The organism is Flavobacterium shii (assembly GCF_025847235.1).
Lineage (GTDB): Bacteria > Bacteroidota > Bacteroidia > Flavobacteriales > Flavobacteriaceae > Flavobacterium > Flavobacterium shii.
Genome location: NZ_JAOZEW010000020.1, coordinates 57,672 through 112,449, shown reverse-complemented (window position 1 = coordinate 112,449; position 54,778 = coordinate 57,672). Strand labels below are relative to the sequence as shown.

General features: G+C 35.0%; 66 protein-coding genes (1 of these 66 running past the window's edge). 19 read left to right on the top strand and 47 right to left on the bottom strand.

The window, feature by feature from the left end; all coding sequences use genetic code 11:
- Positions 1-717: 717 nt before the first annotated feature.
- On the top strand, positions 718-1,686 hold the full coding sequence (locus OIU83_RS17910; protein ID WP_264207628.1) for a YheT family hydrolase: 969 nt from the start codon (positions 718-720) through the stop codon (positions 1,684-1,686).
- Positions 1,687-1,921: 235 nt separating this feature from the next.
- Here OIU83_RS17910 and OIU83_RS17905 read toward each other — a convergent pair whose 3' ends face one another.
- The gene (locus tag OIU83_RS17905) at positions 1,922-2,818 is read right to left on the bottom strand and encodes a helix-turn-helix domain-containing protein (protein WP_264207627.1); all 897 of its coding nucleotides are present in this window, start codon (positions 2,816-2,818) and stop codon (positions 1,922-1,924) included.
- A 192-nt stretch (positions 2,819-3,010) separates the two neighbouring features.
- On the opposite strand from OIU83_RS17905, the gene OIU83_RS17900 reads away from it, so the two are divergent.
- From OIU83_RS17900 to OIU83_RS17880, 5 genes are all read left to right on the top strand, one after another.
- Entirely contained in the window at positions 3,011-3,988 is a 978-nt protein-coding gene (locus tag OIU83_RS17900) for an aldo/keto reductase (RefSeq protein ID WP_264207626.1), read from the top strand.
- A gap of 69 nt (positions 3,989-4,057) precedes the next feature.
- Positions 4,058-4,528: a nuclear transport factor 2 family protein gene (locus tag OIU83_RS17895; RefSeq protein ID WP_264207625.1), complete on the top strand. Its 471-nt coding sequence runs from the start codon at positions 4,058-4,060 to the stop codon at positions 4,526-4,528.
- 11 nt (positions 4,529-4,539) lie between these two features.
- Positions 4,540-5,391 carry an aldo/keto reductase gene (locus OIU83_RS17890; RefSeq protein ID WP_264207624.1) on the top strand — a complete coding sequence of 284 codons (852 nt, stop codon included), beginning with the start codon at positions 4,540-4,542 and terminating at the stop codon, positions 5,389-5,391.
- Between the two features lie 52 nt (positions 5,392-5,443).
- The gene (locus tag OIU83_RS17885) at positions 5,444-6,592 is read left to right on the top strand and encodes an aldo/keto reductase (RefSeq protein WP_264207623.1); all 1,149 of its coding nucleotides are present in this window, start codon (positions 5,444-5,446) and stop codon (positions 6,590-6,592) included.
- Between the two features lie 76 nt (positions 6,593-6,668).
- Complete coding sequence (locus OIU83_RS17880) at positions 6,669-7,142, top strand: nuclear transport factor 2 family protein (protein WP_264207622.1); 474 nt, start codon at positions 6,669-6,671, stop codon at positions 7,140-7,142.
- Positions 7,143-7,392: 250 nt separating this feature from the next.
- Here the strand turns inward: OIU83_RS17880 and OIU83_RS17875 are convergent, their stop codons facing one another.
- The 22 genes from OIU83_RS17875 to OIU83_RS17770 all read right to left on the bottom strand — a co-directional run bounded on the left by OIU83_RS17875 (position 7,393) and on the right by OIU83_RS17770 (position 21,391).
- Positions 7,393-8,031 (bottom strand): thymidylate synthase, encoded by a 639-nt coding sequence (locus OIU83_RS17875; protein ID WP_264207621.1) that lies wholly within the window; start codon positions 8,029-8,031, stop codon positions 7,393-7,395.
- 182 nt (positions 8,032-8,213) lie between these two features.
- Positions 8,214-8,555 (bottom strand): hypothetical protein, encoded by a 342-nt coding sequence (locus tag OIU83_RS17870; RefSeq protein WP_264207620.1) that lies wholly within the window; start codon positions 8,553-8,555, stop codon positions 8,214-8,216.
- A gap of 23 nt (positions 8,556-8,578) precedes the next feature.
- Positions 8,579-10,120 carry a hypothetical protein gene (locus OIU83_RS17865; protein WP_264207619.1) on the bottom strand — a complete coding sequence of 514 codons (1,542 nt, stop codon included), beginning with the start codon at positions 10,118-10,120 and terminating at the stop codon, positions 8,579-8,581.
- Between the two features lie 12 nt (positions 10,121-10,132).
- Complete coding sequence (locus OIU83_RS17860) at positions 10,133-10,546, bottom strand: hypothetical protein (RefSeq protein WP_264207618.1); 414 nt, start codon at positions 10,544-10,546, stop codon at positions 10,133-10,135.
- 2 nt (positions 10,547-10,548) lie between these two features.
- On the bottom strand, positions 10,549-11,400 hold the full coding sequence (locus tag OIU83_RS17855; RefSeq protein WP_264207617.1) for a phage baseplate protein: 852 nt from the start codon (positions 11,398-11,400) through the stop codon (positions 10,549-10,551).
- Positions 11,393-11,878 carry a hypothetical protein gene (locus OIU83_RS17850; protein ID WP_264207616.1) on the bottom strand — a complete coding sequence of 162 codons (486 nt, stop codon included), beginning with the start codon at positions 11,876-11,878 and terminating at the stop codon, positions 11,393-11,395. Before OIU83_RS17850 ends, OIU83_RS17855 begins: the two co-directional genes overlap by 8 nt.
- Complete coding sequence (locus OIU83_RS17845; protein ID WP_264207615.1) at positions 11,868-12,749, bottom strand: nucleotidyltransferase; 882 nt, start codon at positions 12,747-12,749, stop codon at positions 11,868-11,870. The genes OIU83_RS17850 and OIU83_RS17845 overlap by 11 nt, the downstream gene beginning before the upstream one ends.
- The gene (locus tag OIU83_RS17840; RefSeq protein ID WP_264207614.1) at positions 12,749-13,030 is read right to left on the bottom strand and encodes a hypothetical protein; all 282 of its coding nucleotides are present in this window, start codon (positions 13,028-13,030) and stop codon (positions 12,749-12,751) included. Before OIU83_RS17840 ends, OIU83_RS17845 begins: the two co-directional genes overlap by 1 nt.
- Positions 13,012-13,452, bottom strand: a complete 441-nt coding sequence (locus tag OIU83_RS17835) for a hypothetical protein (RefSeq protein ID WP_264207613.1) — start codon at positions 13,450-13,452, stop codon at positions 13,012-13,014. The genes OIU83_RS17840 and OIU83_RS17835 overlap by 19 nt, the downstream gene beginning before the upstream one ends.
- Positions 13,442-13,753, bottom strand: coding sequence for a hypothetical protein (locus OIU83_RS17830; RefSeq protein WP_264207612.1), 312 nt, complete (start codon positions 13,751-13,753; stop codon positions 13,442-13,444). The genes OIU83_RS17835 and OIU83_RS17830 overlap by 11 nt, the downstream gene beginning before the upstream one ends.
- 4 nt (positions 13,754-13,757) lie before the next feature.
- Positions 13,758-14,087, bottom strand: a complete 330-nt coding sequence (locus OIU83_RS17825) for a M15 family metallopeptidase domain-containing protein (protein WP_264207611.1) — start codon at positions 14,085-14,087, stop codon at positions 13,758-13,760.
- Positions 14,063-14,401 (bottom strand): hypothetical protein, encoded by a 339-nt coding sequence (locus OIU83_RS17820; RefSeq protein ID WP_264207610.1) that lies wholly within the window; start codon positions 14,399-14,401, stop codon positions 14,063-14,065. The genes OIU83_RS17825 and OIU83_RS17820 overlap by 25 nt, the downstream gene beginning before the upstream one ends.
- Position 14,402: 1 nt before the next feature.
- Positions 14,403-14,630, bottom strand: coding sequence for a hypothetical protein (locus tag OIU83_RS17815; RefSeq protein ID WP_264207609.1), 228 nt, complete (start codon positions 14,628-14,630; stop codon positions 14,403-14,405).
- A complete protein-coding gene (locus OIU83_RS17810; RefSeq protein ID WP_264207608.1) occupies positions 14,630-15,082 on the bottom strand; it encodes a hypothetical protein in 453 nt (150 codons plus the stop codon). The genes OIU83_RS17815 and OIU83_RS17810 overlap by 1 nt, the downstream gene beginning before the upstream one ends.
- A 17-nt stretch (positions 15,083-15,099) precedes the next feature.
- Complete coding sequence (locus tag OIU83_RS17805) at positions 15,100-16,140, bottom strand: hypothetical protein (RefSeq protein WP_264207607.1); 1,041 nt, start codon at positions 16,138-16,140, stop codon at positions 15,100-15,102.
- A gap of 4 nt (positions 16,141-16,144) precedes the next feature.
- On the bottom strand, positions 16,145-16,750 hold the full coding sequence (locus OIU83_RS17800) for a DUF6046 domain-containing protein (protein WP_264207606.1): 606 nt from the start codon (positions 16,748-16,750) through the stop codon (positions 16,145-16,147).
- Positions 16,751-16,942: 192 nt separating this feature from the next.
- Positions 16,943-17,320, bottom strand: coding sequence for a hypothetical protein (locus OIU83_RS17795; protein ID WP_264207605.1), 378 nt, complete (start codon positions 17,318-17,320; stop codon positions 16,943-16,945).
- Between the two features lie 3 nt (positions 17,321-17,323).
- A complete protein-coding gene (locus OIU83_RS17790) occupies positions 17,324-17,740 on the bottom strand; it encodes a hypothetical protein (protein ID WP_264207604.1) in 417 nt (138 codons plus the stop codon).
- On the bottom strand, positions 17,740-18,987 hold the full coding sequence (locus OIU83_RS17785) for a DUF2586 family protein (protein WP_264207603.1): 1,248 nt from the start codon (positions 18,985-18,987) through the stop codon (positions 17,740-17,742). The genes OIU83_RS17790 and OIU83_RS17785 overlap by 1 nt, the downstream gene beginning before the upstream one ends.
- A gap of 1 nt (position 18,988) precedes the next feature.
- Positions 18,989-19,333: a hypothetical protein gene (locus OIU83_RS17780; RefSeq protein WP_264207602.1), complete on the bottom strand. Its 345-nt coding sequence runs from the start codon at positions 19,331-19,333 to the stop codon at positions 18,989-18,991.
- Positions 19,334-19,343: 10 nt separating this feature from the next.
- A complete protein-coding gene (locus tag OIU83_RS17775; RefSeq protein WP_264207601.1) occupies positions 19,344-20,225 on the bottom strand; it encodes a hypothetical protein in 882 nt (293 codons plus the stop codon).
- Positions 20,226-20,254: 29 nt separating this feature from the next.
- On the bottom strand, positions 20,255-21,391 hold the full coding sequence (locus OIU83_RS17770) for a head maturation protease, ClpP-related (protein WP_264207600.1): 1,137 nt from the start codon (positions 21,389-21,391) through the stop codon (positions 20,255-20,257).
- Positions 21,392-21,503: 112 nt separating this feature from the next.
- Between OIU83_RS17770 and OIU83_RS17765 the strand changes: the two genes are divergently transcribed.
- The 8 genes from OIU83_RS17765 (at position 21,504) to OIU83_RS17730 (ending at position 29,596) form a co-directional block, all read left to right on the top strand.
- Entirely contained in the window at positions 21,504-21,941 is a 438-nt protein-coding gene (locus tag OIU83_RS17765) for a terminase gpP N-terminus-related DNA-binding protein (protein ID WP_264207599.1), read from the top strand.
- Positions 21,941-23,494, top strand: coding sequence for a hypothetical protein (locus OIU83_RS17760; protein ID WP_264207598.1), 1,554 nt, complete (start codon positions 21,941-21,943; stop codon positions 23,492-23,494). Before OIU83_RS17765 ends, OIU83_RS17760 begins: the two co-directional genes overlap by 1 nt.
- 20 nt (positions 23,495-23,514) lie before the next feature.
- Positions 23,515-23,940, top strand: a complete 426-nt coding sequence (locus tag OIU83_RS17755; RefSeq protein WP_264207597.1) for a DUF1320 domain-containing protein — start codon at positions 23,515-23,517, stop codon at positions 23,938-23,940.
- Between the two features lie 19 nt (positions 23,941-23,959).
- Positions 23,960-25,213 carry a DUF935 domain-containing protein gene (locus OIU83_RS17750; protein WP_264207596.1) on the top strand — a complete coding sequence of 418 codons (1,254 nt, stop codon included), beginning with the start codon at positions 23,960-23,962 and terminating at the stop codon, positions 25,211-25,213.
- Positions 25,214-25,233: 20 nt separating this feature from the next.
- The gene (locus OIU83_RS17745) at positions 25,234-26,571 is read left to right on the top strand and encodes a phage head morphogenesis protein (protein ID WP_264207595.1); all 1,338 of its coding nucleotides are present in this window, start codon (positions 25,234-25,236) and stop codon (positions 26,569-26,571) included.
- Positions 26,572-26,672: 101 nt separating this feature from the next.
- On the top strand, positions 26,673-28,493 hold the full coding sequence (locus OIU83_RS17740) for a phage tail tape measure protein (RefSeq protein WP_264207594.1): 1,821 nt from the start codon (positions 26,673-26,675) through the stop codon (positions 28,491-28,493).
- Between the two features lie 15 nt (positions 28,494-28,508).
- Positions 28,509-29,063, top strand: coding sequence for a phage virion morphogenesis protein (locus OIU83_RS17735; protein WP_264207593.1), 555 nt, complete (start codon positions 28,509-28,511; stop codon positions 29,061-29,063).
- A gap of 11 nt (positions 29,064-29,074) precedes the next feature.
- On the top strand, positions 29,075-29,596 hold the full coding sequence (locus OIU83_RS17730) for a hypothetical protein (protein ID WP_264207592.1): 522 nt from the start codon (positions 29,075-29,077) through the stop codon (positions 29,594-29,596).
- On the opposite strand, the gene OIU83_RS17725 is transcribed toward OIU83_RS17730, so the two are convergent.
- The 19 genes from OIU83_RS17725 to OIU83_RS17635 all read right to left on the bottom strand — a co-directional run bounded on the left by OIU83_RS17725 (position 29,593) and on the right by OIU83_RS17635 (position 39,487).
- Complete coding sequence (locus OIU83_RS17725; protein WP_264207591.1) at positions 29,593-29,898, bottom strand: DUF6150 family protein; 306 nt, start codon at positions 29,896-29,898, stop codon at positions 29,593-29,595. The two genes, OIU83_RS17730 and OIU83_RS17725, sit on opposite strands and share 4 nt — an antisense overlap.
- An 11-nt stretch (positions 29,899-29,909) precedes the next feature.
- Positions 29,910-30,128, bottom strand: coding sequence for a hypothetical protein (locus OIU83_RS17720; RefSeq protein WP_264207590.1), 219 nt, complete (start codon positions 30,126-30,128; stop codon positions 29,910-29,912).
- Positions 30,129-30,240: 112 nt separating this feature from the next.
- Positions 30,241-30,744, bottom strand: coding sequence for a hypothetical protein (locus OIU83_RS17715; RefSeq protein ID WP_264207589.1), 504 nt, complete (start codon positions 30,742-30,744; stop codon positions 30,241-30,243).
- A gap of 305 nt (positions 30,745-31,049) precedes the next feature.
- Positions 31,050-31,331 (bottom strand): hypothetical protein, encoded by a 282-nt coding sequence (locus OIU83_RS17710; protein ID WP_264207588.1) that lies wholly within the window; start codon positions 31,329-31,331, stop codon positions 31,050-31,052.
- Between the two features lie 5 nt (positions 31,332-31,336).
- Entirely contained in the window at positions 31,337-31,765 is a 429-nt protein-coding gene (locus tag OIU83_RS17705; protein ID WP_264207587.1) for a hypothetical protein, read from the bottom strand.
- Positions 31,765-32,097: a hypothetical protein gene (locus OIU83_RS17700; RefSeq protein ID WP_264207586.1), complete on the bottom strand. Its 333-nt coding sequence runs from the start codon at positions 32,095-32,097 to the stop codon at positions 31,765-31,767. Before OIU83_RS17700 ends, OIU83_RS17705 begins: the two co-directional genes overlap by 1 nt.
- A complete protein-coding gene (locus tag OIU83_RS17695; protein WP_264207585.1) occupies positions 32,094-32,276 on the bottom strand; it encodes a hypothetical protein in 183 nt (60 codons plus the stop codon). The genes OIU83_RS17700 and OIU83_RS17695 overlap by 4 nt, the downstream gene beginning before the upstream one ends.
- Before the next feature lie 132 nt (positions 32,277-32,408).
- Positions 32,409-32,624, bottom strand: a complete 216-nt coding sequence (locus OIU83_RS17690) for a hypothetical protein (RefSeq protein WP_264207584.1) — start codon at positions 32,622-32,624, stop codon at positions 32,409-32,411.
- Position 32,625: 1 nt separating this feature from the next.
- The gene (locus OIU83_RS17685; RefSeq protein WP_264207583.1) at positions 32,626-32,982 is read right to left on the bottom strand and encodes a hypothetical protein; all 357 of its coding nucleotides are present in this window, start codon (positions 32,980-32,982) and stop codon (positions 32,626-32,628) included.
- A 10-nt stretch (positions 32,983-32,992) separates the two neighbouring features.
- Positions 32,993-33,256: a hypothetical protein gene (locus OIU83_RS17680; protein WP_264207582.1), complete on the bottom strand. Its 264-nt coding sequence runs from the start codon at positions 33,254-33,256 to the stop codon at positions 32,993-32,995.
- Positions 33,257-33,412: 156 nt separating this feature from the next.
- Complete coding sequence (locus tag OIU83_RS17675) at positions 33,413-33,817, bottom strand: hypothetical protein (RefSeq protein ID WP_264207581.1); 405 nt, start codon at positions 33,815-33,817, stop codon at positions 33,413-33,415.
- A 53-nt stretch (positions 33,818-33,870) separates the two neighbouring features.
- Complete coding sequence (locus OIU83_RS17670) at positions 33,871-34,062, bottom strand: hypothetical protein (RefSeq protein WP_264207580.1); 192 nt, start codon at positions 34,060-34,062, stop codon at positions 33,871-33,873.
- Between the two features lie 25 nt (positions 34,063-34,087).
- Positions 34,088-34,759, bottom strand: a complete 672-nt coding sequence (locus OIU83_RS17665; protein ID WP_264207579.1) for a hypothetical protein — start codon at positions 34,757-34,759, stop codon at positions 34,088-34,090.
- A 273-nt stretch (positions 34,760-35,032) separates the two neighbouring features.
- Positions 35,033-35,305: a hypothetical protein gene (locus OIU83_RS17660; RefSeq protein WP_264207578.1), complete on the bottom strand. Its 273-nt coding sequence runs from the start codon at positions 35,303-35,305 to the stop codon at positions 35,033-35,035.
- On the bottom strand, positions 35,292-35,441 hold the full coding sequence (locus OIU83_RS17655) for a hypothetical protein (protein ID WP_264207577.1): 150 nt from the start codon (positions 35,439-35,441) through the stop codon (positions 35,292-35,294). The genes OIU83_RS17660 and OIU83_RS17655 overlap by 14 nt, the downstream gene beginning before the upstream one ends.
- Before the next feature lies 1 nt (position 35,442).
- Positions 35,443-35,850, bottom strand: a complete 408-nt coding sequence (locus tag OIU83_RS17650; RefSeq protein ID WP_264207576.1) for a hypothetical protein — start codon at positions 35,848-35,850, stop codon at positions 35,443-35,445.
- Between the two features lie 27 nt (positions 35,851-35,877).
- Positions 35,878-36,543, bottom strand: coding sequence for an ATP-binding protein (locus OIU83_RS17645; protein ID WP_264207575.1), 666 nt, complete (start codon positions 36,541-36,543; stop codon positions 35,878-35,880).
- Positions 36,543-37,415, bottom strand: coding sequence for an ATP-binding protein (locus OIU83_RS17640; protein WP_264207574.1), 873 nt, complete (start codon positions 37,413-37,415; stop codon positions 36,543-36,545). Before OIU83_RS17640 ends, OIU83_RS17645 begins: the two co-directional genes overlap by 1 nt.
- An 11-nt stretch (positions 37,416-37,426) precedes the next feature.
- Positions 37,427-39,487 carry a hypothetical protein gene (locus tag OIU83_RS17635; protein ID WP_264207573.1) on the bottom strand — a complete coding sequence of 687 codons (2,061 nt, stop codon included), beginning with the start codon at positions 39,485-39,487 and terminating at the stop codon, positions 37,427-37,429.
- A gap of 97 nt (positions 39,488-39,584) precedes the next feature.
- Here OIU83_RS17635 and OIU83_RS17630 point away from each other — a divergent pair, with 97 nt between their 5' ends.
- The gene (locus OIU83_RS17630; protein ID WP_264207572.1) at positions 39,585-39,830 is read left to right on the top strand and encodes a hypothetical protein; all 246 of its coding nucleotides are present in this window, start codon (positions 39,585-39,587) and stop codon (positions 39,828-39,830) included.
- 92 nt (positions 39,831-39,922) lie between these two features.
- On the opposite strand, the gene OIU83_RS17625 is transcribed toward OIU83_RS17630, so the two are convergent.
- The gene (locus OIU83_RS17625) at positions 39,923-40,099 is read right to left on the bottom strand and encodes a hypothetical protein (protein ID WP_264207571.1); all 177 of its coding nucleotides are present in this window, start codon (positions 40,097-40,099) and stop codon (positions 39,923-39,925) included.
- A 126-nt stretch (positions 40,100-40,225) separates the two neighbouring features.
- The gene (locus tag OIU83_RS17620) at positions 40,226-40,426 is read right to left on the bottom strand and encodes a hypothetical protein (protein WP_264207570.1); all 201 of its coding nucleotides are present in this window, start codon (positions 40,424-40,426) and stop codon (positions 40,226-40,228) included.
- 121 nt (positions 40,427-40,547) lie between these two features.
- Between OIU83_RS17620 and OIU83_RS17615 the strand changes: the two genes are divergently transcribed.
- The 4 genes from OIU83_RS17615 (at position 40,548) to OIU83_RS17600 (ending at position 43,923) form a co-directional block, all read left to right on the top strand.
- Positions 40,548-41,240: a LexA family transcriptional regulator gene (locus OIU83_RS17615; protein ID WP_264207569.1), complete on the top strand. Its 693-nt coding sequence runs from the start codon at positions 40,548-40,550 to the stop codon at positions 41,238-41,240.
- Between the two features lie 548 nt (positions 41,241-41,788).
- On the top strand, positions 41,789-42,718 hold the full coding sequence (locus OIU83_RS17610) for an aldo/keto reductase (RefSeq protein WP_264207631.1): 930 nt from the start codon (positions 41,789-41,791) through the stop codon (positions 42,716-42,718).
- 28 nt (positions 42,719-42,746) lie between these two features.
- Positions 42,747-43,343, top strand: a complete 597-nt coding sequence (locus tag OIU83_RS17605; RefSeq protein WP_264207568.1) for a flavodoxin — start codon at positions 42,747-42,749, stop codon at positions 43,341-43,343.
- A gap of 1 nt (position 43,344) precedes the next feature.
- On the top strand, positions 43,345-43,923 hold the full coding sequence (locus tag OIU83_RS17600; RefSeq protein ID WP_264207567.1) for an NAD(P)H-binding protein: 579 nt from the start codon (positions 43,345-43,347) through the stop codon (positions 43,921-43,923).
- 110 nt (positions 43,924-44,033) lie between these two features.
- Here the strand turns inward: OIU83_RS17600 and OIU83_RS17595 are convergent, their stop codons facing one another.
- The 3 genes in view from OIU83_RS17595 to OIU83_RS17585 are tightly spaced (at most 26 nt apart) and all read right to left on the bottom strand, a layout consistent with a single transcriptional unit that may run on beyond the window.
- On the bottom strand, positions 44,034-45,962 hold the full coding sequence (locus tag OIU83_RS17595) for an OmpA family protein (protein WP_264207566.1): 1,929 nt from the start codon (positions 45,960-45,962) through the stop codon (positions 44,034-44,036).
- A gap of 11 nt (positions 45,963-45,973) precedes the next feature.
- The gene (locus OIU83_RS17590) at positions 45,974-46,897 is read right to left on the bottom strand and encodes a PorP/SprF family type IX secretion system membrane protein (protein WP_264207565.1); all 924 of its coding nucleotides are present in this window, start codon (positions 46,895-46,897) and stop codon (positions 45,974-45,976) included.
- Positions 46,898-46,923: 26 nt separating this feature from the next.
- Positions 46,924-54,778, bottom strand: the 3' portion of a protein-coding gene (locus OIU83_RS17585; RefSeq protein WP_264207564.1) for a PKD domain-containing protein. It continues 1,790 nt past the right edge of the window; the window shows 7,855 of its 9,645 coding nt (coding positions 1,791-9,645); its start codon lies off the right edge, out of view; the stop codon is at positions 46,924-46,926.

Below are 54,778 nucleotides of genomic sequence, written 5' to 3'. Positions count from 1 at the left end.
AGTAATATTTACTTTTTATAAAAGTATGGTGATTAGTCATAAATTTAGCAATTTAGAGTTAACAGTTATAAATGATGAATCTAATGTGTTTTTTTCTTAAATAAGAATAATAAATGTGGTATTATTAAACAGTATTCGGCTAAAATTAACATTAAAACACTTGAAAAAAGTGTTTATTATAATATAACAGAATTACATGAGGATGTTTGCTTAATCTTAATAAAATTAAGAATTTTTTTGTTCCACAATTGTTAAATAAAGGTTAAAATTTAAGAAAACCCGATTAGAAGCGTTTATTTGACGGTTATTCATATTGTAAACAACATCTTAGTAAAATAAAATATTCAAAATATTAGAGATATTCAGGAATTGTTATAAAATATAAAATTTTATATTTCAAATGTAATTAGTTATAAATTAATCTATCACGGTTAAAATTGAGCCATAATTTTACATTGTTATGGTAGTTTAAATTATTTTGGTTTATATAGAAATCTGTCCGTTTTTTTCTAGTAATTCCAGTTGTGAGATATTATCTTTTTCTTAACTTATTTATAAATGTTATGAAAGAGAATTCAAAAGAGATATCTTTTAACTTTTACTATTTTGGATATTAAAACTCTGTATTTATAAAAAGTGAAATAAAAAAGACTGTATTAAATTAGATGTTGATTGATTTCTTAGATTTGTATTAAGCATCATTAAAACTTTTTTATCATGCCAATAATTGAACAATCAGAATATAATTTTCCTTCTATTATTTATCGCAATAGACATATATCTACTATTTATGCTGCTTTGTTTAAAAGGTTTGAAGCTCCAGAATATACTAGAGAAAAACATGAGTTAAGTGACGGAGATTTTATTAATATCGACTTTATTATAAAGGATCCTAAAAAAGCAGTTATTTTATGTCATGGTTTAGAAGGCGATTCGCGTAGAACGTACAATAATACCTGCGCGGCTTATTTTCAGGAGAAGGGTTTTTCGGTTTTCGCATGGAACAATCGTAGCTGTGGAGGAGAAATGAACCGCCTTCCTAGACTTTATCATCACGGTGCCGTTGATGATCTTGATGAAGTAGTCCAGTTTGTTTTACAAAAAGAATTTGAAGATGTTTATCTGATTGGATATTCTATGGGAGGGGTTCAGCTCTTGAATTATTTAGGTTGGACAAAAATCGATGAGCGCATAAAGGCGGCAGTCTCGATTTCAGTACCAACTCATATCGCTACAAGTGCTGCTGTACTCAAGCAAGGTTTTAACAGAGTCTATTTAAAGAATTTTACAATTGATATAAAAAAAAAGCTGAAATACAAAGCGGCTCAGTTTCCTGATTTTATAAACCGTGATCTGATTGATGAAATTTCTTCTTTTGATGAAGTTGATCAGTATTTTACAGCACCGTTGCATGGCTTTGCAAGCCGTGATGACTATTACCAGCGTGTTTCTCCTGAATTTTCCCTTAAAAATATTACCACTCCTGTTTTAATTATTAATTCCCTGGATGATCCTTTTTTAGGTGAAAGATGTTACCCCAGAGCTATAGCTCAAGACAGTGCATATGTTTATCTGGAAACCCCAAAATATGGAGGACACTGTGCTTTTCCACTACGTAATTCAATGCATTCCTATGTAGAGAAAAGAGCTTACGAGTTTTTTGAATCTTGCAAAGAGCCTGCATAGTATTTTTTAAATAATTATCTGTGGTAAAAAAGGTAGCAATTCCAATTTGATGACGATACAATTCCGCCTAATAAAAATCCCGGAATAAAACTAATTACCAATCCAGTCAAAATTAATAATACAGGATAAACTACTTAATTTTATTAGCCAACATAATCAACAATAAAATAATTATTAATAGACCTAAGTAAAAAAGAAGTTATCAAATGTTTTTTTTAGTTTATAAAGGGAAATCTTAGTTTAAGCTTCTGTATTCAATTGGCGTGTAACCTGTATTCTTTTTAAACATTCGATTAAAATGTTGTGGATATTTAAACCCCAATTCAAATGCGATTTGACTCACCGATTTTTCAGTGTCAAAAATTCGTTCTTTGGCCAAATTGATTAATTTTAATTGAATGTGTTCCTGAGCAGTTTTACCAGTTTCTTTTTTGATTAAATCACCAAAATAATTTGGAGAAAGATGTAACCGATCTGCAAAATATCCAACAGAAGGAAGACCTATATCCTGAGGAGTTTCAGATTGGAAATAATCATTTAATAAGTTTTCAAATTTTGATAAGATGTCTGTATTGATATTTTCACGGGTTATAAATTGCCTGTCATAAAACCGAACACAGTAATTTAGTAGCAACTCAATATTATTGACAATAATACTTTTACTATGTTTATCAATAGATTGACTTAGTTCGTATTCTAATTTACTAAATAAATCTTTTATAATTTGTTGCTCTTTTAGAGATAAATGAAGCGCTTCATGAAACTCGTAAGAAAAGAAAGAATATTGACTCATTAGTTTGGCTAATGAAGTTCCTTTTATTAAGTCCTGATGAAAAAGTAAAGCCAAACCAGTAGGTTGGTAATCCTCTTCATTTTTAATTTCAATGACTTGTCCAGGCGCGACAAAAACCATCGTTCCATCATCATAATCATAGTTATTTCGTCCGTACTTTAGTTCACCACATTTTCCTGCTTTCAAAAAAACAGCATAAAAATCAAAATGCATACGACTATGATTTGGCAAGGCTTTAGTTCTGGAATTATCGAAGACACTTATTAAGGGATGCAGAGTTTCAACACCTTTAAGATCATTATACTCTGCTATTTTTTCAATTTTTATAATCTGTTCCATGTCTTCGTTTTCTGAATTTATGATACAAATATACTGCTCAGATTGTTAGATAGTTAGGGCGGAGATCTAAATCAGTAAAAATGGTAATAATAGCAGTAATCTGTATACTATAAAGATACGGTTATTGAAAGAAATTTGTATTGTCAAAATGGTAACAAGATTATTATACGATTAAATTAAAAGAATATCTAAATGAAAACAAGAATATTAGGAACACAGGGTTTAGAAGTTTCAGCTTTAGGAATGGGATGTATGAACTTGAGTTTTGGAACAGGAAAGGCAGCTGATATAAACGAAGGAATTAAAGTAATTCGTTCAGCTTATGATAAAGGAATTACTTTTTTTGACACTGCCGAAGCTTACGGACCATTTACTAATGAAGAATTGGTTGGTGCATCCCTGAAACCTTTTCGTAAAGAAGTAATTATAGCTACAAAATTCGGAATGATTTCAGATACTGGAATTAATAGTAAACCTGAACATATTCGTAAAGTTGTTGAAGCATCTTTAAAAAGATTACAAACCGATTATATTGATTTATTGTATCAACACCGTGTAGATCCAAATGTACCCATTGAAGATGTTGCAGGAACAATAAAAGATTTAATTCAAGAAGGAAAAGTGAAATATTTTGGACTTTCAGAAGCTGGTGCCGTAACTATTAAGCGTGCTCATATTGTTCAACCTGTTTCGGCAGTTCAGAATCAATATTCGATTTGGACAAGAGAACCAGAAGTTACCGTTTTACCACTTTGCGAAGCATTAGGAATTGGTTTTGTGCCTTGGGCGCCAATAGGAACTGGTTTTTTAACGGGTAAAATTACGCCTGAGACCAAATTTGATAGTGATACAGATTTACGTGCTGCTTTCCCACGTTTTACACCCGAAGCAATTAGAGCAAATATGCCTGTTGTGGAGTTGCTTACCAAAATTGCAAATACCAAAAATGCTACACCAGTTCAAATCGCATTGGCTTGGTTATTAGCTCAAAAAACTTTTATTGTACCGATTCCAGGAATGGATAAAGTAGAATATTTAGATGACAATATTAAATCTGTAAATGTGGAACTTTCAATAAAAGATTTGGAAGAAATCGAGAGCGGACTTGCAAATATAACTTTTCAAGGCGCTAGATTGAATGAAGGTCTTTTAGGTTTATCAGAAGAATAAAAAAAGGACGCATTTAATAAGTGTTTTTTTAGAGCAGAAATAAGTTTAACTAATTACATATTACATATAATGGAAGAAACAAATTTAACAATTAGAATTAGTGCCATCGAAGATAAAATGGCAATAAGAGAGGTATTTGATACTTTTTCAATTTTGGCAGATGAAAGAAATTTACAAACACAAGCGCTTCTTTTTACTGAGAACGCAATAGTAGAATCGTATTTTAACGGGCAGCTTGCATTAGCCTATAATGGAAGAAAAGAAATAAGTGAGGGATTTTCAGATTTTGTTAAAAACTTTGAAACTCTTTATCATATCAACGGACAACAAATAGTTAAATTAAATGGTAATAAAGCAAATAGTATTGCCTATTGTCATGTAACTCTTGTGGGTGATGAAAATGGTAAAAAAATGAAAACAAATTTAGGTGTTATTTATCATGATGAGTTTGAACGTTTGGACAAAAAATGGCTAATATCGAAAAGAAAATCATTTTTTACGTGGCAAGAAAAAGTAGATTTAGGACAGCCTTTAATTTAAAAAAATAGAAGATGGAAAATATTATTTTAAACAACGGTATAGAAATGCCCATTTTAGGATTTGGAGTTTTTCAAATCACAGATCCATTAGAATGTGAAAAAAGTGTAATTGATGCTATAAACGTGGGATATCGTTCACTTGATACTGCAGCTTCCTATTTAAATGAAGTTTCGGTGGGTAATGCTATTAAAAAAAGCGGAATTGCCAGAGAAGAATTATTTATTACAACTAAACTTTGGGTTCAAGATGCCGGTTATGAAAATACAAAAAAAGCATTTCAGAAATCATTGGATAGACTGCAATTAGATTATCTGGATTTATACTTAATTCATCAGCCTTATGGTGATGTACATGGTTCATGGCGGGCAATGGAAGAGTTATATTCTGAAGGAAAAATTAAAGCCATTGGTGTTGCTAATTTCCATCCTGATAGATTAATCGATCTGATTTTGCATAACAAAGTTGTTCCAGCAATTAATCAAATTGAGACACATCCATTTCATCAGCAAATCGAGACACAAAAATTCCTTCAGGATAACAATGTGCAAATTGAATCTTGGGGTCCATTTGCAGAAGGAAGAAATGACATTTTTAAAAATGAATTATTAAGTGCTATCGGTACAAAATATAATAAAAGCATTGCTCAGGTTATTCTTCGTTGGCTTACGCAGCGTGGTGTAATTGTGATCCCGAAATCGGTAAAAAAAGAAAGAATGGCAGAGAATTTTGATATTTTCGATTTCAAGCTTTCTGATCAGGATATGGAAAAAATTATAACATTGGATACAAATAAAAGTTTGTTTTTTGATCATCGCGATCCCGAAATGGTAAAATGGCTGAGTACTAGAAAGCTAGATATATAATCGAAGAGTTGCTCACAAAATCAAAGCTTTTATCTAACAAAATATTATTTTTATGAATCGTAGAGACTTATTAAAATCAGCTGGACTTGCTATTGCCGGAGCTGCATTATTGCCAGCAACTTCTCTTGCACAAACAGTCCCGTCTGAATCTAACCTTTTCGGGAACAACAATGCGGTACAACCATTATCTGGTAGACGAAAATTAGGTAATTCTTTGGAAGTTTCCAGTGTTGGTCTAGGTGTCCAGAATATGAGTCGCACGTATCAAACAACAATTCCATCACGACCTGAAATGTTCAATATCATAAGAACTGCTTTTGATAAAGGTGTTACTTTTTTCGATGCAGCCGAAGCTTATGGTCCTCATGAGGTAGAGCGAATTCTAGGAGAAGGCATTGCATCTTTTCGTGATAAAGTAGTAGTTTCATCAAAGTTTGGTTGGAATATTGATTTAGAAACAGGCAAGCGTTTACCTGGATTAAATAGCCAGCCGGAGCATATTAAAAAAGTAGTCGAGGGAATGCTAAAACGCCTCCGAACAGATCGTATTGATTTATTATATCAGCATCGGGTAGATCCAAATGTTCCTATTGAAGATGTCGTTGGAACAATAAAAGATTTGATTAAAGAGGGAAAAGTGATGCATTATGGACTTTCAGAACCAGGTATACAAACCGTAAGAAGAGCGCATGCGATTCATGCAGTAACAGCCATTCAGAACGAATATTCGTTATTATGGCGTGGTCCGGAAAAAGAAATTATTATGCTTTGCGAGGAACTCGGTATTGGTTTTGTTGCATGGAGTCCTTTGGGAGTAGGTTTTTTAACTGGAGCTATCGACGCAAATACTCGATTTGCTCCGGGAGATATTCGTGGCATTGAGCCCCGATTTTTATCAGAGAATTTACCTCAGAATCTAAAACTTGTAAATTTGATAAAAAGCTGGGGTATAAAGAAGAACGCTAGTCCGGCGCAAATTTCATTGGCTTGGCTACTGGCGCAAAAACCTTGGGTTGTACCTATTCCCGGAACAACACAGATGGCACATATGTTGGAAAATATTGGATCAAATAATGTTGTATTTACTGCCAATGAATTACAGGAATTCAGCAAAGAATTAGATACTATTCAAATTAACGGAGAAAGATTACCTGCAGCTGTATTAGCTTACTCGGGAGTAGAAGCACCTTTTAAGAAATAAGATAACAATGTTTTAAATATTAAAATCGAGAGAAGTATTAGTAGTTTAAGTTACCGAATTATTTAAAATTGAAAACATGAAAAGATTCATAAAATTATTGTTTCTAATATTCATTTTTAATTCAACAATTGCATGTTCACAAACAAAGTTAAAACAACAAGGTATTATGGAAACGGATAAAATAGATACTAATAAATCTGAAATTCTTGATGTAACTCGTCAGCTGACTCAATTGATGATTGATAAGAATACAGTTGAAATAAAAAAAATTTTAGATCAAGGTTTCACCCTTACACATATCACAGGATATGTGCAGTCAAAAGACGAATGGTTCTCAGAGATTGAAAGTGAACGAATGAAATATTATTCCTATACTGAGGTAAAAACTTCAGTAAAAATTGATGAAGACAAAGCTGTATTTGTTGGTCAAAATCTTCTGGATGCCCGAATTTGGGGCACACGAAATAATTGGCGTTTGCAACAAACGATGCATCTTGAAAAACGAAAGGGGAAGTGGATTATTCTCAATTCAGTTGCAATCACATTTTAAAAAATGATTAAAAATATAAAGTCATGGAAAAAAGAATATTAGGAAATATAATCGAAAAATTAAAATGTACACAAATCTAAAATGAAATGTACATTTTTTTACCAAATATAACGAAAACATCATATAATTTTAAATAGTGTTTAAACACTATTTAAAAAAAAAAAAACCTCCATAAATAGAGGTTTTTTATATAAAAATTAGTATAATAGATTGTTATTCACTATCTTTATAGTGTTATTGAAAGGCATAATTATGCAACATTCAGATTGAATTTAGTATTGTTTCCTGCTAACAATTCTTTTGTACCGTCGATATTGTTCTCATAGATGTGAACATTTCCTAGAAACAATGTAATGCTTTTCAATTGTAGGTTGATTTGCTTGCTTATAAGGTACAAATGATAAATATCTGATGGTAATCCTAGATTCGCATCAGAACTCCTCTGATATGCGCTTATTATCAGTTTACCTTTATCGATTTGAAACTGAATCAAACTTAAACACGGCTGTTGATTGCTTTCAGTGTCATTAGAACCAAGAAACAATACATAATTTTTAGATGTTCGTTTCTCCCTATTAATCTTTTCAATAAGCTTTGGAAGCTTTTCGAAGTAAGTTGGATAACTATTTACCAAAATAGGACCACAATAATCCCACCACGAAACCCCAATTTCTCTGTACGCTTCTGTTGATCGTTCACCGTTCATAAACAGCTGTAACTCATCTTTTAGTTTCTTTTTTGCTACAGGATGACCCTCAAATAACTCCAGTAAATCAATTGGCTTTAATTCTAACGTTTGATTTAATAAATAAGTTATAAAGCCTTTTTTATTCTTTTGATTTTTACCTTTTTCGATAATTTTAGTTAGTATATGATGATACTTATTCATTTCTGTTTTTGATTGATGATTGATTATTCTATATTTGCACCTCTCACGGAATTTATAAAACATAGCAAAGCCAACATTAGAAGATATATTGTCCTCCAACGTTGGCTTTGTGCTAAATTTAAATAACCGTGAGAAGTTTTTTATTTGTTGGAGGGCTTTTTTACTTCCTGCCCTCCTTGGAACTATTCTCTTGCTTTATTCTGTATTGAGTACATTAAAGAAATTACTTTCGGCAATGTCCAGCCAATACCAAGTGAATAAAACATAGTAATATCTACGCCAAAATATTCTACTGAAAAGCGTAATGCCAAGAAGATAGCTAACACAGAAAATACGATTTCAACCAAATTGTCTTGCGTAAAAAAGGCAAAAGAGAAATGATAAGGCGTATTACTTGAAGTTTTATCACGTTTGGCAATTTTGCCTTTGTAATAAAAAGCTAATCCTATTAAAGCAAATAAAAGTCCAGCTAAATATGTTGGTACATCGGTTGTACCAAGAATGAGATTTAAAAATTTGTTCATGTTTTATAATTTTAAGATGTTATTTAAGGATATACTCTTATTTCTAGCCATGTAAAACCATTAAGGACATTATCTGAAGCTGCGCCAGAAACATAAGTTTTAAAAACTACCGTATTGGCTGATCCTGTAATTTGTCCAAAAAAACCATTAGCTGTGACCCCTGAGCCATTAACTACTAAATTTGTTTTTCCTGAAGCAGGATTAAAAGCCCCCATTAAAGTTCCTGTATATTCTCCTATACCTGTTCTAGTCCATACTAAAGTTCCTCCTAAAGTATTTTCGTTAACTACACCTGTGGGCGCATTAGTTCCGTTATTAGTTAAAGTACCTACCCAAACCTTGTATGGTTTCAGTAACGCAAGATCTTTAGCAAGCGCCAAAGCATAGGTACCACCAATAGCTGGCGATGGAACATATATATAAGAATCAGAAAGAGGCTGTTGAAAATATAATTTAGTTTTAAAATCTGATACTCCACCATCAGGTGTATATCTCTCTGTAAACTCAAGTCTACCATCTGCACTAATAATACTACCTGCTTTTTGTATATTATTATCAGAAATATCTTTGTATTGACTTCCAATATATCCAATTACAGAATTATTAAACGCAGAAGTTTGAAGGTTAACCGTATTTAGTCCATTTGGGCTAGTAATGCTACCCCACCCAATGCCAGATTTCATAGCATTTGTCAAGGAAACATCATCCATTGTAGTTAAAACATACGGATCCACTCTAGGTGCTTTTGCAGGTATTTTTATTTTTGCAGGTATTCCAGATCCTGTAATCGGAGTTTCAAAACTTAATTGAGATTGTCCAAGTATTCCGGCTGAGCTAATTACTTTTTGATTTAATGATATTTCTCCATTTTGTATCAATATTTCTGCACCAGATGTCGGTATTTGACCTGTAAATCCTGTTGCCTGATTACCAGAAGCGGGAACTGCCACTATCAATGAGGTGGTAGTGTTTCCAATTACATCAGAATAAGTTGCAGAAGCGACACCTGGTGTTTGATTAAAAACTTGTTGTAAAGTTTGTTTTGCTGCTATAATATCACTTGTCAACGCAATAGTCCCTGACTTAGATTGAAAAATCTGACCAAATGTACCCGGAATAGAATTTTCCCAACTTAATACATTTGTAAAACCTCCTCCAGAATTTCTAATTTCTGTAGGTCTGATATAAGTGAATTTTGAATTAAAAGAAACGCTAATATTTCCCTGTTGAATAAATGAATTAGCTCCTGAAAGTGGATCTTTAACGGATAACCCTCCAAGTCCTAATATAGTTTCGTACCATCCATCTGAACTTTTAATGGTTATACTTTTATTAATAGCTGTACTTCCAAAACCAAGGGTTTGATCTAAAGTTAGAGAACCGCCGAGCTCACTCCTAGGAATAAACCTGACAATCTTGTCAGAACCTCGTACCAAGACACTATCTTTTTTTATACCTTTCGTTACAGTTTCTAGCTGTAATGGTCTATCAATTGAATATGTTTTTTGTGAATACGCTGTAAATGATACAGCTAACAACAATAAAAACAATGTTATTTTTTTCATATTTTAAAGAGTTTAATTAATTTTTGTTGATATGTCAAAACTTTCTAATTGGGTAATATCACCTCCCAAATAATTTCCTGTTATCCAAATCAAACCTACGTACCCCATAACCAAATCATTTGCTTCTAGTGTGTATGCCATTGTCGGATCGGAATTATTGGGGTGCTTAAAAACAAGAAACTTACCTACTTGAATAAAGCCGATTTTCCCAAAGAGTTCAGGATGTGCATTTGGGTCTTCTTTATGAGCGTCAAACTGATCGTTTTCTACTTTCGCATTTAAAACGTTTGTGAGATTGCTAATACTGCTTTGGGGTATCATTTCGTCCTTATGCCAAAAACTAGTCCATGAAGCCCAAAATTGCGCTTGTGTGGGTTTCAAGCCGGTTTTAAACCAACTTAAAATTGTATTTATATCTGTTGCCATATTTATCCTATATATTCAATAAATATTACTACTCTAAATGGGTTCATAAGTGAAAAAGCTTGCCCTGGTCCTTCAGTTGTTGACCCCGGGGGACCGCCGGCTATATCCGTATAAGAAGTCCTAACATTGAATTCTCCGCCATTGATAGCATATTTTCCATCGTCGTCATTTTCGTCGAAATCTCCTGGTATACTATGCTTGTGGGCAGGCATTTCCTCCTTCGATAATCTTTTGTTTTTCAATCCTCCAACTTTACCAACGTAATTAAAGTCGATGTCCTTCGGATCAAAACCAACTGGTATTCGCCCCTCCCAATTAATTACTTCGCGCCAACCTAATGGAATTTGGTTTGCAGGCTTATTCCATAACAGCATGCCACCACCTACCTGAAAAATAGCATTTTTCTTTTCAAGAATTTCAATTCTAGCTAACAGATCACCTGATGATGTTTTATCTTGTTTACGATCCAATGCCTCTTGAATCTCTTTTGTTTCCATTGGTCTTTTAAACGAAGTCCAAGGATATGAAATATCAGCAGTTCCAAATGTAGCATGACGTTTGGTATAAATTTGTTTGGGTAGACCTGTTTGAAATGGTCGAATTACGGCAGTTTCAACAATAATAACTGCCGATGTTGGAGTGACGTCTGCTTTTTTAAATTCTAACAATTCGCCATTTAAGAAAATACAACCATTTTGAACTGTAGTTCCTACAAGGTTACACCCCTCAATTATGGTAAAGTTTCCGGCAAGGCTTCCAAATGCATTGAAAATTTCAAATGTAGTCTGAAGCTCCTGTAACCTTTCGGTTGTTAATGGATACCCAAGTATCTGATTGAAAATTGATTTATTCATCTATAAAAATATTGTAGCGGGTACCGCCAGCTTTGTAAAATTTAACGTGTGCGTGTAGCGCATCAAGTTGTGTGTTGTATAATCCCTCCGGAACAAAAACAATAAAGTCTAAACCCGTATCGGCTGTTTCAGCTTCGGTTCTTAACCAAATTACCTGACCTTCACTTTCAGTATGTATAAAAACATCTTGGTGCTCTCCTTCTGTATATATGTATAGTACATCATGTATATTACCTTCACCAATGCGTATTCTCCTTTGTATTGAATCAAACTTATCATTAAGCGAACCTCGTAAAGAGCAAACCTGTCCGCTATGTTCAATCTTGTAAATATTTTCGATGCGCCAATTCGACCAAATATAGTGCAGTGACTTAATCGGTATAAGCAATGTCTGAACGTATGCTACTATACTCTGTTTTCGTAAGAATGTAGGTAGTAATAGAATCCCGAGACGGTTGTAATCTATTTTATGCCACATATTTGATATTATCAAAGGTTACTACTTCAAAATAGCCACTAACAGGAATTTTAGAAATAAAGATTGGCTGTGGATTATCGTAATCGTCTATTTGCGGATTAATCCAAGCGCTCTCTGCACTTAAAATAGTTGCGTCTAAAACGCCTGGTATTATTTGTAATTTATCAACCAAGGCGGATAATCTCAAATCTCCATCGAATGGAAGCTCTTTCATGTACTCCATTATAGCATCATTGACAGGAAAATTAGCATATAAAATGCTCATGCCATTTTTATCCAGTACAAGCGCATCCCGTTTAATTTGAATGTTTAGGTATAATTTATCAGGCAAATAATTAATAACTGTTACTGAAATACCTGCCCATTTAATATCCTTGATATACGTTTTTTCAAAAGTTGTTTTTTGATCTAGGGTTATAGGGGATAATTTTCCGTTTGTTTCTCCGGCAATCTTTATAATTACACGACTTTTGTTATCTGATTCATCAGTCTCGGCAACAGCAGCGTATTTAATAATCTTTGAAGCTTCAATTTGTTCATCCGTCACACCTTCATTATTAAAGTAATCCTTGTCTTTAACTAAGTCAAAACCATATTGAAAAAGCAAAGCCATAGTTCTGTACCAGGGTAATGTTCCGGACTTTTGATTTGCAATTTTTTCGTCATTCTCTTTTTTGTGAAAGTCAAAAAGGACTTCCAATGTCCAAGTACTAAAAGCAACAATCTCAAACAAAATATTCTCGATCGAAACCTTTGAAAACACGTCTTCAAAATTTGCATTTATTGGAAATCCGTAATTAGTTGCCAAAACCGCATTGCTCATAAATGAGGTTGTGATCTCTTTTTTTATTTCTGTTTGCTTTCTTGCCATTATCTTATAATAAAGGTATTTTCGATTATCATTGCCCCAATACCATCATCAGGAATGATGATGGACAAATCATTTTCACTTAATGCAGTTGCAGGTTCTATTATATGTCTTTGGTAATAATTAGCAATTGGTAAAGTATAAATTGCAATAGTGTACTTTTCGCCAATTACAGGGTTATCGGTAATACTGATATTAGGATCTATTTCAAAAATGGATTCCAAAGCCCCCCCTTGTATGGCTAGGTCTAAAAAACTTTGTCCCTCTAGAGCAAAAATTTCCATGATAAGATTAAGATTAGAATAGCAGTCAATAATTTCCCTATGACAATCCAAAAAGACTGCCAAATGCTTAATCCAATGACCTTAGTATTATCTTTTATTAATTTAGATAACCTATTAATTTCTATATTTTTACTTAGTATCAGCTTTTCGATGCTATCACAACTTACAGTAATGGTATATCCATTTCCTTTAGGTTCTAATTTTACTTTCGCTCTGCCTTTTGAAAAACTTTGGTTTGTCAATTGGTCACATGGAACGTTAACCGAAATAATATCACCCGGAATACGAAGCGTATCAACTACAACACGTTCAACATAACTAATGCTGTCTTTTTGTTTTTCAATTATTTGTTGCGTGCTTTTTACGCTTTTACATCCCAGTAAAAGGAAAAGGATCATTACGATTATAATGCTATTTTTCATTGTTGATTTCGTTATTAATTTCGTTGGCCAAATCGGCATCAAATTTTTGCAAGGCTTTTGTCAATTTGGCTATTGCGGTATGCAAACGGCTGTTTTCTTTACGAATGAGTGTCATGTCTTCTCGAAGTTCTTTTGTCTCTTTTTGTAAATCATCAGCCGTTTTTTGCCAAATCTCAATAGCTTTTTTTACCGAGGTTAATTCCTTGCTTTCATTTTCTATTTTATTCTTTCGATAATTAATGATGTACATAATTACCATTGTTATAATTGCTGTAATGGCTTCGCTTAAAATTCCTTCCATTGCCTTAAGTCATTTCAAAATGGTTTGCATCCCAACCCCAGTCATAACCTGAAACATTACTAGGATGGATGGATTTCCATTTAATGGCTAATGGTTTATAAGGTTCACGAGTAGTTTGGTAAACCCCATTTTTAAATAAGTTTAAGTCGCCGGCTAAACGATCCTGGTGCTTACTTCTTTTTGCTTTTGTTGTTCCCTTTTTCAAATTAAGAGCATGCTGCTCTTCAGTTCGGAAAAGCTCACCTGCAGTTACTTCATATCCGTTTTCGGATGCCCATATAATTAATAAGGCGAAGTTTTTTAAGAATACTACTTGTTTTTCACGTAATGGCATTTTTGCATAATATTAAAATGAGTATTATCGCTCGATACGATAACGTCGGCGGTAATCCCATCGGTTTTTAATTCTTTTTGAAGCTCTGTTTTAAATTTTTGATTGTTGGTAATTACTGTATCTCTCATGTAATTTTCGATACCAAACCCTAATGTAGGATTGGCTTTGAATTCTCCTTTTTGAGCGATTGTAATCAAGTGACACCTTTGATAATCGATGTTGTCCAGAAATAAACCACTCGTTATTTTCCCTGAAGCATCTTTCTTCACTTCGATTTTTAAATCAAAGTCCTGATTAATAACAATTCCTTTCATGTTATATAATGGTTCCGTTAGTAGTGGTTTTTCCAGTTTGTGCCGCTGCGGTTCCTGTTGTGGCTACACCTTGCCCGGCGACTACTTCAGCCGTTTTTACAAAGTCGAAAATAACTCCTGACAACTTTTCTGCTAAGGTTTCAATTGAATTTTGTTGATCGTTATTGGTTGACATTTCCTGAAAAATTGCTAGTAAACTGCCTTTTAAAATTGCTTTACTCAGTGCCATTATTTGAATATTTTTTTAAAGTCGTTTTCAACGGCTTTGAGTTTAACAACCGTTGCCGGGCTCACGGTTCCTGCTCCTGCGGGGGTATTGATTATTGCTTTGTTAATTTCGTCAATGAATTTGCTAAAAGTTTCAATGAGCGATACACCGCCACATTTTATTTTGATGTGCTCAACTTCAGAACATCGAAGTATAACGGCCTCAGTTTTTAAACCATCCACAATGCCAACGATTACAAATGACCCTTCTTTTGGAAAGACCGTAAACTGATTTTCAATAGTGTCATCAATAGCATCAAGGCGAACATCTGTTAGATCGGGCGACCCTTCACGTTTTACCGTGCAGGTTGTTTCGTTAATATCAACTGCCGTTCCGGTTATAACCTGATTGAATTGATTACCCTTAATCTGCCTTTTTATAACCCGGGTAAATAACTCGTCAACATCAGACATTTTTTATTTTTTTGGGATTAATAAACTTTATAACTCAAAGTGTTTTTTCGCGAAAAACCGTTATCACTATAGTTTTTTTCAACAGTTTCAATCATGTAAGTTCCTTCGCGTTCCGGGTTTTGTTCGTCTACAATTTTTAAGCAGTCTCCGGCTTTTGTTAAGAGGCTTCCAAATCCTGTTATTGATCCCGTGTAACCATCAAATACCGCTTTGGATAAAACCGCTTCGGCTTTTTGCTTGAGTTCTTTTTCGGAAAAATCTCCAGCAAAATTTAAAGTCCTTTCACTAGCATTTGGATGTTTAGAGCCTACAGTAACCGTTTTCTTTTTGCCGTTGGGTAAATTGGCAGTTGCTTTAAATCGTACCTGCATGTCTTCTTTACGCTTGTATTTCAGATCATTTGTTTTAACCTCTTTCCGGATATCATATATATGAACCTGAGAGGTATCGGCAAAATCATAAGCCAAGCCCACTTTTAAGATGTTACCATTGATACGACTGTATAAACCGTGATCGCTTTGCAGATCCTGGATAACTTTATACGAGCTCGCATTGTCAATTTGGAACTTACCTAAATTCACGTCTGGGCAGTCAATTGTAAGACCGGAGAACAACTCCTGAAGCACTTGTTTTAAATTGGCTTTTGGGTAGTTCTTTACCCAATTATTCTGCTTGTATGGCCACATCTTGTCATCCAAGTGAAGTATTAAAGGTGCGTCCGCTTCAATCTCGCTTAAAAAGCCTTCAAACTCTACATTATAGTTACCATCGTAGCCTAATTCTACCTTTACCGGATCGCCAACTTTCAGGAGTTCTAAAATAGGTTGTTGTCCAATTTTCCCATATCCTTTTGGAACAATAAGCTTTGCTGTGCTGCTCAGTTCTTGCACCGTTTGGGTAACTTCAAAACTGGTCATGTTGTTTAATTGAACATTTCCAATTGTAGTTTTTGAATTCATGTTCAAATACAGCATTGTATTGAGATTTAAAGGGGTTGTAGCTTGAATAGTTAATGTGGTAAACAATAACAGCAGACAGCTATAAATTACTTTTTTCATTATTCTAAAATTTATCTTGTGTTAAAATTTGGTACTCTAAATCTTTAATAGCTCTCATCTTGAAACTATAGGCAATGGTGTCTTCAAAACCTTCAACAAAGTCAATCTGCACATCTTGAATGTAAATTGCAGTAATTTCCAAAGCATCAAAAATCTCACTCGAAACGTTCCAAATACCGTTGTGTTTAAAAATTTGATTGAGTTGTTTGAGTTTGTCAGCAGGAAAACTATGGTTTTCCATATCTATAAGTAACCCTTTCCAATCAATATCATAAGGGGATGTATTGTAGCGTTCTACTATTTCTATATCATCCACATTATCAATAGCCGTAACGATCAATTTTTTTTGACGACTGAAAGAGAGCATCGGAGGAGTAGCATATACCGTATTATATTCTTCGGCTATTTGGCGAAAGGCAAAATCAAATTCGATTTTATCCCGGTACAATTTTACTTCGTCAAATTTTGTTTTATTGTCCAGGAGAAATACTTGTGTGTTTTGTGGTTGTTGTATTTCCTCTTCAAACCCATTATCGGTTAGTGTAGTACTCATATTTGCTGCAACAAAACCAAATGCATTTTTATACCTATCGCCTAAATTACCTTTCATTTTATATTGATTTTAGCATTCCTTGTTCGGACAGAAATTTTAACTCTTTGATTCTCCTGGCATACTCGTAGTCATTTAAAGTATCAGGGTTTTCTTTGAAATAAAATCGAATCATTGCATCATATTGGAAACACATTTCGATGATGTCAATATCATCTGACTCCGCAATTAGTGGAATATCCGCTAATTGCGTTAAACGTTTTTTATTGTTCCTTTTCTAATCACAATTAGTTCGGAAAGCGTTGACATAACTCCAGTAAACAATTCATCATCAGCCAATACTTCTTCTTTGTGGGATAACAGGCAGTTTTTTACCAAAATCTCATCTGCTTTTTTAGGATCAGCATCCATAAATCTGCGGAATTGCCCTAAAACGGTTCTTGATGGTACACAAACCAAAAAGGTTCTTGTGGTTCCTTCATCATCAACTGGAACTTCGGCTAATTTTACATCCAGTCCTTTTACTTTTGCTGCATTAATCATTTCTCGAGTAACACCTTCAGGTAATTTTGCTTTTTCTGCATTAATCATTTCTTGGGTAATGCCTTCAGTTAATTCTATTTTTTTCATTTTTTAAATGTTAAATTCCATTTCCGTTGGAAATAATTCATACTCTTTTTCAATCTCTCCATCATTGGTAACAGCTCTACCGTTACCTTTAAACTTTGCTGTTATCACATCTTTTATTAAAACATTCTCTGTATTAAAAAAAGTAACAATGATTGGAAAGGGTCTAAGCAAAGCAATATCACCGTTTGGGGCATATTTCTCAATAATGGCTATGGCATCAAGTGGAAGCGTAATTTTTGCGTCCATTTCCTTAGCTCCCATGCGCCAACCTCTGGCATCCCTTCTCAACCCTCTTTGATATTCGTGCGCATAATTAGAGTTGTATTCAATTGCGGACGGATTAATATCATATATCCCCATTAGTGTTACAGTAACATCACCGGAGGAATACACCTCGTGCATTCTTTTTACTTTCGCCATTATAAACTGGTTTTAAGGTTAATGGTTCCTATAAGTTCATTAATTGTTCCAGTGGGAACTACTGTAAACTGAACATTTAGTATTTTACTTCCTAATAGATCACTTAAAGGGTCTACATTGGTTTTACCTTCACTAATAAGCCCTGCTTTTTCAAATTTTTTAAAAACAGCATCACCAATGGCGTTGTAATATTCAACCATATCAATTGGTAATAATCTACTTTCTAAAGGAACCGGCTTTTTAATCTCAGGCAGATACACCTGACGTAAGGCTCTGGTACACTCATCAATCGTATGAGAGTAATAGATAGCATGTTGGTTCACGTTTCCTTGTTCATCAATTACAATTGGTGCAATTGTAGCACCATCATTGAACCAATAACCTGCTTTTCCCTGGTACTTCACAGGTATGATATATCCTTTATCATTTAAGGTTTCGAGAGATTCGAAGACCTCACTGTATTTTTTATGATTGGATAAACCGCCAATCATCCAAGAGTTTAAAGACACATTTTGAATGTTTTTTGTTTCCACTTCACCCGGATTTCTATTCCAGGCATGTGAAGCAACAATTCCTAAGAACGTACCTACATCTGCATATTTTTTGGCATTTCCCGTAAACGCTTCCGCATGCTGCCAGTCTTGAGCAATTACCATACTTACCTTAGTTGCCGATACTTTAACGGGTTCTGTTCCTATTACTACTTCAAAATCACGCAAATCTGCGAGGTTACTTAATGTCTCCGAAATACCAAATCCTTCAACAGTAATATGTAATGGCATGTCATTTACACTCGCCCATTGTGCCAAATTTTGAAACTCCGTAATAGCCTCACTAACTGCTGTTGGCAATCCATTGATTAATGTAATTGCATCTGTAGAATTTGAAAAGAACCCTAAATCGGAGATCATTCCGTCAGCATTTACCATCAGGTTTTTTGCCTCCACAGTCATGTCTTTAAACACAACGGTATCTGCCAGTAACATGATGTTTAATTTTCTGCCCGGTTTAGCATTTCGGTAAAACTCCGAAATATGACGGTGTACATGTACATTGTTTTTTGTATCATATTCAGCAGTGATACCGAGGCTTTCCGCATCTTGAATACGCCGTAGTATATACGCCGTATTCAAGTCTAATTTTTTTGCAATGGCAATTCCATTACCAATTAACCCAAACTCCCGGGCATCGCCCGATTGGTTAACTCCAATATTGCCCTCGCTTATACCTACACCTCTTAAACTCATTTTAATTTGTTTTTAAAGTTTCTTTAAATTGGGTTAAAGCCTCAATGTATGTATCGGCATTTTTACCTACAGTTTTTATAGCAAAGGCTTTTATTAATGCAGCCATTACAGGATAGTTTTCTTTTATCAGTTCTGTATCTTCCAAAAGTTTCAAGTTTTCGGCTTGTGCGTCCTCATCTGATACTTTTTCTTCTTTCGTGTTTTTCACAAACTCAGCATCTTCATCGCTCTTTTTTGCTAAATCTTCACTAGTGAATAATTCTGCTTCTGAATTGACCCAAATTCCTTTAATTGTTTTGCCTGCCAAATATTCTTTAGCCACAGCTATTTGTTTTTTTGTTACCATGTTTCTAGGATTAAGCTACATCAGACATAATTGCCCCCATTGCTTTTGTCTTTTTAGGCATAGCAATAAATCGATGTGTAAAGTTGATTTTGTTTCTCTGAAAGTCTGTATCATTCTCTGCTTTTGAATAGTACATTTTTGTTGATCCTGTACATTTGAAAACATAAGGTTTGTGATATGAAACCGACGCTCTGAAATTGGTTGCAGTAGGTAATGACCCTAAAGAACCCTTTGCACCAGCACTTGTAAATACAGGACAAGAAACATGAGAGTAAATTGTAAAACCGTACATGTTCATTAATGCGCCAGTAGTATAATTATAGTATTGATCCTTGAATTTTTGGTCAGCAGCTATTAAATCATTTACGTGGTCTGTAGATAACACTAAAATCAAATCACTATCGATTCCCATATCGTTGTATGCTTTTTTAAGAGATACGACATCCTTAGGAAGTAGCGTTTTTCTACCATCCACAACTGGACCTGTAGTTTTGATTACAGGTGTTTCTGCTGTATGAGTTGCGGGAGCTATTGAGTGCAATGCTTTAGCAAACTTTGATTTCGCAATAGCAGATCCATGACGCTCTTTAACAGTTGCAATTTTGTCATAAGACAAAGCATGTAGCTCATCATCCGTAACTGGTGTTGTTTTAGTTGAGAATTTATCTAGTTTAATTGGGATATCATCATCAGGAAGTTCTTGTATCGGAATAGGATACGTTGTATTGTTGATTAACACATCTGGGTCGATGCCAATATCCACTAAGTGAATTACATCATTTTCCGCATATTGCGAGCTATCAGGGATGGTTTCTAAAAATGTTCCTGATTCTGCTGTACTGATTGATTTTACAAGTTCTCCTGTCCAGACTTCTTTATAAACTCCTGCCATTATTTTCTGTTTTTATGTTTGTGATTTTTTTATTTAAGCTCTTTACCCCATTTTGCTTTATACAAGGCTGCAAAAACTTCAGGCTTGTTTTCTTCGATTGATTCTAGAGCACCTGATTGTGTTGCTAGTTCGTCCCAAGATTTGGCTGAAATAGCAAAAGCTCCCTCTGCCGTGGCAATAGTTCCTACAGGAGCATTTCCTGTACCTGTACTTTTAATTAATAAGTCCAATCTTCCCACAGGTGCTATTGTTTTTTTACTGGCAGGTAACATGGCTTTCATTTTGTCAATCCCTAAGGCTTTACCCACTTCTTTGTAGGTTCCTTTTTGCTCAGCTGTAATTTGTTCTGCAGTAGCTGCCTCTTCTAACAAATCATCGATTGCTTTTTCTTTATCGTCTTCCGCTTTTTTCTGCAAATCAAGAATTGTAGCATCCTGAGTTGTTCTTTGCTTTTTAATTGCTTCGATAATTTCCTGTTCGGTCGAAGCTTCGTTTACACCTTCCAATTTTAAAGAGGCGATCAAGTCTTTTTTCATATCTGTTTTTTTTAAATTAGGTGCAGGGACATGCAATCTTGCTGTAAACTTTTCGAAGATGCCTTTTGTATTAGCCAGTACTTCTACCTTAGAAATAGGCTGTCTACCAGTAACAATAATTTCATCGATTAAGCCAGCTTCCAAAGCTTCGGTGGCATCCATCCAATTATCTTTTCCGTTAAGCCATAATGCATTGACTTCATCAATTGTTTTACCTGATTTTTCCGAGTAACGTTTCCCCATTGTACCACTCATAGAGGTAAGTACTTTGGCTGTTTCTTGCAGTTCTTCGGCATCACCTTCGACAACACAAGTAGGACGATGCAGCATGATAAAGGAGTCATCGTTCATCCTAACTATATCGGCTGCCATCATCATTACGGTTGCCATACTAGCAGCTATGCCAGTAATATCGAGGTGTTTTTTAACTCCAGCATTTATAAGGGTGTTATAAATAAGGTTGCCTTCGATAACTGACCCGCCAAAACAGTGAACATCAATAAATAGAATACTCTTTTTCTCTTTGGCCAATGCGATTGCTTGGGTGAAAGCAGCGTTAGAAATATCATAAGGATTGATGTCACCATGTGCTTTTACTTCTACTTGGTTTTTAATGTATTGAAATTGCATGTTTGTCTTATTTGTTTGGCAAACCTACAAGCGTAATTTTTTAATTTCAAAATCCTGTGTCACAGTGTCATAAGTAATTTTTGATAGGTGTTTTTAATGGCATTTTTGTACCATGAAAAAGATTGAATTAGTAGAAAAAAGTGCAGAAATCAACATTGCGGAAATGCTCTTTATAGAGAAAAATTTCACTATTAAGGCTATTGCTGAGAAGTTGGGAAAGCACCCGAAAACCATTGCAAGTTGGAGGGATAAATATGGGTGGGATACTGCCAAAGAGTTACTACAAGCAAGCCCTTTGGAACTCAATAAATTATTATTGAAAGAAGCTATTAATATTAGTAAGGGTGGAGTTGCTTCTTTTGATTCCGTGGCATTGGGTAGGGTAATGAAAGCCTTTGATTATATGGCTAAAAAAACCAACCCTACCGTGGTTATGGATGTCTTAATGGAACTGGACACCTTTCATTCACAGATTGACCCAAAAGAGGCAGCCAAACAAACGGCAATACATAAACAATTCTTGTTGCATAAAATCCAAATGCAAGGATAATGGCAGTTAATTACGAAAAGTTAACCAGGATATATGAAGCGCATGCCAAGAGAATTGACAAAGCGACTACTATTAATATACACGAGTCTTTAGCTGAAAAAACGGAGCGAATAAGTAAACTCGAAAAAAATTACATCGAATGGTTTGAATATTATTTTGTGGATTATGCAACCTGTAAATCGGCTCCATTTCATGTCAAAATATCGAACATCATTATAAAGAATAAAGTATGTAAACTTCTTAATGATGCCTTCAGGGGCTCGGCAAAATCAGTTCATACAATGCTAGGTGTACCATTGTATTTAGCTTATGTAAAAAAGGAGCTGAATTTCATGTTGCTTATTGGGGAAAATGAAGAGAAAGCAAAACGCCTTATTTCTGATATACAAGCCAATTTAAAACATAATAATCGTTTCATTAATGACTATGGCGAACAGTTCAACCAAGGAGATTGGGCAGAAGGGAATTTCACTACCAAAGATGGAATCCATTTTCACGCCTTAGGTTTTGGACAAGACCCAAGGGGATTACGATTTGGTGAGTTTAGACCCGATTATATTGGTTGCGATGATATAGATACCCTAAAACGTTGTAACAACGATCGATTGATACGGGAAGCAATTGACTACATCACCGGAACCCTATGGGGATGTTTTGATAAAGGAAGGGAACGTTTTGTTTTCAATAACAACCTAATCCATAAAAATTCCATTTTGGCTAAGCTTATCGAGCTTGCCAAAATTGCGAATGTCGAAAGTAAAAAGCAGGGATTTGCCAATCCATACCATCATATTAAGACTAAGGCTGTACTTGACGATAATTTCACACCAAGTTGGCCAGCCAAATACACCGCTTTATACTGGAGAGAAAAACGTCTTGCAACTCCTTACCGAAGTTGGATGCGCGAATACATGTGTACGCCTCTTATGGATGGAGCTGTTTTCAAACCCGAATGGTTTCAGTTTTGCAAAATGCTTTCCCTGGACAAATACGATGCGTTGGAATTGTATGGGGATTTAAGCTACAAGGATAAAGGGGATTACAAAGCCATGTTTTTGATGGGCAAAAAAGGTCGTGATTTTCATGTCATTTTCTCTTTTTGCCGTCAAACTTCAAGACAAGTGTGCGCTTCATGGCTATATGATCTATATGAAAAGCACAAACTCGAACGATACTCGATTGTCTATAAAATTGAAGGTCTTTTTGCAATGGATGAGTTTGTTAGTGATTTTGATACAGAAGGAGATTCAAGAGGGTACTACATTCCCGTTATCGCTGACAAAAGACCTAAGGACGGGAAATACGAACGTATCGAAGCTGGGTCAGGACACTTTGAGAGATTAAGGGTGTTTTGGAATGAAGTCGAAAAAGATACTTTGGATCAAACCACTGCTATAGACCAACACTTAACATTTGAAAAAGGCAGCGGTGCTAATGACGATGCACCCGATGCGGTACAAGCAGATATTGCCGATTTGAACAAAGCCACTTTCGTGAGCAGTTTTGAAATACAAACAGCTTCAAGAACAAGTTACAAAAAAAGAGATTTTTAATAAACAATACACCAAAATCCATGAGATACATACTAGAGACCGATTACGAAATGCTAATTAAGAACGAGATCATTCGCTTATTAACAGCAACAGATTTTTATAATTCAACAAAATTGAAGCGTGCTGAACAAACAGCCATTGACCAAATGCGTCAATATATTGGTAAACGGTATGATTTGGTAGCCTTTTTTAATGCCACAACACGTGATGAATTCATCATTACACTTTTGATTGATGCTGCCTTATATCATTTGTATTCCCAAACAGGAATGAAAGACATTCCTAAACACCGAGACGATAGGTATCAGGATGCATTGGACTGGTTAAAAGAAGTAGGTAAAGGAACAATACCCGCTGATCTTCCTGAAATAAAAGACGATGCGGGGGAAACTTTCTCTGAAGTAAAAATATGGAGTGCAAGACCTCCAGAAGATCATAAGTGGTAATTTTTAAAATAGATTTAAAATGAGTTTTAAGAAAAGAAAAGTTTCTCCGGTTCAGGCGGTTCAAGCAATAAGTACAGCTAAAAAAACGGATGAAAGTATCATTAGCACTATTGTAGCCGAATTTAAGGACAGAACCCGTAAAGACATACAAAAATGGCGTAAAGCTATGACTGCTGCCGAACATCCGACTGAACCTCGTTGGGGGTTGATGCAGGATTTAATAGATGATATGATTGTAGATGGGCATGTGGAATCTGTTTTGCTCATTCGCGACGCTGCAACTTTAAATCATCGCTTTTATGTAGCCGATATTACTACAGGAGACCAATTGGACGAACAAAATTTATTGTTAAACAAACAATGGTTTTATAAATTCTTAGAAGACTGTTTGGATGCGCTTGTCCATAAATACAATGTAATACAGTTGATTACTGAAGTTGATCCAATTACTAAGGAGGATAAAATTAAAGTTATTACGGTTCCATATCGTAATGTTTCCATAAAAGACCAACGGATGTATCTCGAGGCTTATGGAGATAAGTATGTCAATTATATGGATGCTCCCAATGTAATTGAAATTAACCATCGAAGTAAATTCGGAATCATTAATAGCATTATTCCAAATATTATCTGGAAACGTAATGCTATGCAGGCATGGGCTGAGTTTTCTGAAAAATTCGGTATGCCACTCATTACAGCAACAACGGCTAACCGAAATGATATCAAAAGAATTGAGAGCATGTTGCGTCAACTTGGAGAAGCAGCGCAAGCGGTAATGCCACATGGTACTGATATTAAAATACATGATTTGGCTAATGCCGGTAACCCTGTTAACACCTATGAAAAACAGATCCGTCTGCATGATGAACAGATCAGTAAACCTATTGTGGGAAGTGCCACAATGACTGATACAGCAGGGAATCGAAGCCAAACAGAAGTGCACGAACGTACCTTAGATGATAAGATTGCCACCAATGACAAACGTTTCATTTCATTTATTGTCAACGATCAATTGTTTCCGGTATTGCAAGCAATGGGACTTCCGTTTGACAATACAAAAATGAAATTTGTATTTGACGAAACTGAAGCAATGAGTTTGGCAGCCCATTGGAAAATGGTTAATGAGGCAAGTGAGAAATATGACCTTGATCCGGAATGGGTGGCTAAAACTTTTAACCTTCCAATTATTGGAATTAAAAATACCGGAAACGAACCACCAAAAGATAATAAAAAGAGCCCAAAGGCAAAAGGATTATTTGAAAATTTTCGATAGGGGTTAACGACAAGTTGCCTGTGGCTAAGGGTCAGGAGCAAACGGTTAGCCCCGAATTATACGCCGATGTTTGTCCAAAATGTAAAGGCAAAGTTCACAAAGCCAGTGGCGAAAACCCCTCAAAAGAGTATATCGATGCCGTAAATGAAGCGATAAACAGGGTTATTAAAGACGGGTACAATTCCAATTATAACGCTGAGCTTACCAGTATAACGGCTAAGGAATTGGCTAGTACGGTCATTAAAGCGTATAGCGAAATTAAGCAAGATTGGAATGCTCCTGATACCGAAATGATACAGCGTTTAACGCAGGATGTTTGGCAGTTTTCGAGTGCTAAAAACTATCAGGAGTTACGGGATTTGACACTTTTATTAAAAGATGAAAAAGGAGAATTGCGCTCTCTTTCAGATTTTAAAACCGAAGCATCAAAAGTTATTGGAACATACAATGAAAATTGGATAGAAACTGAGGTTAATACCGCCATATCAAGTAGTCAAAATGCAGCACGTTGGATTGAGTTCGTACAAGATAAGGACACGATTCCAAATCTAGAATACCAAACTGTTGGTGACAAATTCGTGCGTAGTGAACACCAAGTACTCGACGGTATCATCAAGGCTATTCAGGATGTTTTTTGGCAAACACATTACCCGCCTAATGGATGGGGATGTAGATGTGAAGCGGTTCAAACCTTGGAAACAGATACAACACCGGCTAATGAAACCCCTGATGTGACTATCCCAAAAATGTTCCGAACAAACCTAGCAGCAAATAAATTGGTTTTCCCAAAAGGACATCCATACTATGAAGATATCCCAGAACATGTCTTAGTCAAAACATTAAAGCACATACCTAAAGAAGATGCTTTTAGAGTTGAAACATACAAAAACACACCTGTTTTAACGCATGTATTGCACGAAGCACATGAGTTGCATAACAATAAGATTATTACAAATACACTGATAGATAAGTATAAATCAATAAGTAAAATTGAATTGTTACCAAATATCAGTGATAAGGAATTGGAGTTGAAAAAGAAGTTTTACCCTAAAAGATGGCATGAGTATATAGGAGCAAAAAACCCTGATGCTTTAATTCAGATAAATGGAAAAGACACTGTGGTAGAATTCAAATATTTGACTGGTAACGGAAAACATATTAAACGCTACTTGGAAGATGCTTCCGATAAAAGTGAATATGCAGTAATGATGTTAACCAGGGAAAGTAAATTAAAAGAGGAATGGTTAAAAGAAAAATTGGATATGTGGTTTTTAAACACCGATAAAAAACACTTTAAAGGGCTTTTAATCCTCGATGAAGACGCAAAAGAACTGTATAAAAAAAGCAATCTATTATGACATAGATTGCTTTAATATCAGGAACCGTGGGGCGCACCCCTCGATGTTCAAGCCTGATAGTACAAAGATACAAAAAAATGAATATAAAATACAAATAACACATGAGTGGTACAGCAAGAATGGAGTTGCACTTATCCTTACGGGATAAGCTAGCTATGGGGCTTAACGGTGCCAAAAATAAAGTAAACAAAGCAGTGGGTTCGATGCAGTCCAAACTTGATGGACTACGGTCAAGTGGCGCAAAGGCGCTTAGTGCTCTTGGTGGTGAAATACCTGAACTTGGGAGTGCAATGGCTTTATTAACTAATCCAATAGCTTTGGGAGTAGCTGCTATTGGAGCAATGGGAGCAGCGATTGGGTATGCTACCAAAAAGGCAAACGCCTGGTGGGAGAGTATGGCGCAAATTAACGTCACCGCCGAGCTCTCGAAGAAACAGCTCGGAAAGCTCTCCGATAAGCTACTCGAAATTGGTAGCCGGAACGTAGCCCCTTTGGAAGAAATACCAAAGGCTTTTAATCGGATTATATCCGCAGGTTTAACAGTAAATCAATCGATGGAAGCATTGGAACCAACCCTTCGAGCAGCCAAAGCAGGATTTACTGATATTGAAACAGTGGCAAGTGCAGCTATTTCGGTAATGTCTTCCAGTGGTGAAAAAGTAAATAAGGTTTATGATATTCTTTTTGCAACTGTAAAATCAGGTAATGCGGAGTTTAAGGATATTGCAACCTATTTACCTAAAATTATTCCACTGGCCAAGAACGTTGGATTTGCACTGGATGAAACTGCGGGAGCTTATGCAGCATTGACCACCAAACTTTCGGCTGAGCAATCATCCACAGCATTGGAGGGAATTATGCGATCATTATCTGATACTAAAGTAGTAGGTAAATTCAAAAAAATTGGCATTGATGTTTTTGATATTAAAACCGGTAAGGTTAAACCGATTTTGGACATCATGAAACAGTTAGAATCTAAAATGAGAGGATTGACTGATAATCAACGTATGAAAAAAATGGCATCTTTAGGATTAGATCAGTCTTCCTCTGTAGGTTTTGGAACGATGATACAAGATATCAAAGGGTTACAAAAAGCAATTGATGATTCGGCAGGTTCCCAAGGCGCACTTAACAAAGCTTATCAGGACTCTTTAACACCTATGGAGTCATGGAAAATTATTTGGAATCAAATACAGGTTTACATTTTGAAATTTGGAGAGTTATTTCTACCAATAATGTCAGAAGCAGGTAATAGAGTCTTAGTCCTTGTTGATTATTTCAAAAAACTATGGGCTGAATCTGTAATTTTAAGAGATGTGATTGCAGCGCTAGGATGGGTATTTGAATTGGCATTTACAATTGCAACAACTGGATTGCGTATGATTTGGAATGCTTTAAAGAATGTTGTTGGTATCTTTTCATTCTTTATTACCAAAATTTGGGATGGTATAAAAGCAGTTACTGGATTTTCAGGCGGTTTCACCAATCTGTACCTAAAAGTGAAACCTATCTTTCTTTGGATGAAAGAAATTTTAGAACAGATTGGCAGTATAATGTATGACATTTTTACTTTGAATTTTATGGATGCAAAGGACAAAATAGCCAATTTTAAATTTCCCAATTTAGATGAAATTACCGCCAAAGTAATGCTTGATGCTAAAAAGCCATCAGACACGGATTTAGTGGACGAACCAAATAAAACGGACGGTCTTCCAACAGCTACACCAAGTAGTCCAGTAGATGATTCTAAAGTGATTTCGGGGGGAGGGCAAGCAAAGAACCTAACCATTAACATTGGTTCACTAGTAGAAACTGTAAACACAAAAAGTGAAGAGTTTAACAAAATGAATCCCCAAGAACTCGAAAAAGCGCTTAAAGAAATATTAATGAGAGTGATTCGAAGTGGGGAGCTTGCTTTTTAACACCTAATAAGTAAAATGAATGAGTTTACACAAATGGTGGACAATCTTATCAAAGCTCGAAAAGCGCTGCCGAATGAAATAGCAGTTTTAGCGGTTCGCTTTACTAAAGATAGATTTAGGGATCAGGCTTGGTTAGATAAAACAAGAAAGCCCTGGGCAAGTAGAAAACAAAGACGTGAGGGAGGTAAACGTAAAAGCCAAACATTATTGGTTAATACCGGACGTTTAAAACGTAGCATCCGAAAGGTAAAAGTAAGCCAGGAAGAAGTAGTTATAGGTACCGATGTACCATATGCAGAAATTCTCAATAACGGTGGCAAAATAACGAAAGTTGCCACCGTTAAATCCTTTACTAAAAAAGCACATACCCGCAAGGCACACTCCCGAACCCGCAAAGGAACCGTTGAATCAGTTAGCGCACAAACGGTAAAGTCGCATACTGTAAAAGGGCATCGAAGAAAAATGAACCTAACTATTCCCCAACGTCAGTTTATAGGTAGCAGTGCAGTACTAGCCAATGACATTGAGAATTTGACACTAAACCGCTTTGAAAAAGCGATGAACCCATAAAAAACAATAAAATGATTGTACCTATCCTTGAATTATACCGAGTTATTGAAGCAGAAAAAGCAAAATTCGAAACTAAAAACCTCAATGGTAATTTCTTTATAGATTTATACCGTAGTCAACCTGTTGACCCTGAGTTATACGAATACTATTCGTTACCGGCTCTTTTTGTAAATTATACAAATACAGGACAAGGCAAAGACAAGCCTAGGTTGATACAAATGACATTACACCTTGTTATCGATGAGGAAGAAGATGCCAGTAATGTAGCTCCAAACAAGGTACTTGGAATGAACCGGTTTATTTACGTGGGGTTGTTGCAAGAGATTTTGGAAGGTAGAAAGTTAGGCACGAGCTCGCCTTTGAAATTTATATCGGAAGTACCTGTTGATAATCCTGTCGCGGATTACCACATACTTGTTTTTGAGTTTGAGAGCTATGCACGAGATTTAATCGAAACTCCTGTTTTTGAGTTTGGAGAGTTTGAAACCCTTGATTTAAAAGGGAAGTTAAAACAAAAAAAGGAAGCTGATTAGCTTCCTTTTTTGTATCCTGCCTGTTCTTTTATTCTTACCTGATATACTCTTAAATCGGCTTGTTGTGGAAAATTCACATATCGGATGGGTTTACTTGTTGGTGTTCTTTTTCCAATAAACCAACAGCCATTTTGAGTAGTTTGCTCTTTATTTCTCACTAAGAAAACCAAAATATTTGCTTGTTCCGGACTATTGACCTCATACACTTTTAATGCATTAATGTTATTATTGTCTACGTAGTATTCCTGAGAATACCCAAAAAGTGAGGTTAAAAAACAAATGGTGAATAGTATTCTTTTCATATTTCAGAGTATTAAAATAACGATAACTGATCCTGTTTTACTTCAGGCAAATTTCTTGCCAACTTTACATACCGTTGCAAGGTTCTGTATGACATTGGATAAACTTTACTTATTTTACTTCTTAAAACCCCGTGCATCATTTTAGCTTGGTTCCCTTGTTCGTAGTTCTGATCTAATAATTCAGTAACAAGAAGTGCCTTTTTTATAGTATTTTGATGAGGAGTTGCCATTTGATACTTATTTAACGACAAAAATAAAGTATCAAATAGTACTTGTCAAGGCGATTTTAACTGCATAAAAAAACCACTCAATTAAAGTGGTTCCTTGGTTAATCTGTGGTATTTATAACTTTAGAAAATCAGGCGTTGTTATTGAGCCTATCAATTCGTTTTTAAAGAAATCAGGAGCAAATGAGTAGTTGGATTGTTTTACTGAATCATCTCTGTACCTTAAATTTTGCCCATACGATTCATAAACTCTAATTTCTTGATTTTGATTATTTTTAAAAAATACTAGAATTACAGTATTTTCATTTCCGTATCGTTCATTTTGTATATCATGTCTATGATTACCTATATATACATTGAAAAATTGATAATTGTTACCTTCGTCTAAAACCTTTTTAATTTCTGTTTTTAAAATACTTGAAGCATCTTCGCTACCATATCCATTATTATGCGATTTAAGCCAGTTTTCAGTCTTTAAAAGTGTATTTGGAGCAGTGTTATCAACTATTACTTCTTTTATTACTGGCACTTCTTTTATTACTTCAACTTCTTTGATTGTTTCGTCATTGCTACAAGAAACAGTTAATATTAAAACTAAAAAGGGTATTAATTTTTTCATTCTGATTTTATATTTAATTAATTTATTATGTATTTTGGTGTTTAAACTTTAAATTAGAGATGTCTAAATAAATTTGATTGCTGCAATAATTAGGGTAGCTCCAACTATGAATACAAGACATAGTTGCCTTTTATACTTTTTGTCCAATTGAGCCAAATTTTTAGATAGTTCAATTGTTTCTTTGTCAATAAAATCTTGATATTTGTGTTTCATCATTTTCAAAGGTACTAGATTGTTTTTAATTTGTCATTACGGGAAACCGTTAGGAACTTAATTATTTCTTTTATTTATTGATAATCTTTTACTTACGTTTGTCGTTTGTGTTCTTTTATGTTTTTTCTGGAATTAAGCCGATTTATTTCATCAAGCCAAAAGATTGAAATTTGATTTTCTAGATCATTAAAAAAGGCGTAAGACTTTTTGTGTTCTAATTGACTGAGATTTTTAAACATTAACCACATTTGGGCTATACCTGCATAAAAGGCTCTTTTAGTTTCTTGAAGTTGAATTTTAGACATGTTTTTTGGATCCAGTTTAACGGTCTCCAGATAAAATTCAAACTCTTTTTCTAAGTTTAATAGTTCCATAATTTTTAATATTCGTCGTTATATCTCTTTTGGTTAAGCCATGTTACTAAATGTGCTTTTGCTTGCCCTGTTTTAGCAAGATCAGCATCATATTTTGGCAAAACTGAAAAACATTGTATTCGGGTCACTAAATTCAATTTTTCAAATGCTTTTTGAGCAGGTTCTTTTTTTCTTTTAAGATTGTATTTTTCCCAAAAATCGGCAAATTCATAACTCTCTAAAACCAGTTCAATGGTTACCACTTTTTTATATTTTGTCCATTGCTCCATCATGTCGATGGTTTGAGGAAATTGTCGATCTCTGAAAAGGTTTAAAATCCGATTACCCTTGATGTTGAAAAAACTATAAATTATTTTATCACTATTTCGGTACTGGAATAACCACTGATCTGCTGTCTCTTTAAAAGTTACTTTATATGTTACGTATTGTTTCATTACGCTAATTTTTGATTTATTATACCTAATATCTCCCGTGTTATCCTCCTTTGTTCTGTAGTTTCATAATCTTTAATTACATAATCGACATACATGTAAAGAAACTGGTGCAAAGCAAATGCTTCATAGTACTTAAAAGATACTTTAAAAGGTTTTAAATGGCTTCTTTTGTCAATTGCTTTCTTTAATAATTTACTACCAATTTCAGTCATTAAATAAATAAAACTTTTGTTTTCTTTAGACATGACTTCAGATGGTGATAACAAATTATCGGCTACCATTTCATTTAAGAAAGACAATTGATAATTTGTAAGTTTAAGTTCTACTTTCATTGTCTCAATTTTTTAGGTCTAACTAATTCTTTTCCTATTACATCTATCTCTGATTTATGATAGAAACATAATAAGTCTAATAAAAAACGATGTGGTACCCAACCTTCATTATTAATTTTTTCTTTTACATAATATTCACAGTCTTTATATGCTTGGGCGATTTCTTCTTGTCGTGTCATAGTTACAATTCTATTTGAGATTCTGATAATTGTTCGTCACATACTGTGCAAAAAAGGGCTGTTGTTTCACAAGTGCCAACACTTTCAATTACTCTAATTACTGGTACATGAGTTAGGCATAATTTATTGATGCTATATGATTCCATCTTGATAATCTTTACTAAACAATTCTTTTGCATGACACCACGTACTACATTCGTTAACATCTTTGCAATTACATTTTGGAAATTTTGATGTTCGATTTTTTGGTTCTTTTTTCAACTTTAAACCTCTAATTCCATAACCAATTAGAAATCCATTTAGCATTCCTAAAGAAAGATATCCTAAAAATATAAGTTTTGTTTCCATGTTATTTGTACTTTTTTATTATCATTGATTTAAAACACTCTATAATTTTTGAAACCTCCCACGGTTCCATATCCTTTAAAGGCTTTTTAATTGGTGTTTTATCACTCTTTAAAAACTCACCTAGTCTATTAATGTCTGCTACTTCACCGTAACGCTCATTCTGTATTACCCATTGAAGCTGTCGTAACAATGAAAGCACTGTTTTATGCTGTTGGTTATTCTTGTCAAATATGCCCCAATTGCTTTTACTCTGACTTTTTACACCTTGAACAATAGCCTCTAGGGCTTTTTTAGGTTTGTTGTAGTTATCTACAGCGGAACTGGTTCCTGTATATGATATTGGTTTTGTTGTTGTCATTTGTTATAAATTAAATACGAATTGGAATATTTGAAGATGAAATGATTTTTTTTATATCTTCAAACATTAAGTCTGATGTTATTTCATCAAATGTTAAGTCTCGTGCTTCTTCATCGAGAAATTCTATATCATAGCTAAACTCTATATGATCTAATTGTTTTGTATAACCATAAACACTAACTCTTATACAATCATTTTCTTTGTCATTTACAAGTTTTAAAAGTGTAGCTTGTAATAATTCTGTGAATTGAAATAATTTTATTCTGCTTTTCATTTTTATATTATTTTAGATTTGTTCCCGAGGTGGGATTCGAACCCACTTATGACATAGCCTTGACATTACGGGTGGCGGGCGAGTCACTTTTTCAAAATTCTATTGTCCCTTTCAGCTAAATTTTATCCTCCATAGGCACTCAGGAAACCGAATTAATTAACCTTTTTGTTCATCGAACCTTGGTAAATGTTCTTTTACTTTTAGATACAATTCATCAACTGGAATGAGGTTTTTACCTGAGCCATCTTGTCTATGACAAGCATCATTTAATACCATAGCTGAAAATATTCCTAATTGCGTGGCTCTTAACACAGCAAGTGTTTTTACTAAATTACTATCGCAGATATCGTTATGAAGAACATATATATCTGTTCCATAAATCCCTAAAGCATCTAAGTATAGAATTACTCCTAGACCGCCCATTAAGTTATCGGGGTCAATAGCTTCGGTATCTTTTTTTAACATATTTACAAGAACACCCATTGCTCCGAAATTACCTTCTGACATTTTTGCTACAACACTCATTGTTGTATCATTTAATTGTATTCTTTGATTTGACATATTTTTACTTGTTACTATTTAAAAATTAGATTTTATTTTACTCAGAATTATTATTATTTCTTTATCACTGTAATTAGTACTGCGATTAAAAAAGCGACTGAAACAAATGCAATTGGAATTAGCACTGGCGACAGAACCCACCACCATGACCAATCTATATACTTTGTTAGTTTTAATATGATGAATACTATTGTTAGTATTCCTCCAAATCCGATTCCATTTTGTTGTGTTGAATTGCTGCTCATGTATTTGTGTTTTAATTATTAATTGTTATACTGAAAAATTGAATGTTAGTTTTTTACGTTGGCCGTTCTCGGCTGTAACATAGTTCCAACCTCGAACATACTGAGTTGTTCTTGTGAATATTTGAGCTTTTTCGATAATCTCTATGCCATCATCAAACCCCTCATCATTGTACTCCTCACGCAATGCTTTTAGTTGTAGTACTACGTTTGGTTTTAACATTCCCGTTTTCCCGTTTGGTTTAAGTAAGAGGTTAAGACTAGCAGAAAGTTTTTTTGCGTTTACATTATTTCCGGAAAGAGTAGCTAAGTATTCCTTTATTTTTGTGATACCCGCAGGTTCTGTTCCATCGAAACTGATAGTCACATTGTAACCAATAGTTATACTTTGTGAACCATCGGGAAGTGTTGTTGTAAAACTATCCTGGTCTTTTATTCCATAGAGCTCTTTACGAATGTCCAATGTTGGGCTAAAATCCTTAAAAACATTTAAGATTACGTTTTCATTTACGGAATGCAACTCAGTAAGAGCTGCAATATTTCTTTCTATGAATTCCGCACCTAATTCCTTAAAAGCTATATAATTGCCTTTCTTTTTTTCTCGTTCTGCTTTGATGCTTTCTTTGGCTTCAAGCGCTAATTCTTTTCTTTGTTCTGGCGTTAAATCTGCCAGCGTTACTGTTGGTTTATCTTTATTCATTATTACTAGTTTTTTACTATTATTGGTTCTTTTACTTCTATGTTATTGGTTTCAAACATTTCACATTAGATGTTGTATTGAAATTTACTTTGCAGTTCGATGATATATTTGTTTGAGATTTGACAAGCATAATGCACTATTATGGTTCTTTGTGCCGATTTCAATTCGCATATATTTTTAACTTTTTGATGCAATTTGTACCGTCTGTTATCAAAGGAGGAACGTTTAAAAGGCTTTAAAGCCTGTTGTTTAATCGTTTCTATTGCTGAAATTTCAAATAACTTTCGCATATTCAATTTCCTTAAATGGATGCCAATTGCTCTTTTTGACTTCAATTAAAACCGCTTCAATTTTGCTTTCAAGTACCTTTGTTTGCGTATAAGTGGTATCTCCTGACATTATCTTTGCACGTTCACGATTGATAAGTAAACGTTCTATCCATGTTAAAAACTGTTCTTCTTTAAGTTCACATTTAAAAACTTCACTATCATATTGCAGAACTAATCCCAGTTCTATAAGGCGTTTTGGTATTTTATTTTCTCTCATTGTTTAAGTTTGCTAGTTGTTCTTTTGCTTTGCGTAAATCTGTTTCGATTTGTGGACGAGCTTCGTGTTCTGATGCATTGTCGAATAGCCACTGTTCGAGCTGTGCTATTTTGTTTTTTAATTGTTGATTTGTCATTTTAGTTTAGTCTTAATGTTATTGAGTCAAGTTTTACACCCCTTACAGCTACATAGGCTATACTTATGCTTAAAGACATTTCTTTTGGTTTTGCCCGGATAACGTTTTCAATTAGCGACATTGGTTTTCGGCTTTCTTCCATAACTTGGATACATTTTTCATAAAGCCTTTTTCGATCTTTTGCAGTGATTGTTTCGCTATCTTGATAATTCCTTATCCTAAATAAAAATTCCTTTTCGCATTTAGCCAATTCTATATTGTAGTACCTGTTAATTGAACTGTTTGCAAGTATTTTTTGGGCTTCTAAAATATTAGTAGTTAGTTTTTCACACCACTTCCAATAGTAACCAAATCGTTCTTTTTCGAATTCCTCAGGACTAAGTCCTAATAGTTGATTGATAGTGTCCATAGGTCATTAATTTTTGATTTTACTGTCTTATTCGTTTGTTTCTCCGTTTAGTTTTTTATATCCACTTTCCCAAATAATGAATCTTCCTCCGTTAGGACCTATCGTTCTACCTTTGCATAAGGCTAAATATCCGTTTACGAATATTTTCATTTTGGCATCGAACATAATAGCATCTTCAAGGGCATGTTTTGGATTTTTACCGCTAGCATGTCCTGTGATAATGATTATTTTATCTTTAAACATTCGCTTGAACTGCTTGTATTGTTCAAAACTTTCAAAGAAATAAGTAGCACTATCAATCACTACAACTTTTGGACTATTCTTTCGTTTGAGATAGTGTACCATGTCGTTATAGTCGTAGCTTCTAGCTAAAAAATTGCCTTCAACTTCTTGCATCTCGTTGAGATTGACTCTATCTATAAAATCGGTATCATCCGTTTCCTCTTCTAGGATGTTTAAAAAAACTTTAAAACTGAGTAATGCCAGTACTTTGCAAAGCTTCATCACGAAAGTACTCTTACCACTTCCCGAACCGCCCCACACGAACCAAACTCCTTTGTTTTGCGGTTCTTTGAAAGCATCATACCATTTCTCTGTAAACTTGATGCGTTGTGTTTTTTGATTTTGAATATTAGCTACGGTAAGAGCTTTTAGTAATGGTTTAGGTTTCTCTTTTTTTGGTTTGCTTTCCATTATGCAGCTAAATGTTGTTTCTCAATTTCGACTCTTACTTTTCGCAATGAACCGAGTGTTTTTCCATACATTACCGTTGGTGATACGTTCGATTTATTAGCTTTCGATACCAATGCTATTTGTTGCATGTTGAAGTCTCTGAGAGCATCTTTGCCATTTGGAGTTACTTTCTTATAGCCGTTACCGTAGCGATCAAACAACTCGGTATACCCTACTTTTTTTAAATCCTTCTGGCGGTTTATCTTTTGCTCCAGTCCATCGGCTCCCATCATGTACCAACCGCATAAATACTCAGTGGCATTCCATAGTGCTTTTAATTCAAGAAAAGCGCTGTAATCTAAATCTCCCGCTTCGTCCAATATGATAAGTGGGGTTGGGATTGTTTGCACGTAATAAACTAAGTCTTCGTAAACATCACTATAGCGTCCTGTGTAATCGACTCCAAACTCTCTAGCTATTTTTCGGATTAGCTTTTGTTTACTCTTTACTTGGGAGCAATCTATATACACCGCATTTTGGTTATTCTCCGCGTAGTGCTTTGCTGTGTGTGATTTTCCTATGCCCGCTATATCGCAAAAAATAGCAGATATAGAACGGTTTTGGCAACTCTCTAACTGGATTGTTATGTAGTTGAAGGTTTCCGTTTTAACTGTTTCCCACACTCTGTTTGCCTGTAGCTGAACATTGAGTATTCGAGCTAGTGAAATCCACTTTGTTTCTGAAATCACACGCTCCAGTTCGCCACTTTTGATGCGTGAATATTGTGCTGTGTTGATGTCTAGTACCCTAGCGTGTTTAGTGTCGCTTGTGTAGTTGCCACGATGAATGTTCAACTGATTTAGGATTTTTTGTTTTACTTCTGCTGATAACATAATGATTGATTTTATAAGTCGTTAATTGCTCTACTACGTTCTGTTTGTATGTCCATATATTCCAATTCGAAAACCTCTTCGTGTTCTATATCGGTCACTATTTCTGGAGTAACATCTATAAATGAATAATTCGTTTTGATTATCGACAGTTTTTCTAATACATTGCCTGTGTCTTCTTTTACCATTTTATCAAATTGACTGATGTATTTCGTCGCTTCTTCATAACCTTTTTTGTCCGCGTCTGTCCACTCTGCGTTGGCTCTATTGAAGGTTGGAACAGGTTTACATTCGCCTACATATTGATTGTTTTGATAGAGGTACACTTCGTTTATTTCGTTACTATCGTTTGGTATATAATACGCTTCGACATCGTAATTATTCGGAGCAAGCCTGTTTAGAATTTGTGGACTTTCTAGTTGATACTTTTGATACTGAACCGTTACATACTGACTACGTCTGATAGAGGTATCGGTGCGGTTACCTATGTATTTTGCCAATTGTCCTTTGTCTAATTTTGGTAGGTCTGGATTTATATTTTGCAAGAAAACATCCATTCGTGTCATGCCGTTGTATTTCTCTTTATTAGGATGCAATTCATTATTATATTGCAGTTGCTCCTGTAATTCGTTAGCGACAATTTGCTCAAAACTTGCTTTTGCATCTTTATAATTATCGTTTTGCTCATCAAATATCTTTTGTAATGTTACCCGATTACTGTCTCTACGAGAATAATGACGACCTACATTTTGGTTATTGTCTTTTTCCACTCCGTATTTCTTAGTACCTATCAGTCGTTCCGCATACTTTTCTTGTGAGTTAGTAGGGTTACACCATCTCACGAATGGAAACATATTTCCCGCTTGCATTAGACCGTCTTTGAAATCGCTTACCAAGTGTTGTTCTACCTCCATTTGCATTGGTATTCCTAAACCTTTTGAAGTGGTAAAACGGAACATCGAGCGAATACAATCGATGTACAACTGATGGTTTTTCGACTTGGAATGTGCAATTCCTATCATTGCCCCGCTCAAATCATCAAAAGCGTAATAGGCCATTACTTTAGAACCGTCATGCATCTTAGTATGCATAATATCACGGTCATCGAGAGTAATCTTACTCATAGTGTAATTAGGAGCTGTCCTGTTTACGTGAGGTCTATTTTTGTGACTGAAATCATAGGCTCCGTTACGTGCCTTCTTAATAACAAGGCTGTTACGTGGAGCGTTTAAGTAATTCCAAATCGTTGCCACCGAAAGTTCTATTGGGGCATCATTTTTAAAGAATTCTTTACGCTCATATAATTCCCCCGTTTTTATATTTACCACATCAATACCCCCTCCTAGGAATTGTAAATACAAATCGTGTACAGCACCTACATCCGGTTTGTTTGGTAGGCAATACAAACTCACTAATAAACTTTCAATTTTCTTGGTTACTACTTGTGCATTTTTCATGTCGTATTTTCCTGATATTAAACATTCGTAACCCTCTTTACTGTATTGCACTACTTTTCGTCTCAAACTATCCTTATTGGTTGGCAAATTATGTTCTACTTCCCGAAAGGCATTTACATCATTTGAGAGCGATTGCCATATATCTATTTCGGTTGCACCTCTTGCCTTTATATCTTGCTTTCGAGTGGGTTTCATAATTAAAACAGTATTCAGAACAGAGGCGTTATAGGTGTATAACTCTACCTTTTTCAAATCGAGTTTCTTCTCATCTTCGCCATACCGATGGTCTATAAAAAAGTCGTAGGCTAAACGGTCAGGTTGGTAATGTTGAGAAAAATAGCTTTTCTCAACCTCGACAGCAGGTTTTCCAAATTTGAAAATAACAGCATCCTTTGTCTCACGATCTAGTGAGGAGAACAATACTAGGGCATCACTGCCAAAGCAAGAGCGTCTAAGTTCTGTTACGGTACTATTGTTACTTTTCATTCTTTTATACAATGTGATATATTTTATAAGACTTAAACTATCGGGGTGTTTCCTATCTAAATCGGAAATCAAAAACTTAATTTTCACTCCTAGCTTTTTATCGTAATATTCATAAGGAATTTCTTTGTCCATAATGATTGATTTTGTTCCCGCCCAGTACTCGAAACTGGGAGTGTGCCACTCGGGGGGAATTACTATATTTACATTCTCACAAATAAATAATAGTAATATGATTGATAATGAACTTTGGGATAAACTTGATATGTTCGTAGGAACGAACCTTTTAAGCACTGCAATTCCGCATTTTATAAACGAATTTCAAGAACGTTTGACCCCAGAACAACTTGCACCATTAGGGGATCTTAATGAAATGCTTACGAACACTTTTTCTGTAAAAACGGATAGGTCGGCTAAAGAAGTTATAAATGGCTATATACATCTTGCTAAACTTGGGGTTATAATAAAGAAACGCTAAACAACCAAATTCTTTTTTTATGTAATCCTTATCAATTACGAAGTATTTCGAGGTTTTTATTAGTAAGTACATTTGGGATAATTTCATCTTTATTACTTTGTAGGATTATTTGACTCTTGTGTTTGCTCAGATAACATTATCTGAGCATTGCTTACAGCTTTCAATAAAGCGGATGTAACCTTTTCTTCGATGTCATTTACTCCACTTTCTTTATCGACAATGATTACCATTGTTCCGATAAGGTTTGTTATGTTTACTACTGGTCTCATGTTTTATAAATTTATAGCGTTAGAAAATTCAGTTTTTACAACGTATCCATAAAATAACGTTTGGGTTTCAACAACTTCATGGGTGAAGTCTCTATTGATGTGATGTATGATTTTAGTTTTCATAGTCTATTCCGGTTTATTTATTTCAAACTTTTCTATTTGTACTTTTTCGGCTTCTTGCTGCAATAACAATTTAGCTCTAGTACGTATCGCTTGTGCTTTTTGAGAGTTATTGAAATAACTTAAACTCGTAAGTACATTTTGATTTGATGTATTAAATTCTCGTGCGATTTGATTTTTTAATTCGGGATGGAGTAGTATTTTCATATCTTTGGTTTAGAAACTATTTGTATTAACTATTTTAAACGATTGTGTTATGCAAATATATAAACAAATTGTGTAAAACCGTAAGCAAAATACACAATTTGTTTAAAATAAAATAAATTATATGGATAAGTCACTGATTTTAAACAAGATAAAGGAGTATTATTCTTTCAAGAGTAATACTGAATTTGCTAGTTTTTTAGGAATTACACCGCAAGTTTTATCAAATTGGAAATCAAGAAATACATTTGACGTTGAATTAATTTACACAAAGTGTTTAGTTTTTAATTCTGAATGGCTTTTAACTGGAGAAGAACCTATGTTGAAAAACCCAAAGAAGTCTGATCGTACAGAAAATGTAATCTCAGAGTTAAAATACGAGAAGAAAGATTTATTAGAGAATTGTACAGTAAACGAACAAAAAGAAGGAATTCCGTTAATTCCGATTGAAGCAATGGCAGGTTACGGAGGTGGAGAAATGCAAATTATGGAGTTTGAAAGTGAAAGGTTTGTAGTTCCTACCTTTAAGGGAGCTGATTTTTTAATTCAAGTGAAGGGATCATCAATGTATCCAAAATACAATAGTGGTGATATTGTCGCTTGCAAGAAATTACAATTAAATGATTTATTCTTCCAATGGAATAAAGTTTACGTTTTAGACACTGAGCAAGGAGCACTAATAAAAAGAATAGATATCGCCTCAGATGACGATCATATTATGATAGTGAGTGATAACGAAAAATATAGACCGTTTCAGCTTCATAAATCCAAGATAAACGCTATTTCTATCGTGATGGGAGTAATACGATTGGAGTAATATATTGATTACCAGCATTTTACTATTTTCAGACGTATTTATACAGCAATTAGGGGGTGTAGTTGAAGTCTATTTTTAGTGTTTTACTATATGTTTTTGGTATCTATGGGTGTTTCAAGGTATGGTTTTTAGTACCGCGATTTTATACCCAACTATAAACCCAACCATATACCCATTATAAAAAAAGGTGCTTTTTGTAGTTTTGGATTGTTAAGCAACTGACATAAAAAAAAGCCCTATATCTAGGGCTTAAATTGTATTACATATATAGACAGAAAGCCTTAGTTTTGTTAGGGTTAGACTATAAAGCCATATCAAAGTAGTTATAAGGTTTATGCGGGGTTAGTATTAGCCTTGTTGTTTCTTCAAAAGGCTAATCTAAGGCTAGTCAAAAGTAGTATAAATGTACATTTCAATTTAATCTCAATTTCGACCTTTTTAGCTGTGAACGCCTTATTTTATTGATATTTTCGACCTTTTTTATATTAGGTATTTGTGCATTTCTATTTATTAATTATAGAAACGGATTAGAAGTATCTGCTCTAGGAATGGGCTGTATGGGATTGAGCTACGGTTATGGTCCTGCAACAGATAAACAAGAAGCTATAAAATTGATTAGGGAAGCTTACGAACAAGGAATTACCTTTTTTGACACAGCCGAAGCTTATGGTGCTGCAAATGAAGAATTAGTTGGAGAAGCCTTGAATCCGTTTAGAAAAGAAGTTGTTATTGCAACCAAATTTGGGTTTAAAGATGGAAATGCTAATAACGGACAAGATAGCCGACCTGAACGAATTAGAGCAGTTGCCGAAGAATCTTTAAAACGATTAAAAACTGATGTGATTGATTTATTCTATCAGCACAGAGTAGATCCGAATGTTCCTATGGAAGATGTTGCAGGAACGGTCAAAGAACTTATTAAAGAAGGAAAAGTTAAACATTTTGGACTTTCAGAAGCTGGTGTTGAATCTATTCGAAAAGCACATGCAGTTCTACCCGTAACGGCTTTACAAAGCGAATATTCTATTTGGTGGAGAGAGCCAGAGTTAGAGATTTTACCAACACTTGAAGAATTAGGAATCGGTTTTGTTCCGTTTAGCCCTTTAGGGAAAGGATTTTTAACAGGAGCAATCAATGAAAATACGAAATTTGATAGTACTGATTTTCGAAATATTGTACCTCGATTTAGTGAAGATAACAGAAAAGCCAATCAAAGATTAGTGGAGTTATTAGGTGAGATTGCCTATCAAAAGGCAGCTACACCTGCGCAAATTGCATTGGGTTGGCTGTTGGCACAAAAACCTTGGATAGTACCTATTCCCGGAACGACAAAATCACATCGATTGACAGAAAATATAGGAGGTGCATCGATTAATTTATCTATCAATGATATTAAAAAAATTGATTATGCATTTACGCAGACAACGATTCATGGAGATCGTTACCCTGCTCATTTGCAAAAACGAGTAGGAAACTAAAAATATAAGATGAAAAATAATTAGCATTATGAATAAAACAGCGTATATATGGGCGATAATGATACTTATTTGTTTTTCATCATTTTATTCTCATGCTCAAAAATCTTCGAAAAAAATATTGATAGTGTATTTGTCACGTACTAACAATACAAAAGCAATTGCCGAAATTATTCAGAATAATGTTGGTGGTGATTTGATAGCAATCGAATTACAAAAGCCTTATCCTGAGAATTACAAACAAACAGTTGATCAGGTATCTAAAGAAAATGAAACGGGTTATTTTCCGCCTTTAAAAACAAAACTAGAAAATATTGAAAAGTATGATGTCATATTTATTGGTTTTCCTACTTGGGGAATGCAGCTACCGCCACCAATAAAGAGTTTCTTGAAACAATATAATTTAAGCGGAAAAACAATTATACCTTTTAATACCAATGCAGGTTATGGCGTAGGAAGCAGTTTTGAAACAGTAAAAAAAAATTGTAATAATAGTACCGTTTTGGAAGGTTTTGAAATAAAAGGAGGAAAAGAAAAAGAGGGTATTTTGTTTGTAATGAAAGGAGATAAAAAAGTGAAAGCAACAACCGAAGTGCAACAATGGCTGCAAAAAAATAAAATGAAATAATATGAAAAAAGTAATAATTATAGGAGCTACTGGAAGTCTTGCAAAACATGTGATAGAAGCGATAAAGGGACTTGGGAAAATTGAACTCACTCTATTTTTGAGAAATAAAAATAGATTATCAAAGAGTGAATTAGAAGATTATACTATCATTGAAGGTGATGCAATGAATTATAGTGATATAAAAAACGCTATTGCAGGACAAGATATTGTATATATAAACCTTGCTGGGAATTTGGAAGCAATGGGAAATAATATTGTCAAAGCAATGCAGGAAAATAAGGTGAAACGTATTATTGCCATAAGTTCTATTGGAATTTATGAAACGCCTTTAAAATCGGTACTGGTTCCTTACAGAAAATTAGCCGATTTGGTAGAAAATTCAGGTTTAGATTATACTATCTTGCGCCCTGACTGGTTTACAAACAACAACGAAATTGATTATGAGATTACTCATAAAGGTAATCCAGAAACAGGGTCTGCAATTTCAAGGAAAAGTATCGCATCGTTTATAGCAAGTGTTATCGAAAACCCTGATTTACATAAAAATGAAAACTTAGGAATTAGTAAATCTAACGATTAATAAAGTGATCATTATTTAGGCTCAGAATCAAAAAAATGATTGTGTTATGGCATATAGCCAGGTTTGTATAGAGAATGCATTTGTATAGATAAGCTTAAAATTTCAAGACTTTACATCTTGGTAATAATAAATTCACTACGTCTGTTTATTTGATGTTGAGCTTCGGTGCAAGGAACTCCGTTTGAGCAATTATTAAGAAGTTGTGTTTCTCCATAACCTATTGCACTTTCGATTCTGTCGGCTGCGATTCCCTGAGAAATTATATAATCTCTAGTTGCTTTTGCTCTTCGGTCAGAAAGTTCGAGATTGTATTGGTCATTAGCTCTGGAATCGGTGTGGGATTCTATCTTAATAACCATATTCGGGTACTGAGTCATTAGCAAAACTACTTTGTTTAACTCTATTGCAGCATCATATCGAATATCTGATTTATCAAGATCAAAGAAAATAATACCGATTTTTATTTTTAACAAACCATCTTTGCGCTCTATAAGTCCAGGATCAAGACCAATTGGGACTTGAATTATTCCAGAACTTTCGCTAGTAGTAATTGCTTTTGTATTGGTTGTAAAATTATCTTTTGCAGCCTCAATCGTATAAGATGTACTACAAGCAATGTTTCCATCAAATTCATAGCTTCCGTCAATTTTAGAAACGGTTTCGTCGATTTTTTGGTTCTCTTTATTTTTAAGCGTAACAATGGCACCTGCTATTTTTGCATTAGAAATAGCATCAAAAGCATGCCCTTTGATAGTTTGTGTACAGCTTCTTTCAAAAGAATAAATATCATCATCGCCTTTGCCCGTTTTTCTGTTGGAACAAACAAAACCTTTGTTCGTTTCTTCGTTTACGATATAGCCAAAATCGTCCAGATTACTATTTAATGGAGCGCCAAGATTAACTGGTGTATTAAAGATCTCATTATTTAATCGGCTTTCAAAAACATCAAGTCCGCCTAGACCCAAAAATCCATCAGAGGAAAAATACAACGCTTTATCTGTAATAAAAGGAAACATTTCGCGTCCGCTAGTATTTACTTTTTCGCCTAAATTTTTAGGATTCGAATATTGGTCTTCGCCTAAAATATCTACCACAAAAACATCTGTAGAACCAATTGTTCCGGGCATATCCGAAACAAAGTAGAGTTTCTTTCCGTCTTTGCTTACAGAAGGTTGTCCAACCGAATAATTATCGCTGTTAAAAGGAAGTTCTTTTATATTTTCCCATTTCACAATGCCGTTTCCGCTTTCAACCGCTTTTGCCGAATAGATTTTTAAATTATTGATTCCTTTTGAATCTCTTTTCAGTTTTCCGTTATAATTATTTCTTGTAAAATAAATTATTTTTTCGTCAGGCGAAAAAGCCACACAAGCTTCATGATATTTTGTTGTAATTTCTTTTCCAAAACGTTCTTTAAAAGTTACGTTAGTTTGTGTTGGACTTATTTTTCCGAGCTGAAGGTTTAAGTACGGCTGATCATTCCATCCGTATTTATCTGTTTTAAAATAGGAGGAATCTACGGTTGTAGCATACACTAAATCGCCTTTATAAAACATGGGGGCAAAATCAGAATAAGCTGAGTTAATATCAAGATTCTCAAGAATAAATTGTGGTTTTATAGCTTTAATATTTTCAAGGGTTATCGTTTTTAATGAAAAATTCTCGGCTCTGGAATCTGATGCTTTTTGTTTTTCAGAAAAGCTTTTCATCCATTTTTTAGCCAGTTCATAATTTTGGATTCCTTGTAAGGATTGTGCATAACGGAAATAATATTCTGCCGAAACTTCATTCGAATAATCATCAAGAAGTTTACCATACCATTTACTTGCATTTTCCATTTGCGTGTTAAAATAGTAAGCATCTCCGGCACGCTGCAAAATTTCTTTAGAAACATCTCCTTTTTTTATGGATATTTCATACGATTTTGCCGCTTCTATATAATACATTTTATCAAATAGAGCGTCGGCAGTTTTGTTTTTCGTTTGCGAATAAACTAGCTGCATAACTAATAATACAAGTATAGTAATTGTTCTTTTCATATAGCATAGTATTAAAAGAATCTAGGCGATTTTAACCCTTTTTTGCGTGATACTAATTCAAATCTTAGCATAATTTCATGTGTGCCACTATTATAATTTTGCAATTCGGTTGTGGTATAATCATACGTATAACCTACTAATATTTGCGGTGTGATTTGCAAAGAAAACAATCCACTTACAGAATCTGAGGTACGATAGGATACGCCAAGAGTTAAACAATCATTGAACATAAAGTTGGCCGAAAAATCAGCAATTAACGGTGCACCAGCAACGTATTTAAACAAAGTTGCAGGTTTAAATTTTGTATTGGCGGATAAGTCAAAAACAATCCCTCCAATAAGGTATAAATGCATACGTTGGTTAACAAGATCATCTGCAATATCATCATAATCATATCGTTCACGTGTCATAAAGTTTGGTATCGATAAACCGATGTAATCTCTTTCGCCATGCCAATACAAACCTGCACCAATAACTGGTAAGAATTTGTTGGTAATGTTTTCACGAAACTGAGCATCGGGATCTCTGTAACTCCCTTTTGTCCAATCGATATTTAATACACGTCCGCCCCCTTTTATACCAAACGATAATTTATGAGTTAATCCTGATTGTATGGTGTAAGAGAAATTAGCATCAATGTATTGTTCTTCTGATGGCCCGATTTCTTCACTAACTACAGATAAACCTAGTCCAACACGTTTTCCTAGTGGCGTATCTAAACTAAATGACGCGGTTTTTGGCGCACCTTCAAGACCAACCCACTGGGTTCTGTATATTCCGGTTATGGCCAAATGCCCTAACGAACCGGCATATGCCGAGTTTACAGTTAGTGTATTATACATATACTGTGTATACTGCGGATCTTGCTGTGCCATAGCGCCAAATACAGATAGCATCGTAATGATGGTGAAAATCTTTTTTATATTTTGAATCATAGCCAATTTAATTTTGGTTATTCATTTTATTTTAAATAAAGCCATCCTGAGGTTTTAGCCGAACCATCTCCCAGATCAAGGATGTAGAAATATGTTCCTTCTGGAAGCACTTTCGCAGATCCATCTGCTTTTCCATCCCAAGTGTTATTATATCCCTTTTTATTGTAAATTAAATTCCCCCAACGGTTAAATATCTGAAGGCGATTATCAGGATATTGTGTAATACAATCGATATAAAAAGTATCATTTTGCCCGTCGTCATTTGGAGAAAATTCATTGTAAACTTTCAAGCAATTAGGAGCAATCGTTGCAGTATCCTGATTGTTCGACGGATTGGTATCTATCTGATCCATTTTTATAAAGCTTGCCGTATTTAGATAATCTTTAAAATCTAATACTTTAACATGGATTGTCAATGTTTGGGAACTTCCTGCATTTACACTTGGTATTGTCCAGATTCCTGTAGAGCTGTTGTATGCTCCCAATGTTACAGTAAAACTAGTTACTGAATATCCCTTTGGGAGAACATCCTGTACCTCAACATTTGTTGCTGTTATGCCACCAAGGTTTTCTGCCGTGATTGTAAAGATTACCTCACTGCCCATAGGAACATCAGTTTTATCTACTTCTTTATTTATTGCAATATCTGTTGAAGGGATGTTTATGAATTCGGAATCTTCATCATCTTCACTTTGATCTCCATTGTCATTATTTGGTGTACTGTCTGGATCAAACTGATTACTAGCGGTAACTTGAGCAATATTTTGATAATCGAAACTATCAAGCCCATGCGGATTCTCAACCGTTGCTTGATATGTTAACGTTATACCGCCAACAGGTACCGTTAAATCTACCCATTTTATGATGCTTTTGCTAAATATTCCACCGTTATTGATACCGGTAATATTAGATAATCCAATAGGAATCATATCTTCTACAGCAACTCCTGTAGCTATACTTGGCCCAGCGTTGTTAATTTGTACCGTATAAGTTACGACTTCATTTACATTTGCGTTTTTATTGCTTACTGTTTTCTCTAAACTTAAATCGGCAACAGCCACTTTAATTTGTAAACTGTCATAATCATCTTCTGTAACCACTCCGTTATTTGGCGTAGAGTCGGGGTCAGGCAGATTACTGGCAATTACCTCGGTTATGTTGGTATATTCACCAGCAACTCCAGTTGGCTTATTTACTGTAGTATAAATATCTAAAGATTGATTGGTGCCATTGGTAATAGATCCTACATTCCAAACTCCGGTAATAAAGTCATAAAGGCCACTGGTAGGACTACTAGTAAAATAGGTGAATCCTGGTGGAAGTAAATCTTTAACCACAACACCGGTTGCATCTCCAGGACCATCATTTGTAACGGTTACAGTAAAAATAACTGTTGAACCAACATCATGAGTAGCGTCTTGATTTAATGCTGTTTTACTAATAGATAAATCTGCCATGACAATAACAGGTGTTACCGATATACTATCGTAATCATCTTCGGTAGTAACGCCATTACCTGGTGTACTATTTGGATCTACTTGATCTGAAGTCATTATTTCGGCAATATTAAGGTATTCATTTGCAGCTCCAGTTGGATTTTTCACATACACATTGATTAACAAACTATGACTGTTCCCAGCTAGTATTGTTCCTGGCGACCAAATTCCGTTAACTCGATTATAACTTCCTGAAGTTGCATTATAAAATACATAATCATATCCTGGAGGCAATATATCTTTAATAGTTACACCAGTTGCTGTACTAGGTCCTGAATTGGTTACGGTAATCGAGAAAGTAATTAGAGATCCTGCATTTGGAGTAAGAATATTATTAACTACTTTTTTCTCTAGCGAAAGATCTGCAACAGCAGCAACAGGAATAAGGGTTACGGTAGAAATATCATCTTCGCCTGGAACATTATTATTTGGCGTACTGTTTGGATCTGATTCGTTTGATGCATAAACTTCTGAGGTGTTGGCATAATTTCCAGTATTATTTACTTTTGCAGTAACAAATAAAGATGCTGCGCTATCATTTGTAATGGTTCCAACATCCCAAATTCCAGTCGTGTTAAGATATTGCCCAACTGTTGAGCTATAGGTAATGTATTCATATCCGCTTGGTAGTAAATCAATTACTTTTACGCCAGTTGCTGTTTGTGGGCCACTATTTCTTACCGTAATTTCAAAAGTAACTGTTGAGCCAAATACTGGATTTAAATTGCCTCCTAATACCGTTTTTACAAGAGATAAATCGGCTACAGGGCTAGTAGGAGTAACTACAGCTGTTGCATAATCATCCTCGGTTATATCTCCGTTATTAGGGGTCGAATTAGGATCTGGTAAATTACTCGCTGTAACTTCTGCAACATTTACATAATTACCTGTTGCGTTTACAACGGCTGTAATTTGTAATGTTTGTGAATCTCCATTTACTAAAGATCCAATATTCCATTTTCCGTTATTCTTATTATAAGTTCCCTTGGTAGCTGTAAAACTGCTATAAGTATATCCTGAAGGTAATAAGTCGGTTACCACAACTCCTGCAGTATTTTGAGGTCCACTATTAGTTATAATCACCTCAAAAGTAACCTGATTACCAATTAACTGACTTGATTTGTCTACAGTTTTAGTTAATGATAAGTTTGCCGCCTGATTACTTGGAGTAGTCGTTACAGTCGCATAATCATTTTCTGTTGGTACTCCGTTATTTGGAGTAGAGTTAGGGTCGGGAAGACCTGCTGCAGTTACTTCAGCAATATTTGTATAAACTCCTGTTGGGTTTACAGTTGCTATTATTTGTAGCGTTTCTGATTTTCCGTTAATCAAATTACCAACTGTCCATATTCCTGTTACTGAATCATAAGTTCCTGTAGAAACTGTAAATCCTTTATAACTATATCCTGAAGGCATTAAATCGGTTACTTGTACACCTGTATTGTCTTCTGGCCCATTATTGGTTACTACAACCTCAAAAGTAACTTGAGAACCAACTAAAGGTGTTGGATTGTTTACTTTTTTAGTCAAAGATAAATCAGAAGCCAGAATCGTTGGTATTACTGTTGCCGTTGCATAATCGTTTTCAGTTGGTATTCCGCTATTTGGTGTAGAGTTAGGATCCGGAAGATCTGCTGCTGTTACTTCGGCAATATTAAGATAATCTCCTGTTGGTTTTACAGTTGCTGTAATTTGCAATGTTTCTGATGTACCGTTAGCTAAATTACCAACTATCCATAATCCTGTTGTAGCATTAAATGTTCCTCTTGAAACAGTAAATCCGTTGTAGGTATACCCTGAAGGTAATAAATCGGTTACTTGTACACCTGTATTATCTTGGGGACCATTATTGGTCACTACAATTTCAAAAGTAACTTGCGAGCCAATTATTGGTGATGGATTGTTTACCGTTTTTGTTAATGATAAATCCGAAGACTGTCTTACTGGGATTATAGTTGCCGTTGCATAATCGTTCTCTGTTGGCACTCCATTATTTGGTGTAGAGTTAGGATCAGGAAGACCAGCTGCAGTTACTTCAGCAATATTAAGATAATCTCCTGCGGCTTTTACAGTTGCTGTAATTTGCAATGTTTCTGATTTTCCGTTGATTAAATTACCAATAATCCATAATCCAGTTGTCGGATTATAAGTTCCTGTCGAAATTGTAAATGCATTATAGGTGTATCCATCTGGAATCAAATCGGTTACTTGTACACCTGTATTATCTTGAGGACCATTATTGGTTACTATCACTTCAAAAGTAACTTGTGAACCAACTAAAGGTGTTGCATTATTAACCGTTTTAGTTAATGATAAATCTGTAAAAGGCTGAATCGGATTAATAAACACGCTATCTTCATCATCTTCATTCTGATTACCGTCATCATTATTTGGTGTACTGTCAGGATCAGGCAAATCACTTGCTGTAACCTGAGTTGTATTTAAATAAGTTCCTGTAGGTAGAACTTTTGCATCAATAATAAGAGATTCTGAAACTCCCGTATCAATACTACCAACATTCCAAAAACCTGTAACATCATCATAAAGACCAGCAGATGAGCTATAGTTTGTAAATTCGTATCCAGAAGGTAACAAATCTTGTACTTGAACCCCTGTAGCATTGTTTGGTCCACTATTAGTAATAATAAGTTCAAAAGAAATTTGACTTCCTATCAATGGAGTTGAATTTCCTGCAACTACATTTTTAATCAAAGACAAATCTGCAGATGGGCCAATAAAGGTAATTTTGGCATTAGCTTCATCATCTTCACTCTGATCACCATCATCATTATTAGGTGTACTATCAGGGTCAAGTAAATCACTTGCTGTTACCTGAGCCGTATTTAAATAATTCCCTGTAGGGTTTACAGTTGCATTAAAAGTAAGGCTTGTAGTTCCTCCATTAGGTAATATTAGGTTTTTCCACTCAAGTGTTGCATTAGCTACCTGATATGTTCCGCCACTGGATACTGATCCCGGAACCAATGTATAGCCAACCGGAATAACATCTTGTACACTTACTCCAGTGGCATTCCCCGGGCCTTTATTTACAAGAGTGAGGGTAAAACCTACTACATCGCCAGCAGCTGCACTTGTAGGCAATACTGCTTTACTAAGTTCTAAATCTGCCATTTTTAAAGTTATAGAAGCATCATCCATATCATCCTCTGGCAATCCGTTACCAGGAGTACTATCTGGATCAAGCTGACGCGCAGTTTTAATCTCGGCAATATTTTTATAATTGGCAGCAGTTGCCACATTAACCTTTGCAGTAATTTGAAGCGAAATAGAGTTTCCATTATTAAGATTCCCTATATTCCAGATTCCAGTACTATTGTTATATTTGCCAGCACCATTGTCGCTCACGTAAGTATATCCTATAGGCAATTTATCAAGAACAGTTATTCCGCTACCGTTATTAGGACCACTATTGGTAACACTAATAGTGAATACTACATTATCATTGATACTTACTACTGTAGGTGAAACTGATTTGGCAAGCGATAAATCGACAATGTCTAGTATTATAGCAGCTGAATCCTGATCATCTTCACTAGGTATATGATTATTTGGCGTACTATCTGGGTCAAATTGATCTGAAGCAACAATCTCGGCAACATTTACATAAGATCCTGTTGAATTGATAGTCGCTTTAAAAGTTAAGTTTATTCTGCCTCCATTAGGAACCATTAGATTAGACCATAAAATCGTATTATCACCAATATTGTACTGACCAGCCAGATTAACAGAACCCGGTACTATGGTATAACCAATAGGAAGATAATCGCGAACCGCTACACCTGTAGCATCGACTGTACCACCCAGTGAATTGTTATTAAAAATCTGAACATTAAAGGTCACAACATCACCTGCACTTCCTTTAGTAGGCGTAACCGTTTTAGTTAATTCAAGATCAGCAACGGCAAGAATAGTTAGTGTAACAGTATCTATAGAAACGGCACAATTGCCATTAGTCACAGTCCATTGTAACACATAAGTTCCTGAGATCGTTCCTGCAATTGCAGTTGTTGGAGATGTATTATCATCAAACCCAATTACTGTTGGACCAGAAACCTGAGTCCAAACTCCAGTTCCTACAGTTGGTGGAACAGCATTTAAATTTACAGGCGAAAATTGTGGTATGATCTGGTCTGGACCAGCATTAGCCGTTGATGGTAATTGATATATTGTAATTTTAACAGAATCCTGAGAGATACATCCGTTTAAATTAAGAGTCGTAGTTGTCCATAAAAACTCATACGTTCCAGGAATCAATCCTAGCATTAAGGATTTTTCGTTATTAGGTGATGCAATAGTGGCTATATTAGGACCACCAGGAGCTTGTGTCCAAGTTCCTAAACCTGAAGTTACAGCGACTGCATTCATAGTAGCAAGCGTAACATCACATAACTCTTGATCAGGGCCAGCATTGGCAATAGATGGAGGTATGTCATTAAAAGTTATCTGAACAGTATCTGAGGTAGGCTGGCATAAAGACGGATTAGTAAATGGCCCGTTTGTTACTGTCCAGGTTAAAATATATGTTCCTAAGGTTGTAATATTTGATAAAGTAGTTACAGGGCTGTTTGGGCTATCTATTACCACAGCGCCCACAGAGGGATCATCTGTTGCATTGGCAAAAGACCACGTTCCGATACCTACAGTAGGTGGTACTGCAGCAGTTTTATACGTTGTCTGACAGGCAGCGGTATCATCAGGGCCTGCATTTGCAGTGCTTGGTGCAGCATTCATCTCTATTCGAACAATATCAGATAATGTTCGGCAGCTATTACTCTCAAATACCCATTCTAAAATATAAAGTCCTGGTACCGTTAAACCTGAGACTGTACTTTGTGGAGCAGTAGGAGTATCAATAACAGCTACGCTTCCTGAAGGTTGATAAGCAAAACGCCATTGAGCCAAGCTAACATCGGGAGGAGGGATGTTTCCAGCTAAAGTAGTAGTACCGCCAACATCCTGAATACATAAAATTTGATCTGGTCCTGCATTTGGATCTACACTGGCTCCGCTAAAAATAGTAATATTTACGGAATCTGATGATCCTGCACAAACTGAACTGTCAGGAAAAGTAATACCATTAGTCATATAAGTAAAAACATAACTATTACCAGGTACAACAGTAGCATTTGCGATATAGCTATCTGGTGGAGATTGAGTAATGACAACATCATTTACGTTTCCGGTTGTACTGGTAAGAACCCAGGTTCCGTTAGAATTATTATTTCCTATAAGTTGTACACTGGTTACATCGCAATATGACTGATCAGATCCAGCATTTGCAGCAGGAGAAACGACAACAGTCATATCATCAAAACTACCTGAACATAAATAAATATTTTTTGCCAAAATAGTCCATCTAAAAATATAAGTACCCGCTACAAGTCCATTAATAACAGTATTTCGATTAGATGGATTTACGATATTTGGTTGATTAGGTGCTCCTGTAAGTAAAGTCCATTGTCCGCTTTCAAAAAAGCTATCATAGCTATTTCCAGCCATGGTAACACTAGTGTTGTTACAAACATATTGATCTGGCCCTGCTACAGCAGTATGAGGAGGAATCCCCACGGATACTGTTACATCATCAAAGGCAACACCACAAACATCAGCATTTATAGTCCATCTAAATATGTAAGATCCACTATAAGTAAAGGTAAAAACAGCATTTGGATCATGCTCATCGCTTATGCTATAGTTTCCGGGACCTGAAATTCTTGTCCAAGTTCCAACACCACCACTACTGGCTGTTGCAGCCATCGTAATTACTTTTCCACATATTTCCTGATCTGGTCCAGCATTAGCTTCTGGAGGAGTATCTGCAATAGTTACAGAAACACTACTTTTGTTAGGGTCGCATAGTCTAGTAGACGTTTCAATAGCCCATGTAAAAACGTACGTTCCATTTCCGGGAACAGTTACCATTGTATTAGGATCGTTTGGATTAGTAATTACAACTCCAGTCGTAGGAGTTACAGTCCAGGTTCCAGTTTCTGTTAGAGTAGGCGTATTACCACCAAGATTAAAAGTACTGGTGCCAGAAGGATAACAAGCATTAGGACCTGCATTAGAATTTGACGGAGCGAGAGCGTTGTTTGTTGTAATCGTAACTAAATCAGAAATTGATGCACTACAGGCTGGACCTGGATGAAGATAAGATACTGTCCATTGAAATACGTATGCAGATGAAGTTGTTGCAAAACCTGTAACAACAGCATTAGGATCATTAAGACTAGAAAATATAACTATATTAGGGCCTGATACCTGACTCCATTCTCCGACTTCACCACTCAGTGGAGGTGAGGCAGCCAGAGTTACTTGAGAGTTTGCACAAACTACCTGATCGAGTCCTGCATCGATTGTACCA

Bases quoted from the DNA above. Each gene is read 5' to 3' on its own strand.
- OIU83_RS17660 (WP_264207578.1), bottom strand. From the start codon at position 35,305: ATGAGAGAAAATAAAATACCAAAACGCCTTATAGAACTGGGATTAGTT.
- OIU83_RS17645 (WP_264207575.1), bottom strand. From the start codon at position 36,543: ATGGAAAGCAAACCAAAAAAAGAGAAACCTAAACCATTACTAAAAGCT.
- OIU83_RS17785 (WP_264207603.1), bottom strand. From the start codon at position 18,987: ATGAGTTTAAGAGGTGTAGGTATAAGCGAGGGCAATATTGGAGTTAAC.
- OIU83_RS17870 (WP_264207620.1), bottom strand. From the start codon at position 8,555: ATGAACAAATTTTTAAATCTCATTCTTGGTACAACCGATGTACCAACA.
- OIU83_RS17680 (WP_264207582.1), bottom strand. From the start codon at position 33,256: ATGAAAAGCAGAATAAAATTATTTCAATTCACAGAATTATTACAAGCT.
- OIU83_RS17740 (WP_264207594.1), top strand. From the start codon at position 26,673: ATGAGTGGTACAGCAAGAATGGAGTTGCACTTATCCTTACGGGATAAG.
- OIU83_RS17600 (WP_264207567.1), top strand. From the start codon at position 43,345: ATGAAAAAAGTAATAATTATAGGAGCTACTGGAAGTCTTGCAAAACAT.
- OIU83_RS17825 (WP_264207611.1), bottom strand. From the start codon at position 14,087: ATGCCATTACGTGAAAAACAAGTAGTATTCTTAAAAAACTTCGCCTTA.
- OIU83_RS17885 (WP_264207623.1), top strand. From the start codon at position 5,444: ATGAATCGTAGAGACTTATTAAAATCAGCTGGACTTGCTATTGCCGGA.
- OIU83_RS17820 (WP_264207610.1), bottom strand. From the start codon at position 14,401: ATGAAAGGAATTGTTATTAATCAGGACTTTGATTTAAAAATCGAAGTG.
- OIU83_RS17865 (WP_264207619.1), bottom strand. From the start codon at position 10,120: ATGAAAAAAATAACATTGTTTTTATTGTTGTTAGCTGTATCATTTACA.
- OIU83_RS17640 (WP_264207574.1), bottom strand. From the start codon at position 37,415: ATGTTATCAGCAGAAGTAAAACAAAAAATCCTAAATCAGTTGAACATT.
- OIU83_RS17850 (WP_264207616.1), bottom strand. From the start codon at position 11,878: ATGTGGCATAAAATAGATTACAACCGTCTCGGGATTCTATTACTACCT.
- OIU83_RS17655 (WP_264207577.1), bottom strand. From the start codon at position 35,441: ATGACAAATCAACAATTAAAAAACAAAATAGCACAGCTCGAACAGTGG.
- OIU83_RS17725 (WP_264207591.1), bottom strand. From the start codon at position 29,898: ATGAAAAGAATACTATTCACCATTTGTTTTTTAACCTCACTTTTTGGG.
- OIU83_RS17830 (WP_264207612.1), bottom strand. From the start codon at position 13,753: ATGGAAGGAATTTTAAGCGAAGCCATTACAGCAATTATAACAATGGTA.
- OIU83_RS17805 (WP_264207607.1), bottom strand. From the start codon at position 16,140: ATGAAAAAAGTAATTTATAGCTGTCTGCTGTTATTGTTTACCACATTA.
- OIU83_RS17755 (WP_264207597.1), top strand. From the start codon at position 23,515: ATGAGATACATACTAGAGACCGATTACGAAATGCTAATTAAGAACGAG.
- OIU83_RS17780 (WP_264207602.1), bottom strand. From the start codon at position 19,333: ATGGTAACAAAAAAACAAATAGCTGTGGCTAAAGAATATTTGGCAGGC.
- OIU83_RS17690 (WP_264207584.1), bottom strand. From the start codon at position 32,624: ATGGAAACAAAACTTATATTTTTAGGATATCTTTCTTTAGGAATGCTA.
- OIU83_RS17635 (WP_264207573.1), bottom strand. From the start codon at position 39,487: ATGGACAAAGAAATTCCTTATGAATATTACGATAAAAAGCTAGGAGTG.
- OIU83_RS17800 (WP_264207606.1), bottom strand. From the start codon at position 16,750: ATGAAAGGTAATTTAGGCGATAGGTATAAAAATGCATTTGGTTTTGTT.
- OIU83_RS17775 (WP_264207601.1), bottom strand. From the start codon at position 20,225: ATGGCAGGAGTTTATAAAGAAGTCTGGACAGGAGAACTTGTAAAATCA.
- OIU83_RS17855 (WP_264207617.1), bottom strand. From the start codon at position 11,400: ATGAATAAATCAATTTTCAATCAGATACTTGGGTATCCATTAACAACC.
- OIU83_RS17620 (WP_264207570.1), bottom strand. From the start codon at position 40,426: ATGAAAATACTACTCCATCCCGAATTAAAAAATCAAATCGCACGAGAA.
- OIU83_RS17895 (WP_264207625.1), top strand. From the start codon at position 4,058: ATGGAAGAAACAAATTTAACAATTAGAATTAGTGCCATCGAAGATAAA.
- OIU83_RS17710 (WP_264207588.1), bottom strand. From the start codon at position 31,331: ATGGAACTATTAAACTTAGAAAAAGAGTTTGAATTTTATCTGGAGACC.
- OIU83_RS17615 (WP_264207569.1), top strand. From the start codon at position 40,548: ATGGATAAGTCACTGATTTTAAACAAGATAAAGGAGTATTATTCTTTC.
- OIU83_RS17665 (WP_264207579.1), bottom strand. From the start codon at position 34,759: ATGAATAAAGATAAACCAACAGTAACGCTGGCAGATTTAACGCCAGAA.
- OIU83_RS17810 (WP_264207608.1), bottom strand. From the start codon at position 15,082: ATGTCTGATGTTGACGAGTTATTTACCCGGGTTATAAAAAGGCAGATT.
- OIU83_RS17900 (WP_264207626.1), top strand. From the start codon at position 3,011: ATGAAAACAAGAATATTAGGAACACAGGGTTTAGAAGTTTCAGCTTTA.
- OIU83_RS17765 (WP_264207599.1), top strand. From the start codon at position 21,504: ATGAAAAAGATTGAATTAGTAGAAAAAAGTGCAGAAATCAACATTGCG.
- OIU83_RS17750 (WP_264207596.1), top strand. From the start codon at position 23,960: ATGAGTTTTAAGAAAAGAAAAGTTTCTCCGGTTCAGGCGGTTCAAGCA.
- OIU83_RS17735 (WP_264207593.1), top strand. From the start codon at position 28,509: ATGAATGAGTTTACACAAATGGTGGACAATCTTATCAAAGCTCGAAAA.
- OIU83_RS17715 (WP_264207589.1), bottom strand. From the start codon at position 30,744: ATGAAAAAATTAATACCCTTTTTAGTTTTAATATTAACTGTTTCTTGT.
- OIU83_RS17905 (WP_264207627.1), bottom strand. From the start codon at position 2,818: ATGGAACAGATTATAAAAATTGAAAAAATAGCAGAGTATAATGATCTT.
- OIU83_RS17890 (WP_264207624.1), top strand. From the start codon at position 4,540: ATGGAAAATATTATTTTAAACAACGGTATAGAAATGCCCATTTTAGGA.
- OIU83_RS17595 (WP_264207566.1), bottom strand. From the start codon at position 45,962: ATGAAAAGAACAATTACTATACTTGTATTATTAGTTATGCAGCTAGTT.
- OIU83_RS17610 (WP_264207631.1), top strand. From the start codon at position 41,789: ATGGGCTGTATGGGATTGAGCTACGGTTATGGTCCTGCAACAGATAAA.
- OIU83_RS17675 (WP_264207581.1), bottom strand. From the start codon at position 33,817: ATGTCAAATCAAAGAATACAATTAAATGATACAACAATGAGTGTTGTA.
- OIU83_RS17685 (WP_264207583.1), bottom strand. From the start codon at position 32,982: ATGACAACAACAAAACCAATATCATATACAGGAACCAGTTCCGCTGTA.
- OIU83_RS17860 (WP_264207618.1), bottom strand. From the start codon at position 10,546: ATGGCAACAGATATAAATACAATTTTAAGTTGGTTTAAAACCGGCTTG.
- OIU83_RS17840 (WP_264207614.1), bottom strand. From the start codon at position 13,030: ATGGAAATTTTTGCTCTAGAGGGACAAAGTTTTTTAGACCTAGCCATA.
- OIU83_RS17845 (WP_264207615.1), bottom strand. From the start codon at position 12,749: ATGGCAAGAAAGCAAACAGAAATAAAAAAAGAGATCACAACCTCATTT.
- OIU83_RS17630 (WP_264207572.1), top strand. From the start codon at position 39,585: ATGATTGATAATGAACTTTGGGATAAACTTGATATGTTCGTAGGAACG.
- OIU83_RS17875 (WP_264207621.1), bottom strand. From the start codon at position 8,031: ATGAATAAGTATCATCATATACTAACTAAAATTATCGAAAAAGGTAAA.
- OIU83_RS17625 (WP_264207571.1), bottom strand. From the start codon at position 40,099: ATGAGACCAGTAGTAAACATAACAAACCTTATCGGAACAATGGTAATC.
- OIU83_RS17705 (WP_264207587.1), bottom strand. From the start codon at position 31,765: ATGAAACAATACGTAACATATAAAGTAACTTTTAAAGAGACAGCAGAT.
- OIU83_RS17835 (WP_264207613.1), bottom strand. From the start codon at position 13,452: ATGAAAAATAGCATTATAATCGTAATGATCCTTTTCCTTTTACTGGGA.
- OIU83_RS17880 (WP_264207622.1), top strand. From the start codon at position 6,669: ATGAAAAGATTCATAAAATTATTGTTTCTAATATTCATTTTTAATTCA.
- OIU83_RS17760 (WP_264207598.1), top strand. From the start codon at position 21,941: ATGGCAGTTAATTACGAAAAGTTAACCAGGATATATGAAGCGCATGCC.
- OIU83_RS17670 (WP_264207580.1), bottom strand. From the start codon at position 34,062: ATGAGCAGCAATTCAACACAACAAAATGGAATCGGATTTGGAGGAATA.
- OIU83_RS17650 (WP_264207576.1), bottom strand. From the start codon at position 35,850: ATGGACACTATCAATCAACTATTAGGACTTAGTCCTGAGGAATTCGAA.
- OIU83_RS17720 (WP_264207590.1), bottom strand. From the start codon at position 30,128: ATGGCAACTCCTCATCAAAATACTATAAAAAAGGCACTTCTTGTTACT.
- OIU83_RS17795 (WP_264207605.1), bottom strand. From the start codon at position 17,320: ATGAAAAAAATAGAATTAACTGAAGGCATTACCCAAGAAATGATTAAT.
- OIU83_RS17695 (WP_264207585.1), bottom strand. From the start codon at position 32,276: ATGACACGACAAGAAGAAATCGCCCAAGCATATAAAGACTGTGAATAT.
- OIU83_RS17815 (WP_264207609.1), bottom strand. From the start codon at position 14,630: ATGGCACTGAGTAAAGCAATTTTAAAAGGCAGTTTACTAGCAATTTTT.
- OIU83_RS17730 (WP_264207592.1), top strand. From the start codon at position 29,075: ATGATTGTACCTATCCTTGAATTATACCGAGTTATTGAAGCAGAAAAA.
- OIU83_RS17910 (WP_264207628.1), top strand. From the start codon at position 718: ATGCCAATAATTGAACAATCAGAATATAATTTTCCTTCTATTATTTAT.
- OIU83_RS17590 (WP_264207565.1), bottom strand. From the start codon at position 46,897: ATGATTCAAAATATAAAAAAGATTTTCACCATCATTACGATGCTATCT.
- OIU83_RS17770 (WP_264207600.1), bottom strand. From the start codon at position 21,391: ATGCAATTTCAATACATTAAAAACCAAGTAGAAGTAAAAGCACATGGT.
- OIU83_RS17700 (WP_264207586.1), bottom strand. From the start codon at position 32,097: ATGAAAGTAGAACTTAAACTTACAAATTATCAATTGTCTTTCTTAAAT.
- OIU83_RS17605 (WP_264207568.1), top strand. From the start codon at position 42,747: ATGAATAAAACAGCGTATATATGGGCGATAATGATACTTATTTGTTTT.
- OIU83_RS17790 (WP_264207604.1), bottom strand. From the start codon at position 17,740: ATGGCGAAAGTAAAAAGAATGCACGAGGTGTATTCCTCCGGTGATGTT.